The 56,888-nt window shown below is 72.2% G+C and carries 53 protein-coding genes (1 of these 53 cut by a window edge); 29 read left to right on the top strand and 24 right to left on the bottom strand.

Features of this window, described 5'->3' with window-relative positions:
* On the bottom strand, positions 1–689 hold the beginning of the coding sequence (locus M5362_RS07070; protein ID WP_260226467.1) for a phosphoribosyltransferase domain-containing protein. 2,008 nt of this gene lie to the left of the window's left edge; the window shows 689 of its 2,697 coding nt (coding positions 1–689); its start codon is at positions 687–689; its stop codon lies off the left edge, out of view.
* Between the two features lie 18 nt (positions 690–707).
* Entirely contained in the window at positions 708–1,937 is a 1,230-nt protein-coding gene (locus M5362_RS07065; protein ID WP_260226466.1) for an HpcH/HpaI aldolase/citrate lyase family protein, read from the bottom strand.
* Positions 1,938–2,139: 202 nt separating this feature from the next.
* On the opposite strand from M5362_RS07065, the gene M5362_RS07060 reads away from it, so the two are divergent.
* Entirely contained in the window at positions 2,140–3,006 is an 867-nt protein-coding gene (locus M5362_RS07060) for a TerD family protein (RefSeq protein ID WP_260226465.1), read from the top strand.
* A gap of 50 nt (positions 3,007–3,056) precedes the next feature.
* On the opposite strand, the gene M5362_RS07055 is transcribed toward M5362_RS07060, so the two are convergent.
* From M5362_RS07055 to M5362_RS07030, 6 genes are all read right to left on the bottom strand, one after another.
* Positions 3,057–3,794: a Tellurium resistance gene (locus tag M5362_RS07055; protein WP_260226464.1), complete on the bottom strand. Its 738-nt coding sequence runs from the start codon at positions 3,792–3,794 to the stop codon at positions 3,057–3,059.
* Between the two features lie 95 nt (positions 3,795–3,889).
* Complete coding sequence (locus M5362_RS07050) at positions 3,890–5,035, bottom strand: DUF475 domain-containing protein (protein WP_260226463.1); 1,146 nt, start codon at positions 5,033–5,035, stop codon at positions 3,890–3,892.
* Between the two features lie 29 nt (positions 5,036–5,064).
* Positions 5,065–5,640 carry a TerD family protein gene (locus M5362_RS07045; RefSeq protein WP_260226462.1) on the bottom strand — a complete coding sequence of 192 codons (576 nt, stop codon included), beginning with the start codon at positions 5,638–5,640 and terminating at the stop codon, positions 5,065–5,067.
* Positions 5,641–5,796: 156 nt separating this feature from the next.
* Entirely contained in the window at positions 5,797–6,372 is a 576-nt protein-coding gene (locus M5362_RS07040) for a TerD family protein (RefSeq protein WP_260226644.1), read from the bottom strand.
* Between the two features lie 113 nt (positions 6,373–6,485).
* On the bottom strand, positions 6,486–6,944 hold the full coding sequence (locus tag M5362_RS07035; protein ID WP_260226461.1) for a peroxiredoxin: 459 nt from the start codon (positions 6,942–6,944) through the stop codon (positions 6,486–6,488).
* A 122-nt stretch (positions 6,945–7,066) separates the two neighbouring features.
* Complete coding sequence (locus tag M5362_RS07030; protein ID WP_260226460.1) at positions 7,067–7,489, bottom strand: DUF3052 domain-containing protein; 423 nt, start codon at positions 7,487–7,489, stop codon at positions 7,067–7,069.
* Between the two features lie 410 nt (positions 7,490–7,899).
* Here M5362_RS07030 and aceE point away from each other — a divergent pair, with 410 nt between their 5' ends.
* Complete coding sequence (gene aceE, locus M5362_RS07025) at positions 7,900–10,632, top strand: pyruvate dehydrogenase (acetyl-transferring), homodimeric type (protein WP_260226459.1); 2,733 nt, start codon at positions 7,900–7,902, stop codon at positions 10,630–10,632.
* 65 nt (positions 10,633–10,697) lie between these two features.
* Positions 10,698–11,537 (top strand): potassium channel family protein, encoded by an 840-nt coding sequence (locus M5362_RS07020; protein WP_260226458.1) that lies wholly within the window; start codon positions 10,698–10,700, stop codon positions 11,535–11,537.
* Here the strand turns inward: M5362_RS07020 and M5362_RS07015 are convergent.
* Together M5362_RS07015 and M5362_RS07010 are read right to left on the bottom strand one after the other, a co-directional pair.
* Complete coding sequence (locus tag M5362_RS07015; RefSeq protein ID WP_260226457.1) at positions 11,518–11,958, bottom strand: peptidase inhibitor family I36 protein; 441 nt, start codon at positions 11,956–11,958, stop codon at positions 11,518–11,520. The two genes, M5362_RS07020 and M5362_RS07015, sit on opposite strands and share 20 nt — an antisense overlap.
* A gap of 158 nt (positions 11,959–12,116) precedes the next feature.
* Positions 12,117–13,610: an MFS transporter gene (locus M5362_RS07010; RefSeq protein ID WP_374214424.1), complete on the bottom strand. Its 1,494-nt coding sequence runs from the start codon at positions 13,608–13,610 to the stop codon at positions 12,117–12,119.
* Between the two features lie 255 nt (positions 13,611–13,865).
* On the opposite strand from M5362_RS07010, the gene M5362_RS07005 reads away from it, so the two are divergent.
* The 7 genes from M5362_RS07005 (at position 13,866) to M5362_RS06975 (ending at position 21,561) form a co-directional block, all read left to right on the top strand.
* The gene (locus M5362_RS07005; RefSeq protein WP_260226455.1) at positions 13,866–14,495 is read left to right on the top strand and encodes a TetR/AcrR family transcriptional regulator; all 630 of its coding nucleotides are present in this window, start codon (positions 13,866–13,868) and stop codon (positions 14,493–14,495) included.
* 247 nt (positions 14,496–14,742) lie between these two features.
* Positions 14,743–15,954, top strand: a complete 1,212-nt coding sequence (locus M5362_RS07000; protein WP_260226454.1) for an alpha/beta hydrolase family protein — start codon at positions 14,743–14,745, stop codon at positions 15,952–15,954.
* Positions 15,955–16,028: 74 nt separating this feature from the next.
* Positions 16,029–16,889, top strand: a complete 861-nt coding sequence (locus M5362_RS06995) for a DUF4429 domain-containing protein (protein ID WP_260226453.1) — start codon at positions 16,029–16,031, stop codon at positions 16,887–16,889.
* Positions 16,890–17,081: 192 nt separating this feature from the next.
* A complete protein-coding gene (locus M5362_RS06990; protein ID WP_260226452.1) occupies positions 17,082–18,365 on the top strand; it encodes a sensor histidine kinase in 1,284 nt (427 codons plus the stop codon).
* The gene (locus M5362_RS06985; protein WP_260226451.1) at positions 18,362–19,045 is read left to right on the top strand and encodes a response regulator transcription factor; all 684 of its coding nucleotides are present in this window, start codon (positions 18,362–18,364) and stop codon (positions 19,043–19,045) included. The genes M5362_RS06990 and M5362_RS06985 overlap by 4 nt, the downstream gene beginning before the upstream one ends.
* Positions 19,046–19,327: 282 nt before the next feature.
* Positions 19,328–20,368, top strand: a complete 1,041-nt coding sequence (locus M5362_RS06980) for an alpha/beta hydrolase family protein (RefSeq protein ID WP_260226450.1) — start codon at positions 19,328–19,330, stop codon at positions 20,366–20,368.
* Positions 20,365–21,561 carry an acyltransferase gene (locus M5362_RS06975; protein ID WP_260226449.1) on the top strand — a complete coding sequence of 399 codons (1,197 nt, stop codon included), beginning with the start codon at positions 20,365–20,367 and terminating at the stop codon, positions 21,559–21,561. Before M5362_RS06980 ends, M5362_RS06975 begins: the two co-directional genes overlap by 4 nt.
* A gap of 95 nt (positions 21,562–21,656) precedes the next feature.
* On the opposite strand, the gene M5362_RS06970 is transcribed toward M5362_RS06975, so the two are convergent.
* Both M5362_RS06970 and M5362_RS06965 read right to left on the bottom strand, forming a co-directional pair.
* Complete coding sequence (locus M5362_RS06970) at positions 21,657–22,673, bottom strand: aldo/keto reductase (protein WP_260226448.1); 1,017 nt, start codon at positions 22,671–22,673, stop codon at positions 21,657–21,659.
* The gene (locus M5362_RS06965) at positions 22,670–23,074 is read right to left on the bottom strand and encodes a MerR family transcriptional regulator (RefSeq protein ID WP_260226447.1); all 405 of its coding nucleotides are present in this window, start codon (positions 23,072–23,074) and stop codon (positions 22,670–22,672) included. The genes M5362_RS06970 and M5362_RS06965 overlap by 4 nt, the downstream gene beginning before the upstream one ends.
* A 52-nt stretch (positions 23,075–23,126) precedes the next feature.
* Between M5362_RS06965 and M5362_RS06960 the strand changes: the two genes are divergently transcribed.
* Positions 23,127–23,948 (top strand): serine hydrolase, encoded by an 822-nt coding sequence (locus M5362_RS06960; protein ID WP_260226446.1) that lies wholly within the window; start codon positions 23,127–23,129, stop codon positions 23,946–23,948.
* Between the two features lie 100 nt (positions 23,949–24,048).
* Here M5362_RS06960 and M5362_RS06955 read toward each other — a convergent pair whose 3' ends face one another.
* From M5362_RS06955 to M5362_RS06935, 5 genes are all read right to left on the bottom strand, one after another.
* Entirely contained in the window at positions 24,049–24,783 is a 735-nt protein-coding gene (locus M5362_RS06955; protein WP_260226445.1) for a hypothetical protein, read from the bottom strand.
* The gene (locus M5362_RS06950; protein ID WP_260226444.1) at positions 24,780–26,225 is read right to left on the bottom strand and encodes a cell wall metabolism sensor histidine kinase WalK; all 1,446 of its coding nucleotides are present in this window, start codon (positions 26,223–26,225) and stop codon (positions 24,780–24,782) included. The genes M5362_RS06955 and M5362_RS06950 overlap by 4 nt, the downstream gene beginning before the upstream one ends.
* The gene (locus tag M5362_RS06945) at positions 26,222–26,905 is read right to left on the bottom strand and encodes a response regulator transcription factor (RefSeq protein ID WP_260226443.1); all 684 of its coding nucleotides are present in this window, start codon (positions 26,903–26,905) and stop codon (positions 26,222–26,224) included. Before M5362_RS06945 ends, M5362_RS06950 begins: the two co-directional genes overlap by 4 nt.
* Before the next feature lie 87 nt (positions 26,906–26,992).
* Entirely contained in the window at positions 26,993–28,747 is a 1,755-nt protein-coding gene (murJ, locus tag M5362_RS06940) for a murein biosynthesis integral membrane protein MurJ (RefSeq protein ID WP_260226442.1), read from the bottom strand.
* A complete protein-coding gene (locus M5362_RS06935) occupies positions 28,744–29,916 on the bottom strand; it encodes an aminoacyltransferase (protein ID WP_260226441.1) in 1,173 nt (390 codons plus the stop codon). The genes murJ and M5362_RS06935 overlap by 4 nt, the downstream gene beginning before the upstream one ends.
* A gap of 191 nt (positions 29,917–30,107) precedes the next feature.
* Between M5362_RS06935 and M5362_RS06930 the strand changes: the two genes are divergently transcribed.
* Positions 30,108–31,295, top strand: coding sequence for an Ig-like domain-containing protein (locus tag M5362_RS06930; RefSeq protein ID WP_260226440.1), 1,188 nt, complete (start codon positions 30,108–30,110; stop codon positions 31,293–31,295).
* Positions 31,296–31,388: 93 nt separating this feature from the next.
* Here the strand turns inward: M5362_RS06930 and M5362_RS06925 are convergent, their stop codons facing one another.
* Positions 31,389–32,051: a pirin family protein gene (locus M5362_RS06925; RefSeq protein WP_260226439.1), complete on the bottom strand. Its 663-nt coding sequence runs from the start codon at positions 32,049–32,051 to the stop codon at positions 31,389–31,391.
* A 127-nt stretch (positions 32,052–32,178) separates the two neighbouring features.
* Between M5362_RS06925 and fasR the strand changes: the two genes are divergently transcribed.
* The 5 genes from fasR to fabF all read left to right on the top strand — a co-directional run bounded on the left by fasR (position 32,179) and on the right by fabF (position 37,120).
* Positions 32,179–33,360 carry a fatty acid biosynthesis transcriptional regulator FasR gene (fasR, locus tag M5362_RS06920; protein ID WP_260226438.1) on the top strand — a complete coding sequence of 394 codons (1,182 nt, stop codon included), beginning with the start codon at positions 32,179–32,181 and terminating at the stop codon, positions 33,358–33,360.
* Between the two features lie 89 nt (positions 33,361–33,449).
* Entirely contained in the window at positions 33,450–34,385 is a 936-nt protein-coding gene (locus M5362_RS06915; RefSeq protein WP_260226437.1) for an ACP S-malonyltransferase, read from the top strand.
* Between the two features lie 16 nt (positions 34,386–34,401).
* Positions 34,402–35,472, top strand: coding sequence for a ketoacyl-ACP synthase III (locus tag M5362_RS06910; RefSeq protein ID WP_260226436.1), 1,071 nt, complete (start codon positions 34,402–34,404; stop codon positions 35,470–35,472).
* 57 nt (positions 35,473–35,529) lie between these two features.
* Positions 35,530–35,778 (top strand): acyl carrier protein, encoded by a 249-nt coding sequence (locus M5362_RS06905; protein ID WP_260226435.1) that lies wholly within the window; start codon positions 35,530–35,532, stop codon positions 35,776–35,778.
* Positions 35,779–35,857: 79 nt separating this feature from the next.
* Entirely contained in the window at positions 35,858–37,120 is a 1,263-nt protein-coding gene (fabF, locus tag M5362_RS06900) for a beta-ketoacyl-ACP synthase II (RefSeq protein WP_260226434.1), read from the top strand.
* Between the two features lie 59 nt (positions 37,121–37,179).
* Here fabF and M5362_RS06895 read toward each other — a convergent pair whose 3' ends face one another.
* Positions 37,180–37,674 (bottom strand): DUF3145 domain-containing protein, encoded by a 495-nt coding sequence (locus tag M5362_RS06895; RefSeq protein ID WP_260226433.1) that lies wholly within the window; start codon positions 37,672–37,674, stop codon positions 37,180–37,182.
* A gap of 271 nt (positions 37,675–37,945) precedes the next feature.
* On the opposite strand from M5362_RS06895, the gene M5362_RS06890 reads away from it, so the two are divergent.
* Together M5362_RS06890 and M5362_RS06885 are read left to right on the top strand one after the other, a co-directional pair.
* A complete protein-coding gene (locus M5362_RS06890; RefSeq protein ID WP_260226432.1) occupies positions 37,946–38,839 on the top strand; it encodes an SGNH/GDSL hydrolase family protein in 894 nt (297 codons plus the stop codon).
* 11 nt (positions 38,840–38,850) lie between these two features.
* Positions 38,851–39,786, top strand: a complete 936-nt coding sequence (locus M5362_RS06885; RefSeq protein ID WP_260226431.1) for an aldose epimerase family protein — start codon at positions 38,851–38,853, stop codon at positions 39,784–39,786.
* A gap of 93 nt (positions 39,787–39,879) precedes the next feature.
* Here the strand turns inward: M5362_RS06885 and M5362_RS06880 are convergent, their stop codons facing one another.
* Complete coding sequence (locus M5362_RS06880) at positions 39,880–42,315, bottom strand: glycoside hydrolase family 3 protein (RefSeq protein WP_260226430.1); 2,436 nt, start codon at positions 42,313–42,315, stop codon at positions 39,880–39,882.
* Positions 42,316–42,473: 158 nt separating this feature from the next.
* On the opposite strand from M5362_RS06880, the gene M5362_RS06875 reads away from it, so the two are divergent.
* The 3 genes from M5362_RS06875 (at position 42,474) to M5362_RS06865 (ending at position 45,207) form a co-directional block, all read left to right on the top strand.
* Entirely contained in the window at positions 42,474–43,043 is a 570-nt protein-coding gene (locus tag M5362_RS06875; protein WP_260226429.1) for a TetR/AcrR family transcriptional regulator, read from the top strand.
* A 152-nt stretch (positions 43,044–43,195) separates the two neighbouring features.
* Complete coding sequence (locus tag M5362_RS06870; RefSeq protein ID WP_261365706.1) at positions 43,196–44,440, top strand: pyroglutamyl peptidase; 1,245 nt, start codon at positions 43,196–43,198, stop codon at positions 44,438–44,440.
* 53 nt (positions 44,441–44,493) lie between these two features.
* Positions 44,494–45,207, top strand: a complete 714-nt coding sequence (locus M5362_RS06865) for a carbon-nitrogen hydrolase family protein (protein ID WP_260226428.1) — start codon at positions 44,494–44,496, stop codon at positions 45,205–45,207.
* A 26-nt stretch (positions 45,208–45,233) separates the two neighbouring features.
* On the opposite strand, the gene M5362_RS06860 is transcribed toward M5362_RS06865, so the two are convergent.
* From M5362_RS06860 to M5362_RS06850, 3 genes are all read right to left on the bottom strand, one after another.
* A complete protein-coding gene (locus M5362_RS06860; RefSeq protein WP_260226427.1) occupies positions 45,234–46,043 on the bottom strand; it encodes an EI24 domain-containing protein in 810 nt (269 codons plus the stop codon).
* A 96-nt stretch (positions 46,044–46,139) separates the two neighbouring features.
* Positions 46,140–46,562, bottom strand: a complete 423-nt coding sequence (locus M5362_RS06855) for an organic hydroperoxide resistance protein (protein WP_260226426.1) — start codon at positions 46,560–46,562, stop codon at positions 46,140–46,142.
* A gap of 63 nt (positions 46,563–46,625) precedes the next feature.
* Positions 46,626–47,645, bottom strand: coding sequence for an NADP-dependent oxidoreductase (locus M5362_RS06850; RefSeq protein WP_260226425.1), 1,020 nt, complete (start codon positions 47,643–47,645; stop codon positions 46,626–46,628).
* Positions 47,646–47,743: 98 nt separating this feature from the next.
* Between M5362_RS06850 and M5362_RS06845 the strand changes: the two genes are divergently transcribed.
* On the top strand, positions 47,744–48,172 hold the full coding sequence (locus M5362_RS06845; RefSeq protein WP_260226424.1) for a MarR family winged helix-turn-helix transcriptional regulator: 429 nt from the start codon (positions 47,744–47,746) through the stop codon (positions 48,170–48,172).
* A gap of 30 nt (positions 48,173–48,202) precedes the next feature.
* Here M5362_RS06845 and M5362_RS06840 read toward each other — a convergent pair whose 3' ends face one another.
* The gene (locus M5362_RS06840) at positions 48,203–49,048 is read right to left on the bottom strand and encodes a hypothetical protein (protein ID WP_260226423.1); all 846 of its coding nucleotides are present in this window, start codon (positions 49,046–49,048) and stop codon (positions 48,203–48,205) included.
* A gap of 122 nt (positions 49,049–49,170) precedes the next feature.
* Here M5362_RS06840 and M5362_RS06835 point away from each other — a divergent pair, with 122 nt between their 5' ends.
* From M5362_RS06835 to M5362_RS06810, 6 genes are all read left to right on the top strand, one after another.
* Positions 49,171–49,740, top strand: a complete 570-nt coding sequence (locus M5362_RS06835) for a hypothetical protein (RefSeq protein WP_260226422.1) — start codon at positions 49,171–49,173, stop codon at positions 49,738–49,740.
* A 261-nt stretch (positions 49,741–50,001) separates the two neighbouring features.
* Entirely contained in the window at positions 50,002–51,045 is a 1,044-nt protein-coding gene (locus M5362_RS06830; RefSeq protein WP_260226421.1) for a rod shape-determining protein, read from the top strand.
* 36 nt (positions 51,046–51,081) lie between these two features.
* A complete protein-coding gene (locus tag M5362_RS06825; protein WP_260226420.1) occupies positions 51,082–52,680 on the top strand; it encodes a GAF domain-containing protein in 1,599 nt (532 codons plus the stop codon).
* Positions 52,681–52,766: 86 nt separating this feature from the next.
* Complete coding sequence (locus M5362_RS06820; RefSeq protein ID WP_260226419.1) at positions 52,767–53,975, top strand: MFS transporter; 1,209 nt, start codon at positions 52,767–52,769, stop codon at positions 53,973–53,975.
* Between the two features lie 75 nt (positions 53,976–54,050).
* Entirely contained in the window at positions 54,051–55,508 is a 1,458-nt protein-coding gene (locus tag M5362_RS06815) for an acyl-CoA synthetase (protein WP_260226418.1), read from the top strand.
* Positions 55,501–56,847: a carboxyl transferase domain-containing protein gene (locus M5362_RS06810; protein ID WP_260226417.1), complete on the top strand. Its 1,347-nt coding sequence runs from the start codon at positions 55,501–55,503 to the stop codon at positions 56,845–56,847. The genes M5362_RS06815 and M5362_RS06810 overlap by 8 nt, the downstream gene beginning before the upstream one ends.
* Positions 56,848–56,888: the final 41 nt, after the last annotated feature.

The raw sequence follows: 56,888 nt of genomic DNA, 5'->3' as shown, positions 1-56,888 counted from the left end.
GCGGCGACCAGCGCCTGGCCCTTCTCCAGGACCCCTTCCGGCAGCCGTACGGTGCCGGCGGCGCCGGTCACCAGGTCGACGCGGGCGCCGATCTCCCGGGCGAAGTCCGCCAGCCGGCCGAGGTCGTCGGCCGAGCGCATGTCGACCAGGGCGACGACCACGTACCGCTCCCTCGGGAAGCGTTCGTGCAGGTCACGGATGGTGTTGAGGACGGTGTTGCCGGTGGAGAACTCGTCGTCGACGAGGACCAGCGCGCCGTCGCCGGCAAGGAACTTCGGGTCCTCGGGCAGCAGGAGGTGCGACGTGGCATGGGAGTGGGACTCCTCGAAGCCGCCCGCGCTCGCCACCCCGTCGACGGGCCGGCGGGTGGAGTGCAGGTACGGCGCGAAGCCCAGCCCGTCGGCGACCGAGTGGCCGAGGCCGGTGGCCGTCTCGGCGTAGCCGACGACCACGCTGCGCGCGGCCTCGTCCGGCCCGAGCAGGTCACGTACCCGCAGGCCGAGCGAGAACCCCGCGCCGTACACGACGCCCGGCCGCTGCGGCACGTGCTTGCCGAGCACGTTGGAGACCAGCAGATGCGCGCGCTTCGGGTTGCGGCGCAGTGCGAGGCCCAACAGGCCCGGGAGCTCCTCGCCGCCGATCAGTTCGACGCCCAGTCGCTCCGCGACCCACGTTCCCGACCACACCACGTCGTCCTTCACCTTCCGTCAGCCGGCCAGTCCGGCGGTGAGCAGATCCACGAAGCCGACGTCCTCCTTGGCGACGCCGAAGACCTCGGCGCGCAGGAGGGTCCGTTCGGCCCACGCGCGATGCGGCTTCACCTCGTTCATCTTGTTCGTGTACGCGGAACGCATCACGCCGCCCCCGCCGCGTTCGGGCCGCAGGATGTCCTGCGCGTCGCTGAACTCCTCGTGGCTGACCACGGAGAGCGCGTGCACCGGCACCACGTGTGTGGGGTGGATGCAGGTCTTGCCGAGCAGGCCGTTGGCCCGGTCGAGCTCGATCTCGCGCAGCAGCCCGTCGAGGTCGTGCTCGATGAGCGCGGTGCGCAGGTCCTCGGCGCTGCCCTCCAGGAAGGGGCTGCGGCGCAGCTGGGGCTTGAACATGCGCTCGCCGAGCCGGAAGTACTCCCAGACCGGTCCGGTGATCGTGAAGCCGGTGCCGTCGGAGCGGCCGAGGACGTTGACGACGTCGGCGATGACATGGGCGACGAGCTGGACGTCGTACGCCGTCATGTCGGGCGAGCGGCGCAGCCCGTAGGCGGAGCAGAAGTCGGTGACGCCGAGACGCAGGGCGAGGACGCGATCGCGGTACTTGTCCACGGTCGTGGCGATGCCGGCGAGGGTCTCGGCGCGGGTCTCCAGGTGCAGGAGCTCCGGGGACTCGAGGACGGGCATGGCGAAGAGCCGTCGGCCGCACGCCTTCTCGGCGGCGGTGAGGGCCTCCAGGAAGGCGTGCCCGCGGGTCTCGGTGAACTTCGGCAGTACGAATCCGGAGAGCATGCGGACGTCGTCCCCGAGGCGGGAGACCAGATCGGTGATCTGGTGGGGCTCGCGGACCCGGATGAAGAGCAGGGGCACGTCCTGGGGCTCACCGGGCCCGGCGGGCTCATCCGCGGAGGGCCGCTCAGCGGCCGCGGCGGGCTCACCCGCTGGATCCCGGGCGAGGTCGGCGAACTGCCGCACGAGGTTGGACTCGGCGGCCTCGACGTCGGCGTCGGCGATGGAGTCCTCCAGGCACAGCACCATGGAGACGACCCCGCGTGCGGCCTGTTTGCGCACGTCGTCGGCGAGCCTCGGCCGGGTGGCCGGGCTGTAGAGGGTGGCCCCCAGGGCCACGGCGAGCATGCTCGCGGGCGAGTCGGAGGTGAACTCGGCCGGCTCCTGGTGGAACAGCCCGGCCCGCGTGGCGGACGGGATGTGCCCGAAATGACGCAATGTAACTCCCCCGACTGCCTCTGTGGGCCCTGACGACATGTGGCCGGTAATAGTACGTAGGTACGGGTGTCCTTAGTTCCCCTCAAGTATGAAATCCAGGTAACTCGTCCGCATCCGTCGCATGCCGCGCACTTCGTATATCGGCCCGACGCGCGGATCGGTACGGGCCCCGCGTTGTCCGGCGGTCATCCGGGAAGGCAGGATGACGGTCATGACGCACGCGATGCTGAAGGGCTCCAACGTCCCTCTCGACACCGCGGCCGTACGGGCCGTGCTCCGCTGGACCCCGGGCCCCGGGGTCCCCGATGTCGACGCCTCGGCGCTGCTGCTCGGCGCCGACGGGCGGGTGCGCTCGGACGAGGACTTCGTCTTCTACAACCAGCCGCGCCACCCGTCCGGCCTGGTGCGCCGCCTGCCCAAGAAGCGGGTGGCGGAGGGCCTGACCGACACGGTGGAGGCCGATCTCGGCGCGCTCGACCCGACGGTCGACCAGGTGGTGATCGCTGCCTCCTCCGACGGCGACACCTTCCGTTCCGTCTCCGACCTGCGGATCCTTCTGTACGACGCGGGTGCGCCGGACCGGGAGCCGCTGGCCCTCTTCGATGTGAAGGCGGAGACGGGCGAGGAGACGGCGATCATCTGCGGCGAGCTGTACCGGCGCGGGGACGGCTGGAAGTTCCGCGCGGTGGGGCAGGGCTATCCGACCGGCCTGGTCGGTCTGGCCACCGACTTCGGGATCTCGGTGGACGAGGGCGCGGAGGACGCCGGCTCCGGGGCACAGGACGCGGTTCCGGCTCCGTCCTATGGGCGGGATCCGGCCACCCCGGCCGTTCCGGACTTCGACGCGACGATGGTCCAGCCGCCTCAGGCAGGTCCGGGCCCCCTCCCCGCGTCCGTACCGCCGCAGCCGACCACTCCCCCGGCTCCCGTCCCGGCCTACGGCTATCCGCAGCCGGTCACGGGCGACCGGCCCGCCTACGGCTATCCTCAGCCGGCCGCGGCCGCGGCGCCCGCCCCGGACCCGAACTTCCGGCTGCCTCCCATGGGCCCGCAGTTCGTCCGCCCGTAAGCGGTCCGGTAAGCAGTCCGCCTGTAAGCGGCCCACGCGGGAGCGCACCCCTACGCCTTGGTCTTGTAGCCGCGCCCCCACTGCAGGCCCCATCCGTACAGCCGGTCCAGTTCCGCCTGGAATCCGTACACGAACTTCACCTCCCGGCGGACGACCAGCTCGTCCTTGATCCTCTCGACGGTGAACACCGCGCAGGAGCGGGCCTGCGGGGCCCGCTCGTCGAGTTCGATCTCGATCCGCGGCCCGTTGCTGGGGTAGAGCGTCACCTTGGCGTGCGTACGGTCGAAGGCGGGGGTCTGGTCGTAGATGTAGACGAAGAAGAGCAGCCGCTTGATCTCGTCCCGGTGGTCCAGGTTGACGAAGATCGTCTCGCCGGACGAGCCGCCGAACCGGTCGTCGCCGCTCAGGTTCACGTACGGCGGCGCGTTCAGGGAACCGAAGAAGCTGCCCAGCGGCTGCACCACGCCCTTGCTGCCGTCCGCCAGCTCGTACATGCACCCGAGGTCCAGGTCGACGTTGACGACGCCCTGGGTGTGCGCCTGGACGACCTCGGGCTTGAAGAGCTTCGAGGGGTTGCGCAGGAGTCTTCCGCTCTGGCGTGAGCGGCCCTCTATGTCGGAGGTGCGCATCCGCCAGGAGAGGTTGACGCGCAGATTGCCGGTGGCGGCGCCCTGTTTGCTCAGGGAGACCGTCGGGCGCCGTTTGGTCAGGTCGATGGAGTTGCTGGCGGCGCTGCCCGAATCGAACTGCGCGGCCCTCCCCGGAAAAAGGCCGTCCCAGAAGCCCATGCGCCCCACCCCCCACTCGAAAACCGGTCAAACGCCGCGGGGCGGCCGGGTGCACCGGCCGCCCCGCAGTGAAGCGTTCCTCATTGCCGGGGGTGTCACACCCCGGACGACACCTCGGTCTTGCCCGAGGAGTCAGCTTTTCCCTCGGCCGCCGCCAGCGCCCTGTTGCGCCGTACGGAGGACCAGAAGGACCAGCCGATGAGAGCGACACCGATGAGACCGGTGACGACCTCGGGGATCTGGTAGCGGATGGAGATCATGAGGATCACGGCGAGCGCGCCGATGGCGTAGTGCGCGCCGTGCTCCAGGTAGACGTAGTCGTCGAGGGTGCCCTGGCGGACCAGGTAGACCGTCAGCGAACGGACGTACATGGCGCCGACGCCGAGGCCGAGCGCCATCAGGACGATGTCGTTGGTGATGGCGAAGGCGCCGATGACACCGTCGAAGGAGAACGACGCGTCGAGGACCTCGAGGTAGAGGAACATGAAGAAGGCGGCCTTGCCGGCCAGCTGCACGGCACCGACCTTCTTGCCGCTGCGCCTGGCCTCCTCCTCGGCCTCGTGCTCGCGCTCCTCTTCCTCCTCCAGCTTGTTCTCGAAGTAGCCCGAGAGACCGCCGACGACGAGGTACGTGATGAGACCGAAGACGCCGGAGAGCAGCACGGTCGCCGCCTTGTCGACGTGGGTGCCGCCGTGCTGGTGGGCCTGGGTCGCGAAGGTCATGGCGCTGACCGCCAGGACGATCAGGGCGATGCAGACCGACAGCATGTCGACCTTGCCGAGCTTGGCCAGCGGGCGCTCCAGCCAGCCGAGCCACTTGATGTCACGGTCCTCGAAGATGAAGTCGAGGAAGATCATCAGCAGGAACATACCGCCGAAGGCCGCGATCGACGGGTGCGCGTCGGTCACGAGCTGCTCGTAGCGCTCGGCGTCGTTGAGGGCGAGATCGACGGCCTCGATGGGGCCGATCTTGGCGCTGATCGCGACGATCACGACGGGGAAGACCAGCCGCATGCCGAAGACGGCGATGAGCACACCGATGGTGAGGAAGATCTTCTGCCAGAAGGCATTCATCTTCTTCAGGATTCCGGCGTTGACCACCGCATTGTCGAAGGAGAGCGAGATCTCGAGGATGCACAGGATCGCGACGATCCCGAACGCTTCCCACCCCCCGTAGAGCACCGCTGCGACCAGACCGAGCGCCGTGACGGCGAACGACCAGCCGAAGGTTTTCAGTACCACTGTCTACCCCATCGTGTAATTACGCGGCTTTACGAAACGTTGACCCCGAAGTCTAGAGCGATGCCCCGAAGTCCGGACGCGTACCCCTGTCCCACCGCCCGGAACTTCCATTCGCCCCCGTACCGGTAGAGCTCTCCGAAGATCATCGCGGTCTCGGTGGAGGCGTCCTCGGAAAGGTCGTAGCGGGCCAACTCCTGGCCGTCCGCCTGGTTCACGACGCGAATGAAGGCATTGCTGACCTGACCGAAGGTCTGGCCGCGATTGTCGGCCTCGTGGATCGAGACCGGGAAGATGATCTTGTCGCAGTGGGCCGGGACCTTGACCAGGTCCACGATCAGCGACTCGTCGTCGCCGTCCCCCTCGCCGGTGAGGTTGTCGCCGGTGTGCTCGACGGACCCCTCGGGGCTCTTGAGGTTGTTGTAGAAGACGAAGTACTCGTCGCCGAGCACCCGTCCCGACTGACACAGCAGGGCGCTGGCGTCGAGGTCGAAGGCGGCTCCGGTGGTGGAGCGCGCGTCCCAGCCGAGGCCCACCAGCACCTGGGTGAGGTTGGGTGCGGCCTTGGAGAGGGAGACGTTGCCTCCCTTGGCGAGCGTGACGCCCATGTGTGTTCCTCCCCGGTGAAACTGCGATGGTCGTGCTGATGAGGCGCGTCCGGCGCCGCACTGAGCGTGCGGCGCCGGACGGATCGGACTGACTGGGGGCGCGGCTCGGGCCTCCTGGGGCGGAGACTCAGAACCGCGTCACCCGGGCTGCGTGACTCAGACGTTGACGCCGAAGTCCGCGGCGATGCCGCGCAGGCCCGAGGCGTAGCCCTGGCCGACCGCGCGGAACTTCCACTCGTCGCCGTTGCGGTACAGCTCGCCGAAGACCATGGCCGTCTCGGTCGAGGCGTCCTCGGAGAGGTCGTACCGGGCGATCTCGGCGCCGCCGGCCTGGTTCACGACGCGGATGAACGCGTTGCGCACCTGGCCGAAGGACTGCTGGCGGTTCTCGGCGTCGTAGATCGACACCGGGAAGACGATCTTGGCGACATCGGCCGGCACCGTAGCCAGGCTGACCTTGACCTGCTCGTCGTCACCCTCGCCCTCGCCGGTGAGGTTGTCACCGGTGTGCTCGACCGAGCCGTCGGCGCTCTTCAGGTTGTTGAAGAACACGAAGTCCTGGTCGTTGCGGACCTTGCCCTCCGGGCTGACCAGGATGGCGCTGGCGTCGAGGTCGAAGTCCGTACCGGTGGTGGTACGGACGTCCCAGCCCAGACCGACGGTGACGGCGGTCAGGCCAGGGGCCTCCTTGGTCAGCGAGACGTTGCCGCCCTTGCTGAGGCTGACTCCCACGAGTCCCTCCATGTGGTTTCCAGGGGCAGCGCCCCCGTCGTGCGTTGGCATCGGATCAACGTCTGGATCCTAGTGAGGGGTTCCCGGCCTGGACAGACGATTCGCCCCGATGGTCAGAGAGTGTCGAGCGCCTTGAGGTAGTCGTTGAGGTCGCGGGCGTCCGGCAGGGCGTTGACGACGGTCCAGCGGACGACGCCCTCCTTGTCGATGATGAACGTGCCGCGGACCGCGCAGCCCTTGTCCTCGTCGAAGACCCCGTAGGCGCGGGAGGCCTCGCCGTGCTTCCAGAAGTCGGAGAGGAGCGGGTACTCCAGGCCCTCCTGGTCGGCGAAGACGCGCAGGGTGTGGATCGAGTCGTTGGAGACGGCGAGGAGCTGGGTGTCGTCGTTGACGAACTTCGGCAGGTTGTCGCGCAGCTCGCACAGCTCGCCGGTGCAGACGCCGGTGAAGGCGAACGGGTAGAAGAGCAGGACCACGTTCTTCTCGCCGCGGTAGTCGGAGAGCCTCACGGTGCGGCCGTGGTTGTCCTTGAGCTCGAACTCCGGCGCCTTCGTGCCGACCTCGATCGCCATGGCGTACGCGTCCCTTCACTGGACCGAACAGGTGAAGGCCCAGCTTAGGACCCCGCCGGGAGCCCACCACGCACAGAGCCCCCGCCGGTGCTGTACCGGCGGGGGCTCCTGCTGCTTGGGGATCAGCGCTTGGGTGCGACCAGACGGCTGCCCGCCCAGTCCTTGGCCACGCTGATGCTCTTGGTCTGGGAGAAGCCGGCGGTCTGGGCCGCGTCGTTGATGTCGCTCGGCTCGACGTAGCCGTCACGGCCCGTCTTCGGCGTCAGCAGCCATACGACCCCGCCGTCCTCCAGCAGGCCGATGGCATCGACCAGGGCGTCCGTCAGGTCTCCGTCTTCGTCACGGAACCAGATGATGACGGCGTCTGCGACGTCGTCGTAGTCCTCGTCGACAAGGTCCGACCCGATGATGGACTCGATGCCTTCGCGGAGATCGAAATCGACGTCGTCGTCGTAACCGATCTCCTGGACCACCTGTCCGGGCTCGAACCCCAGCCTCGCTGCCGGGTTGGTCCGCTCCTCCGCGTGGTCCGCGGTCGCGCTCACGGCTTGCCTCCTGATCATGTATCGGAAAATGCGTCGGCCACGCGCGTACGCGCAGCGCTGGCCGTAGTCCACACGGGCTGGGCGGATCGCGCAAGTACCCGGCCGCCGAGACCGCCGAAACGGTGACGTTTGGGGCCGTCTCGCCGCATCTTCCGAGCCGGTTCCACTCCGCTCCGTGACATACCGCACACGCTTCGTCCTGCTTTGCAGGCTTCCGCGGCTTCAGTCTGCCGAACATCATGACGAAACGCATGCGCGGGTTGGGCGTAAGGTTGCGATTTGACCCAACCAGGCGCCCAGTGGGGGTTACCCCGCGGTAGAGATGACGTTTGACACCGACGGGGTACACGATGGACATCCCGGCCGGCGTCCCGGCCTCCGTGGGCTCCACCGAACAGCGAAGGAACAGCGTGGCTTCCGGATCCGATCGCAACCCGATCATCATTGGCGGCCTTCCCAGCCAGGTCCCGGATTTCGATCCCGAAGAGACCCAGGAATGGCTCGACTCCCTCGACGCGGCAGTCGACGAGCGCGGCCGTGAGCGGGCCCGCTACCTGATGCTCCGCCTGATCGAGCGCGCCCGCGAGAAGCGCGTCGCCGTGCCCGAGATGCGCAGCACGGACTACGTCAACACGATCGCGACCAGGGACGAGCCGTTCTTCCCCGGCAACGAGGAGATCGAGCGCAAGGTCCTCAACGCGACCCGCTGGAACGCGGCCGTGATGGTCTCGCGCGCGCAGCGCCCGGGCATCGGGGTCGGCGGTCACATCGCCACCTTCGCCTCCTCCGCCTCGCTGTACGACGTCGGCTTCAACCACTTCTTCCGCGGCAAGGACGAGGGCGACGGCGGCGACCAGATCTTCTTCCAGGGTCACGCCTCGCCCGGCATCTACGCCCGCGCCTATCTGCTGGACCGGCTCTCCGAGACGCAGCTCGACGCGTTCCGCCAGGAGAAGTCGAAGTTCCCGAACGGCCTGTCCTCGTACCCGCACCCGCGGCTGATGCCGGACTTCTGGGAGTTCCCGACCGTCTCGATGGGCCTCGGCCCGCTCGGTGCGATCTACCAGGCCCGGATGAACCGCTACATGGAGGCGCGCGGCATCGCCGACACCTCCAAGTCGCACGTCTGGGCGTTCCTCGGCGACGGCGAGATGGACGAGCCCGAGTCGCTCGGCCAACTGTCCATCGCCGCCCGCGAGGGCCTGGACAACCTGACCTTCGTCGTCAACTGCAACCTCCAGCGCCTCGACGGCCCGGTGCGCGGCAACGGCAAGATCATCCAGGAGCTGGAGTCGCAGTTCCGCGGCGCCGGCTGGAACGTGATCAAGCTCATCTGGGACCGTTCCTGGGACCCGCTGCTCGCCCAGGACCGCGACGGCATCCTGGTGAACAAGCTGAACACCACGCCCGACGGCCAGTTCCAGACGTACGCCACGGAGACCGGCTCCTACATCCGCGACCACTTCTTCGGCGACGACCAGCGGCTGCGCTCGATGGTCGAGTCCATGACCGACCACCAGATCCTGCACCTGGGCCGTGGCGGTCACGACCACAAGAAGATCTTCGCGGCCTTCGCGGCGGCCAAGGCCCACAAGGGCCAGCCGACCGTCGTCCTCGCCCAGACCGTCAAGGGCTGGACGCTGGGCCCGAACTTCGAGGGCCGCAACGCGACCCACCAGATGAAGAAGCTGACGGTCGACGACCTCAAGCGCTTCCGCGACCGCCTGCACATCCCGGTCACGGACACGCAGCTGGAGAACGGGCTGCCGCCGTACTACCACCCGGGCCGGGACTCCGAGGAGATCCAGTACATGCACGACCGCCGCAAGGCGCTCGGCGGGTACGTCCCGACCCGTGTCGTGCGGGCCAAGCCCCTGGTCCTGCCCGAGGAGAAGACCTACGCCGCGGTGAAGAAGGGCTCCGGCCAGCAGTCGATCGCCACCACGATGGCCTTCGTCCGGCTGCTGAAGGACCTGATGCGGGACAAGGAGATCGGCAAGCGGTTCGTGCTGATCGCCCCCGACGAGTACCGCACCTTCGGCATGGACTCGTTCTTCCCGAGCGCCAAGATCTACAACCCGCTGGGCCAGCAGTACGAGGCCGTGGACCGCGAGCTGCTGCTCGCGTACAAGGAGTCCCCGACCGGTCAGATGCTGCACGACGGCATCTCCGAGGCCGGCTGCACCGCCTCGCTGATCGCGGCCGGCTCGGCGTACGCCACGCACGGCGAGCCGCTGATCCCGGTCTACGTCTTCTACTCGATGTTCGGTTTCCAGCGGACCGGCGACCAGTTCTGGCAGATGGCCGACCAGCTCGCGCGCGGCTTCGTGCTCGGCGCCACCGCCGGCCGCACGACGCTGACCGGTGAGGGCCTCCAGCACGCGGACGGCCACTCGCACCTGCTCGCCTCGACCAACCCCGGCTGTGTCGCGTACGACCCGGCCTTCGGCTTCGAGATCGCGCACATCGTCCAGGACGGCCTGAAGAGGATGTACGGCCCCGACGCCGAGGACGTCTTCTACTACCTGACCGTCTACAACGAGCCGATCCAGCACCCGGCCGAGCCGGAGGGCGTGGACGCCGAGGGCATCCTCAAGGGCATCTACCGCTACAGGACGGGCGAGGCCGGAGCCATCCCCGCGCAGATCATGGCCTCCGGTGTCGCCGTGCCGTGGGCGGTGGAGGCTCAGCGGATCCTCGCCGAGGAGTGGAACGTCCGGGCCGACGTCTGGTCGGCGACGTCCTGGAACGAGCTGCGCCGGGAGGCCGTGGACGTCGACCGGTACAACCTGCTCCACCCGGAGGAGGAGCAGCGCGTCCCGTACGTGACGCGCAAGCTGTCCTCCGCCCAGGGCCCGTTCGTGGCCGTCTCCGACTGGATGCGCTCCGTCCCGGACCAGATCTCCCGCTGGGTGCCGGGCACCTACACCTCGCTCGGCGCGGACGGCTTCGGCTTCGCCGACACGCGAGGTGCGGCCCGCCGCTACTTCCACATCGACGCCCAGTCGATCGTCCTGGCGGTCCTCACCGAGCTCGCCCGCGAGGGCAAGGTCGACCGGTCGGCCCTGAAGCAGGCCGTGGACCGCTACCAGCTGCTCGACGTCGCCGCCGCCGACCCCGGCCCCGCCGGGGGCGACGCGTAACGGCGTATTCGTGTGGTGCGGGTGCGGGGGCGGACGCGCCCCCGCACCCGCCTACGATTCCCGGCATGAAGGAACGCTGGGAGAAGCGCACCCAGACGCCACTGCTGATCCTGGCAGTGGCGTTCGGCGTCGCCTACGCCGTGCCGATCGTGGCGCCGGATGCCGCCCGCTGGATCCACGAGCTGTGTCTGGCCGTGGAGTGGGTGGTGTGGGGTGCGTTCGCGCTCGACTACGCCGTGCGGTTCGTGCTGGCCCCGGCCAGGTGGCAGTTCGTCCGCAGTCACCCGCTCGACCTCCTCTCGGTCCTACTCCCTCTCGTGCAGCCCCTGCGGCTGCTGCGTCTCGTCTCCACGCTCCTCCTCGTGGGCCGGCGGGCCCGGATGGCACCGCAGGTGACGCTCACGACCTATGTGGCGGGCGCGGTGGTCGGGCTGCTGATGTTCGGCTCGCTGGCCGTGCTGCATGTGGAGCGGACCGCCCCGAACGGCAACATCAAGACGCTCGGCGACGCGGTGTGGTGGTCCTTCACCACAATGACGACCGTCGGGTACGGCGATCACGCCCCGACCACGGGACTCGGCCGCGTCCTCGCGGTGGGTCTGATGCTCTCGGGGATCGCCCTGCTCGGTGTGGTGACCGCCAACATCGCCGCCTGGTTCATCTCCCGCTTCGAGCGGGACGACGCCGCCGAGCGCCGCCAGACGGAGCTTCTGGAGGCCCTGACCCGGGAGGTCCAGAGCCTGCGCGCGGAGGTCTCACGCCTCTCCGCACCGACGCCCGTCCCCGTACCGCGGCCCGCTCCCGACCCCGCGCCCGTCCCCCCGCAGGGTCCCGCGCCCGTTCCGCCACACGGTCCCGCGCCCGTCCCCCCGCAGGACGACGTCCCTACCGCTCCCAGAGCTTGAAGGCTCTGACCTGGTACGGAGTCTGGGGCACCCAGGTCCCGCGCCCCGGATAGGTCTCGAACTCCCCCGTCTCCGCACACTCCGCGGACTGGTACGTGGTGACCGGCCGCCCGGTCCGGTTCGCGAGGGCCTGGGCGCTCGCGCCCGGGGGCAGGGCGACACAGCTCTCGATGTCCGTGCCGGCCAGCTCGTACGTCCACACCGAGCCCCTGAAGTCCGCCTTGGGCCACAGACACAGCTGTCCGGGCCCGCAGGGACCGAGCCTCGTCCCGGACACGGCACCGGCGGCCGTGGGCCCGGCTGCCGGTGCGCGCACCGGCCCGCCCGTCGGTGCTGCCACGGCCGGCAGCGCGGACAGGGCGGGAAGGGCGGTGAGCAGGGTGGCCGCCAGCGCGGCCAGGAGTACGTGCTTTGTATACATGTCGATGAACCCCCCGTTTCGTCACTCTCTGTAATCAGAACTCTGACGGAGTTCACCGCCCGTTGGGAAGAGCCCTCGGGCCGATTCACCCGGACAAGTGAAAGCCCCGCCGGGCGCGGCCTGGCGGGGCTTCCTCACGTACACACATACGGGACGCGTCAGATGTGGGCGGCGCCCGCACCGGCCTCCGCGTTCTCGCCCCGCTTGGTCAGCGTGGCGACCAGGGCGGCGACGACCGCGACGACACCGGCGACGGTGAACGCCAGGCTCATGCCGTCCAGGAAGGTGTCGTGGATGACGCCGCCGATCTTGTCGAACATGTCCGGCGTCATGTTGGGCGCCTGCGCCAGCTGCTGCGGGACCATGCCGAACTCGGCGGCCTCCTCGAGCCCCGGGGCGGGCTCGCCGGGGATCCCGGCGGCCGTCCAGTTCTCCGCGAACGCGCTGGAGACCTTGGAGGACATGACCGCGCCGAGCACCGCCGTACCGAGCGCACCACCGACCTGCATCGCGGCCTGCTGCAGACCACCGGCGACGCCGGAGAGCTCCAGCGGGGCGTTGCCGACGATGACCTCGGTGGCGCCGACCATCACCGGGGCGAGGCCCAGGCCGAGCAGACCGAACCAGAGCGACATCGTGAGCGTGCCGGTCTCCGAGGAGAGGGACATCATGCCGAACATCGCGACGGCGGTGCAGACCATGCCGCCCACCAGCGGGATGCGTGGGCCGAACCGGGTGATCAGCGCGCCGGCCAGCGGCGAGGAGACGATCATCATCGCGGTCAGCGGCAGCAGGTGCAGACCGCTGTCGATCGGGCTGAGGCCCTTGACGCCCTGGAGGTAGAAGGTCACGAAGAAGAGGCCGCCCATGAAGGCGAAGGCCATCAGGACCATCAGCACCACGCCCGCCGTGAGCGGGACGGAGCGGAACATGGCCAGCGGGATGAGCGGTTCCTTCACCTTCGTCTGCCAGAGGGCGAAGACGAAGAAGAGCAGGCCCGCGGCGGCCAGGCAGCCCCAGGTCTTGCCGCCGGTCCAGCCCCACTCGGCACCGGCGTTGATGAGGCCCCAGACCAGGGAGCCCATGGCGCCGGAGAGCAGCACGATGCCGAGGATGTCGAAGGAGCGCGGGGCGTTCTCGGCGCGGTGGTCCTTGAGGATCACCAGCCCGAGCACGAGCGCGAGGACACCGACCGGCACGTTGATGAAGAAGACGGACTGCCAGCTGACGTGCTCGACGAGGAAGCCGCCGAGGATCGGGCCGCCGGCCGTCGAGGCGCCGATGACCATGCCCCAGATGCCGATGGCCATGTTCAGCTTCTCGGCGGGGAAGGTGGCGCGCAGCAGGCCGAGCGCGGCCGGCATCAGCAGGGCGCCGAAGAGGCCCTGGAGGACGCGGAAGGCGATCACGAGCCCGATCGAGTCCGACAGACCTATCGCCCCGGAGGCGGCGGCGAAGCCCGCGATGCCGATGAGGAAGGTCTGGCGGTGGCCGAAGCGGTCACCGAGCTTGCCGGCGGTGATCAGGGCGACGGCGAGCGCGAGCAGGTAGCCGTTGGTGATCCACTGGAGCTGGTCGAGCGTGGCTCCGAGATCGGCCTGAATGGCGGGGTTGGCGATCGCGACGATCGTGCCGTCGAGCGCGACCATCATCACGCCGGCGGCCACGGCGAACAGGGTCAGCCAGGGGTGACCTCGCAGGCCTTTCGATGCAGCCGGTACGGGGCTCCGGTCGCCCCCATGACCCTGCGGGGCCTTTTCCACGGTGGTCTGACTAGTCATGCGAAAGAGGCTAATGTCAGCGACTGACAATTGACAAAGCAATTCACACGCCGGTAACTGTCACGTAGCTCACAGGTACGCTGAGCAGCACGAAGCATCGGAAAGTGGCGGAAAGAGGGCCATACGGTGACGGTTTCCGGTCTGCGGGAACGGAAGAAGCAGCGCACACGGAACGCGCTCCTCCGGGTGGCTCTGGAGCTCTTCACGACCCAGGGGTACGAGCAGACCACCGTGGACGAGATCGCCGACGCGGTCGAGGTCTCCCAGCGCACGTTCTTCCGCTACTTCACCTCCAAGGAGGAGGTGGCCTTCGCCGTGCAGCAGATGGTCGAGGAGCGCTTCGTCCAGGCGCTGGCGGGGCGGCCTCCCGAGGAGGGCCCGCTCGACGCGCTGCGCAACGCCGTGCTCGCCGGCTGGGACACGATCGGCGAGGCGATCATGGAGGTCGTCCCCGTCGAGATGTACCTGCGGACGTTCCAGATGATCGAGTCGACTCCGGCGCTGCTCGCCGCGCATCTGCGCCGTACGACCGAGATGGAGGACACCATCGCCCGGCTCATCGCCGCGCGCGAGGGCGTCGACGTGGACCGGGACCCCCGCCCGCGGATCGTGGTCGCGGCGTTCAGCGGCGTCATGCGGGTGACGGGCCAGCTGTGGGGCCGCGGCACGGACCTGAGCCTGGAGGGCATCCGCGCCCTGACCGAGGACCACCTCGACCACCTCGGGCCCGCACTGGCCCGGGACTGGCGGCGCTGACGGCGGGTAGGGCGGCGGGTGGCGGGTCACGCAGGGGCTGTGCCCGCACGCGGCGCCGAAGACCGGCACCGCGTACGCGCTGCGCACGCGACGCCAGAGACTCGTACACGCCCCGCGGCGCCGAAGACCCGTACCGCGCCCCCGGCGTACGCCCGCGCGTACGGAGCGTCACTCGAGCCCTTACTGCGCGTGATCCACGTCACTCCCCGACCCGGGCCGCCGCGCCCGTCTCCTAGGGTGTGGCGCAGTGACTTCCTTCGACTCCTCCCCCACGCTCTCCCTCTGGCGCCTGCTGCTCGCGCTGGCCGTGGTCTTCGTGCTCCTCGCGACCACCGGCTGGACCACGATCAGCCATCCGCGCGGGCCAGGGGAGTCCCGCCAGGCCGCACTCGCCTCCTGGACCCACGGCAGGATCGGCCACCGGGCGCTGCCCGACCCGTCCGCCCCCGCCCGTACGATCGCCGCCTTCTTCGCCTCGATCGGACCGTCCCAGAGCACCTTCCTCGCCGACGCGCACCCACTCGTCGTCGGCAATCTCGACGGCGCGCCGGTCACGCTCCGCTACCGCGCCAACCGGCTCTCCCTCGCCCGTGCGCTGGACGCCGAGGAGGACAGGCTGGAGACGGCCCGGCTGAGCGCCGACGGCCGGCGCGAGGCCGTGCGCCGGGCACACCGCTTCACCTCGCTCATGCGGTCCGACCGGCAGATCCTCGCGTTCGATCCGACCGGCGGCGGCCGGACGGCGGAGGTCCTCGGCGATCTGGAGCGCGCGGACCGCGTCTCGGTGATCGTGCCGGGCGTCGACACCAACCTGCTCACCTTCCAGAAGACGAGCCGCAAGTTCACGGCCCCCGCCGGCATGGCCGAGTCGCTGTACGCCGCCGAGCGCCGGGCCGCGCCCCGGAGCCGTACGGCCGTCATCGCCTGGGCCGACTACACCGCCCCCGTCGGCGTCGGCATCGACGCCGCGATGGGCCGGCTCGCCACGGCGGGCGCGGTGCGGCTCGTCGGCATGACGAGCGCCCTGCCCGGCGACTCGCGCGTCAGCCTGTTCTGCCACAGTTACGGCTCCGTGCTCTGCGGGGTCGCCGCGGCCGGCCTGCCCTCCCGGGTGACGGACGTCGTCGTGGCCGGGAGCCCCGGCATGCGGGTGGGCAGCGCGGCCGAACTGTCGACCCGGGCCCGGGTATGGGCGATGCGGGACGCGGACGACTGGATCGCCGACGTCCCGCACCTCGCGTTCGGCGGGGTGGGGCACGGAGCGGACCCGGTGGAACCGGCCTTCGGCGCGCGGCTGCTCTCGGCGGCGGGCGCGGACGGCCACACCGGCTATTTCGAGCCGGGCACCAGCAGCCTGGACAACTTCGCGGCCATAGGCGTCGGCTCGTACCGGAACCTGACCTGTGCGAGCGCCGACAGCGCCTGCCGCAGTGGAATCTCCGGTGCGGAAGGCGTCTGACGCGCGTAGAGCAAGGCGATTCGGCCGCCCGCACAGGGGCGACGCACAGGCGCACGCCGCTTACGATGAGGCACATGGGTGATGTGCTGGCCGGAATTCATGCCACCTGGGAGTTCGAGAGTGACGCCGTCGTCATCCGCTTCGAACGGGGGATCCGCACACCGAAACTCTTCCAGGCGCTGGGCGAACGACGTATCCCGCACGAGGCGTTGGCGTCGGTGACGCTCGCCCCGGGCAAGCGGGGCACCGTCGTGCTGCAGGCGGTGCCGAGACGGGGCGCCGATCCGCTGATGGAGGCGGCCGCGGGGCAGTTGAAGCCGGGGTACGACCCGTACCGGCTGGTGCTGCCCGCGGAGCGGGAGACGCTGGCCGAGTACTACCGGGACGAGCTGCGCGACCGACTGGCCCCGGGCGACGAGCCGTCCGACGGCTTCCTCGTGACGGCTCCCCGGGGGCCGCAGTCCTTCAAGGCGTACGACGGGAAGGCGACGTTCGACGGATCGTCGGAGGTCGCGTTCCGCTGGTTCTGGACGGGCGCGTCCTCGGAGAAGTGGAAGGCCGGCGACCAGACGTTCCCGGTACGGGAGCTGGGTGGGGTCGAGTGGCGCTCGCCGGACGTCTTCGACGGGTACCTGCGGCTGCTGCCCCGGTCCGGGCAGCCCCGGTCGGCCCAGGCCGACCGCGACCCGGCGGCCGTCGTCTTCGGCCTCGGCTACGGCCCGGTCCACGAGTCCCTGCCGTTCGCGGCGGCGGTCCTGGAGGCGGTCCGGGGCGCGGGGCGGGTGGCGGCGACGCCGGTCGACGCGCTGCCGGAGGCCCGCGACCCTGCTGGCGTCGCGGAGCGGATCCGGCACCTGGGGGAGCTGCACCGGGCGGGCCTGGTGACGGACGAGGAGTTCACGGCGAAGAAGTCGGAGCTCCTGTCGGAGCTGTGAGGGCGGAGGACGGAGGACCGTGCCGGTCCGGAGGGCCGCCGCGTGCCGGTCCGGAGGGCAGCCGCGTGCCGGTCCGGAGGGCAGCGTTCGGGGCCGGGTCTCTGATCCGCCGGTGATACCCAGGTATCACCCGTGGACCGGACCCTCGGTATGACGTACGTCCGGGAATCGGCTGCCTAACCTGGGCGGGCCATGAAGAAACCATCCCTCCCCCCCGGCCTCGCGGCGCGGCTCGCGCCCGCGCGCGGGGTGCTGCGGTCCTTCGGGGTCGCCCTCGCGACCCCGACCGAGCCGGGCGATCCCCTCTTCGCCGACGTACGCAGCAGGTGGCTGAGGCTGCTTCCGTACGCCCTCGCGCTCGCCTTCGTCGCGTCGCTGCTCCCCGTCACCGTCACCGTCCTCATGCACGACTACGGTGTGAACGGCGCCCTCGCCGGGGCCCTCGCCACCGCCCAGACCGCCCCGCTGCTGCTCGCCGTGACCCGCCCCCTCCAGGCCTGGTGGATCATCGGCGTCGCCGACGTCCTCGGCGCGATCGTGCTGCTCGGCGGCGACGGTCCCGCGGGACGGTCCTGGCCGTGGACGCCGATGGTCGTCGTCGGCTATCTCGCCCTGATGCTCGCCCTCGGGCTCCGCGAGTCCCGCAAGGCCCTGCTCGGGGTGTGGCTGGCGACGGGGGCCGCCGGGTTCCTGCTCGGGGCGATCGCGCCGCGGAACGACGACGGCGTCCACGTCCTGCTCTTCGTCCTGAGCGGGGTCGTCCTGCTCATCACCGCGACGCTCCGGGAGCGGGGGGACGCCGAGCGGCGCACGCGGGAGGAGCGGGCCCGTGCCACGCTCCTGGAGGAGCGCGCCCGGATCGCGCGCGAGCTGCACGACGTCGTCGCCCACCACATGTCCGTGATCACCGTGCAGGCGGACTCGGCGCCGTACCGGATTCCGGAGCTGCCGGAGGCGGCGCGCGAGGAGTTCACCTCGATCGCCGCGAGCGCGCGGGAGTCGCTCGCCGAGATGCGCCGGCTGCTCATGGTGCTGCGCAGCGAGGGCGCCGAGGGCGAACGGGCCCCGCAGCCGGGCCTGGACCGGGTGCAGCAGCTGATCGAGGCGACGGTGCGGACGGGGGTGCCGGCCGAGCTGTCCATGGCGGCCGAACTCGGTGACGTACCGCAGGCGGTGGACCTGTCGGCGTACCGGATCGTGCAGGAGGCGCTCGCCAACGTGGTCCGGCACGCGCCGGGCGCGCGGACCCGGGTGTCGGTGCGGTCCGAGGACGGCGGACTCACCGTCGTGGTCGTCAACGGGCCCGCGCCCCGGCCCACTTCGCCGCTGGAGGGCGGGACGGGCACGGGGCACGGGCTGGTCGGCATGCGGGAACGCGTACGGTTGACCGGCGGCACGCTGGACACCGGGCCGTTGCCGGACGGCGGCTTCCGGGTCGCGGCCCGGCTCCCGCTGCGTACGGAGGACGGCTCGTGACCATCCGCGTGATCATCGTCGACGACCAGGCCATGGTGCGGGCCGGATTCGCCGCGCTGCTGTCGGCGCAGGCCGACATCGACGTGGTGGGCGAGGCGCCGGACGGGCGGCAGGGCGTGGACGTGGCACGGTCGACGCACCCGGACGTGGTCCTGATGGACGTACGGATGCCGGAGATGGACGGGCTGGCGGCGGCGCGGGAGATCCTGGACCCGCCGGTGGGGGTCGTGCACCGGCCGAAGGTGCTGATGCTGACCACCTTCGACGTGGACGACTACGTGTACGAGGCGCTGCGGGTGGGCGCCTCGGGCTTCCTGCTCAAGGACGCGCCGCCGGCGGATCTGATCGCGGCGGTACGGGTGGTGGCGGCCGGCGAGGCGCTGCTCGCTCCGTCGGTGACGCGGCGGCTGATCGCCGACTTCGCGGCGACGAGGCCGGCGCCCCGGGCGGACCGGGCTGCCCTGCGGCTGAAGGGTCTGACGCCGCGTGAGACCGAGGTGCTGGAGCTGATCGCACGCGGCCTGTCGAACCAGGAGATCGCGGACCGTCTGGTCCTGGCGGAGCAGACGGTGAAGACGCACATCGGCCGGGTGCTGGCCAAACTGGACCTGCGCGACCGGGCGCAGGCGGTGATCTTCGCGTACGAGTCGGGTCTGGTGACCCCGGGCGGCGCCCGCTAGGCCCTGTCAGCCGCAGCGCAGCCCGGTCCCCGCGGCGTCAGGCCCTTCAGCCGCAGGGCCGCCCGGTCCCGCCCGGTCAACGTCTTTCGGTCGCGGCGGAATTCGGCACCCTCCCGCCCGCCCCGGGGGACAGCCCCACCCCTGTACGGGGGTTCGCGCGTCCTCCGACCCCTACCCCGGTATCACGCACGACTTGGCCCCCCGGTGTGACGTTCCGTCATGCCTCCTCTTCCTACCTTCCTCTCGCCGCCGAACGAGAGACACGAAGAGGGAGGGCGCCGCATGCGCCGATACACGAGGACCCTGGTCGCCGCCGCGCTCACCACGACCGTGGTGGCCGGGACCGCGGGCTGGGCCTCCGGGCACGCGCAGCAGGCCGTGACCGGGGCGCCCGTGGGGGCCGAGGCCTGGAGGGCCGACGGGCTGCCCGACCCCGAGCGGACCAGCCCCGCCGACATCGCCGCGTTCTTCCGCGGCTTGAGCCCCGCCCGGCAGCAGGAGCTGCTGCGGGCGCACCCCTCCGTCGTCGGCAACCTCGACGGCGTTCCGCCGAAGCTCCGTTACGAGGCGAACGCCCGCACCCTCGGCCCGGAGTACGCCGGTCGGCAGGTCCTCGCCGTCGACCCGCGGGGACGCGGCCAGATCGCCCTCGTCGACGGCGACCTCACCACGGCCGAGCACGTGGCCGTCGTCGTCCCCGGCTCCGACATCGACGCCGGCAACGTCCGGCCCCTGACCGACATGGCCGACGCCCTGCGACGCGCCGTCGACAGCCGTACCACCGGCGGCCGTACCGCCGACAGCCGCACCACCGACCGCCACACCGCCGGCGGCCGTACCGCCGTCATCGCCTGGGCCGGTTACACCACGCCCGTCGGCGTCGGGGTGGACGCCGCCACCGGCGAGCTCGCCGAGGCCGGCGCCGAGCGGCTGACCCGGCTGACCGACGGCCTGGCCGCCGTCGGCGCGCCCGCCCCGTCGCTGTTCTGCCACAGCTACGGCTCCGTCGTCTGCGGCCTCGCCGCCCACGACCTCAAGGTCAAGGACCTCGTCGTCTTCGGCTCCCCCGGCATGCGCGCCGCGAACGTCGGCGAGCTGCGCACCTCCGCCCGCGTCTGGGCCGCCAAGGACCCGTCGGACTGGATCGACCGGATCCCGAACGTCCGCTTCGCCGGGCTCGGGCACGGCGCCGACCCCACCGACCCGGAGTTCGGCGCCCGCCGCGTCCCCGCCGACGACGCCCATGGCCACGACGGCTACTTCGCGCCCGGCACGCAGTCCCTCCGTACCTTCGCCGCCATCGCCCAGGGGGATGTCCGATGACCGCGCTCGCCGAACGCATCGAGGCCCGCACCCCCGCCCATCGCGACCGGGCCGTCGACGGCCTGCGCGCCCTCGCGCTGCTCGCCGTGCCGACCGGGCACTGGCTGCTCGGCGGGTTCACGCTCTCCTCCGACGGAGCGATCCACAACGCCAGCCCGCTCTCCGCCTTCGGCGGGCTCGCTCCGGTCAGCTGGATCCTTCAGATGCTGGGGATCTTCTTCCTCGTCGGGGGGTACGCGTCCGTCCTGTCGTACCGTCGCCACGAGGGTTCCGCGGGGGCCTGGCTCAAGGGCCGCCTCGTCCGGCTCGGCCGGCCCGTCCTCGGGGTCACGGCGGTGTGGGCCGGGCTCCTTCCCCTCCTCCACCACGGGTTCGGGGTGCCGGGCGACACCCTGCGAACGGCCTCCACGCTGGTGATCCAGCCGCTCTGGTTCGTCGGGGTGTACGCCGTCGTGACCGCCCTGACCCCGCTCTGTGTGCGCGCCGCCCGCCGGGCCGGGGTGTGGGCGGCGGCCCCGCTGCTCGGCTCCGTCGCCGTCGTCGACTTCCTGCGCTACGGGCCGTACGCGGACGCCATGCCCTCCTGGCTCAGCGCGCTGAACATCCTTCCCGGCTGGCTCTTCGCCTATCAGCTCGGTGTCTCCTGGGGCGAGGGGCGGGTCACCCGGCGGCACGCCCGGGGGCTGCTGCTCGGCGGCGCCGCGCTCTTCGCCGCCCTGCTGCTCGCGTTCGGATACCCGGCTTCGATGGTCGGCGTGCCCGGCGAGGCCCGCACCAACTCCCACCCGCCGTCGCTGCTCGTCCTCGCCCTGGCCGCCGCGCAGAGCGGCGCGGCGATCCTGCTCCGCGACCGGCTCGGGAAGCTGCTGCGGCGGCCCGCGCTGTGGGCGCCGGTCGTGGTCGTGAACCTGTCCGCGATGACGATCCTGTGCTGGCACCAGACGGCGATGCTCGCCGCCGCGATCCCGGCGTCGTACCGGGGTGAGGTCCCGGGGCTCGTCGGCGCGCCGGACTCGGTCGGCTGGATCCTCGCCCGGCTCGCCTGGCTGCCGCTCTTCGCGGGGCTGCTGGTGCTGATCGGCCGCTTCGCCCGCGGCTTCGAGTCCCCCCGGACCCGGAGCGGGCCCGTCCGCCGGACCGCGGCCGGCCTCCTCGCGGTGGGGTTCGCGGTCTTCGCCCTGGGGCTGGCGTGAGGGACGGGGCCCCGACCGGGGTACGCCTCCGCGGTACCCGCCTGCCCCCGCAGTACCCGCCTGCCCCCCGCCCCCGCCGTGGGTCCCCCGTCCCCCTACTCCCGCGCCGCCGACGTCGAGCCCATGTCCGGGTAGCGGTCGCCCGCCACCTGGGCCGCGATCGGCTCCAGCTCCGCCAGTTCCGGGTCGGTCAGCTTCAGACGGGTCGCCGCCGCGTTCTCCGCCAGGCGCGTGCGCTTGCGGGTGCCCGGGATCGGGACGACCGTCAGGCCGTGGACCGAGGCGCGCTGGTGGACCCAGGCCAGGGCCACCTGCGCGGCCGTCGCACCGTGGTCCGCCGCGATCTTGTGGACCGGCGCCAGCAGGGCCGTGTTCCGCACCGCGTTCTCGCCCGAGAAGCGCGGCTGGTAGGCGCGGTAGTCGTCGCCCGACAGCTCCTTCGAGGCGTCCGCGAACGCACCGGTCAGAAAGCCCCGGCCCAGCGGCGAGTACGGCACGAACGTCACGCCGAGCTCCGCCGCCGCGCCCACCGCGCTCTGCTCCACGTCGCGCGAGAACAGCGACCACTCCGACTGCAGGGCGGTGATCGGGTGCACCGCGTGGGCCTCGCGCAGCTCCGCGCCGGTCACCTCGCTCAGGCCCAGGTACCGGACCTTGCCCTCCCGTACGAGCTCCGCCATCGCCCCGACCGACTCCGCGAAGGGGACCTGCGGGTCGCGCCGGTGCATGTAGTAGAGGTCGATGGTCTCGATGCCGAGGCGGCGCAGGCTGGCCTCCACGGCCTTGCGGATGTACGCCGGGTCGTTGCGGATGCCCCGGTAGTGGGGGTCGTCGGCGCGCCGCTCGACGGCGAACTTGGTGGCGAGTGTGACCTCGTCGCGGTGGCGGGCGAGGAACGGCGCCAGGAACTCCTCGTTGGCGCCGCTGCCGTAGATGTCCGCGGTGTCGAACAGCGTGACGCCGGCCTCCAGCGCGGCGTCGAGGGTGTCGCGGGCGGCGGCCTCGTCCGTGTCCCCGTAGAACTCGCTGATGCCCATGGCTCCGAAGCCCTGGACGCCGATCTCCGGCCCGTCCTGTCCGCCGAGCCGTACGGTGTCGATCCTGGTGGTCATGAGGTCGTGCCTCCGCTTGTGGGTCCGCAGGTGGTTCCGTAGTGCCCGATCTTGATGTCGAGCACGGCGAGCGCGTCCTGGAGCTCGGTGATCCGGGCGAGGACGTCCCGGCGGGTGCTCTCCAGGAGCTCGCGCCGTTCGTCCCGGGTGTGATCGCCTTCCCGCACCAGTTCCGCGTACCGCACCATCCCCGCGACCGGCATCCCGGTCAGCCGGAGCTTGCCGACGAACGCGAGCCAGTCCAGGTCGCGCTGGGAGAAGCGGCGCTGGCCGGTGTGGGAACGGTCGACGTGCGGCATCAGGCCGATGCGCTCGTACCAGCGCAGGGTGTGAGCCGACAGCCCGGTCAGGGCGGCCACCTCGCTGATGGTGTGGCGGGCGCTGCTCTCGATCACGCTCATGGCCTCCACGCTAGAACCCTTGAGTGCACTCGAAGCAAGTAGGCTCGGCTCCATGTCCTTGCAGAGCCTGGCGTTGACCGAGAACTGGCCCGTCCCCACCGCGGCCGCCGCCGTCGTCCTCTCGGACGGCACCCTGGCCGGGTCGCACGGCCCCACCGGGCAGCGGTTCCCGCTCGCCTCGGTCACCAAGCCGCTGGCCGCGTACGCCGTCCTCGTCGCGTACGAGGAGGGGGCGATCGACCTCGACGAGCCGGCCGGGCCCGAGGGCGCGACGGTCCGGCACCTGCTGGCCCACACCTCGGGGCTGGCCTTCGACGAGTCCCGGGTGATGGCCGCGCCGGGCACGCGCCGGATCTACTCCAACACCGGGTTCGAGGCGCTCGGCGACCACGTAGCCAAGGCGACGGACATCCCGTTCGCCGAGTACCTGCACCAGGCCGTCCTGGAGCCGCTGGGCATGGCCTCGACGTCGCTGGAGGGCTCCCCCGCCAAGGACGGCGTCTCGACCGTCGACGACCTGGTGCGGTTCGCGGCCGAGGTGCAGGCGCCGAGGCTCCTCGACGCGCGCACGGTGCTGGACGCGATGACGGTGTCGTACCCGGGCCTGACCGGCATCCTGCCCGGCTACGGCCATCAGCGGCCCAACGACTGGGGGCTCGGGTTCGAGATCCGCGACGCCAAGTCGCCGCACTGGACGGGGGCCTCGTCCTCGCCGCGGACGTTCGGCCACTTCGGGCAGTCGGGCACGTTCCTGTGGATCGACCCGGACGCGCGCGCCGCGTGTGTGGCGCTGACCGACCGGGCCTTCGGGCCGTGGGCGGTGGAGGCGTGGCCGCCCTTCACGGACGCGGTCCTCACGGAGCTGCGCGGCTAGGACACCGTCCGGCCGGGGCGGTGCCGTCCCGGCACGACACTCCCTGGCCGCGCGCCGGACGGTGCGTCCGCGGGCGGGCGCGTGTCGTACGCGGACTCCGTCAGGGGGTGTCCGTGTGGGTCGGGGACGGTTTGGGGCCCGCCGTGCCCGTGGACCCCGGGCCGCCCGCGCCGCCGCCCGTGCCCGGATCCGTGCGCAACGGTCCGTCCGCGGTGGTGGGCCGGCCGCCCTCCGCCGGGGTCTCGGTCGGCGCCGGGGTGCCGACCTCGAATTCGTCGCAGCGCTCGGCCGGGCGGGTACTGCCCGGCCCCGACAGGACGACCGCGATCCGTCCGTCGGTCTCCTCCGCGTACGCGGCCGTGCACACCAGCTGGCGGGCGGCCGTCCCCTCCAGGTCTCCCAGCGGGAAGTCGAGGCTGACCCGCAGCACGGGCTCCCCGTCCTCGTCGGTCTCCACGTTCACCAAAGGGCCCCGCTTGCCGGTCTCCCACCCGAGCTCCGGGAGCCGGGTCGACAGGCCCGCGGCGCGCTCACCGGCCGTCGGACCGCGGAGCAGCGCGGAGAGTGCCGGGAGCGCGGCGACCCCGAGTCCCCGCGGGTACGTGGGCTGGGCCTCGCCCCTCAGCCGCTGGTCCGTGTCCAGCGCGCGGGCGGCCGGGGTCAGCCTGCCGTCCACGTCGACGTAGAAGAGCAGCAGGCGGCTGCCCTCGCCGGGCGCGACGGCGATCGTCGCCGGCCCGCCGGCCTCCACGACGTCGCTCTGCCGTATGCCGCAGCCGGTGAGCGCGAGGGCGCCCGCCAGGAGGGCCGCGCCGAGGGCGGTCCCGCGCCTCATCGCGGGATCCGCACGGTGAAGACCGCGCCGCCGTCGGGGCCGTTCGCGGCCGTGACGGTGCCGCCGTGCAGCCGGACGTTCTCCAGGGTGATGGCGAGCCCGAGGCCGCTGCCCGCGGAGCGGGTACGGGCCTGGTCCGCCTTGAAGAAGCGGTCGAAGACGTGCGGCAGGACCTCGGCGGGGATGCCGGGCCCCCGGTCGGCGACCTCGGTGACCAGCCAGTCGCCGTCGGCACGCAGGCTCACCGTGACGGGTGCCTCGCCGTGCCGCAGGGCGTTGCCGACGAGGTTGGCCACCACGATGTCGTAGCGGCGCGGGTCGAGGCGGGCGCGCACTCCGGCGGGCAGTTCGGTCCGGACGAGCTCCGGATCGGTCCAGTGGCGGTGCTGAAGGGTCTTGCGCACACTGTCGGCCACGTCCACCTCGTCCACGTGGAGTTCGGCGGCGCGTGCGTCGAAGCGGGAGATCTCCATGAGGTCCTCCACGAGCACGGCGAGCTTGCCGGTCTCGGCGCTGATGAGCCGTACCGCCCGGGCGGTGTCGCTGTCGAGCGTGGCCGCGTCCTCGTCGAGGACCTCGGTGACGGCCAGCATCCCGGCCAGCGGGGTGCGCAGTTCGTGGGAGACGTCGGAGGCGAAGCGCCGGGCGCGGGCCTCGGCGTGCCGGAGCTCGACGACGGAGCGTTCGAGCGCGGCGGCGGACTCGTTGAACGTCCGTGCGAGATCGGCGAGTTCGTCGCTGCCCTTGGCCTGGATCCGGGTGTCGAGTTCGCCGCGCCCCATGGAGTCGGCCGCGCGTCGCAGCTCCCGTACCGGACGGAGCACGCTGCGGGCGGCGAGCAGGGCGGGGATCAGGGCGACGGCGAGCGCGGGCAGGGCCCCGTCGCGGGCGGCGAGGACCATCGCCTCGACGTTGGCCTCCTCGACGTCGAGTTCCATGACCGCGTACAGCACGAGGCCGGTGCGGTGGACGGCCTTGGCCGGGGTGTGCGCCCGGAAGACGGCGGGGACGGCGACGGTCAGATAGGGCCGGCCGTTCTTGACGACCCGCTGGAAGGAGCCGTGGGCGGAGTCCCGCGCTCGGGAGCGGAGTTCGGAGGTGATGACGCTGGAGGTGGGCCGGTCGGCGGACGAGACGCTGAGGGAGCCGTACTCGGCGTAGACCCGCCAGGGCCGCGGCTTGCCCTGGCGGGCGATCTGCTGGAGGTCGTAGCGGAGCGAGTCCTCCTCGACGGGCAGCGTCACGTTGAGGACCTGGACCCGCTCGCGGAAGGCGGACACGGCGGTGTCCTGGGCCTGTTCGAGGATGGCGTTGCGGGCGGCCCGGTAGGTCAGGGCGGCGGTGGTGCCGCAGCAGATGGCGGCGACGAGGAGGAAGGCGAGGACGAGCCGGGTGCGGAGCCCGAAGGGGTGGCGGCGGCGCGGGGTGCGGCGGCGGTTCACAGCGGCCCGAAGCGGTAGCCGAAGCCGCGCAGGGTCTGGATGTAGCGGGGGGTGCCGGCAGGGTCCTCGATCTTGGTGCGCAGTCGGCGGACGCAGGCGTCCACGAGGCGGGCGTCGCCGTGGTAGCTGTGCTCCCAGACGTGTTCGAGGAGCTGCTGGCGGCTGAAGACCTGTTCCGGGTGGGCGCTCAGGTGGAGCAGGAGCTTGAGCTCGGAGGGGGCGAGGGCGAGGCGTTCGCCGGACTTGGCGACGGTGAGACCGGCACGGTCGATGGCTATGTCGCCGTGGAACTCGACGGAGGGGCGGCCGGCCCCGGGCTCCTCGATGCGCCGCAGGACGGCGCGTATCCGGGCCTCGATGACCTCGGTGCGGGCGGGTTTGACGATGTAGTCGTCGGCGCCCGCCTCCAGGCCGATGACGACGTCGAAGTCGTCACCGCGCGCGGTGAGCATGATGATCGGCAGCTGGCTGGTCTCGCGGACCCGCCGGCAGACCTGGACGCCGTTCATGCCGGGCAGCATCAGGTCGAGCAGCAGCAGGTCGGGGCGGAACTCCCGGAGCAGGGCGAGCCCGGCCTCTCCGGTGGCGGCGGTCCGCACCTCGTGCCCACGGCGCCGCAGGCCCAGCTCGACCCCTTCGCGGACGGAGGGGTCGTCTTCTATGAGGAGCACGCGTGGCATGGCGGCAGTATCCCAAGGTGAGGAGGGAGGACGGTCGGAGGCGGTACGGCTCAGGCCCGGTACGGCCAGGCCCGGGACCGGTATGGATCAGGCTCTGCATGCGCGGCCGCGCAGGCGCCGGCCGAGGCCCGTCAGCAGGGCCTGCACCTCCGTGAGCCGGAGCGGCAGGGCCAGCAGCCCGAAGACGGCGAGGACGACGAGGCACCCCGCCGCGCCGGAGACGAGAGCGCCCGCCGGAGCGGTCGTGTCGGCGGCGAGGAGCCCGAACCCGGTGGCCGGTACGGCTGCCACGAGCAGCCGCGCGAGCGCCGAGGCGGCGCCGGGTGCTCCCGGACCTCCCCTGTCGGACCGCGCGCCCTCACCGGATGCACCGAACGCATTGGACGCCCTGGATGCACCGGACGCACCACGCGTTTCTCCCGACGGCTGGGCGGGCAGCGGGGCGCGTACGCGCGTCAGGCGGCGGCGGAGGGCGTACGCCGTCAGGGCCCAGCCCGACCACAGGGCGAGCGAGTAGCCGGCCGCCATGCCCGCCACCGCCCAGGTCGGCGGGAGAAGCAGGTACGCGGTCACGGAGAGGCCCGCGTTGAGGGCCGCGATCACCAGGTTGAGGAGGAAGGGGGTCCTGGTGTCCCGCAGCGCGTAGAAGGCGCGGGTGCAGACGTACTGGCCCGAGAAGGCGATCAGGCCGGGTGCGAACCCCATCAGGATCCAGGCCATCGCGCGGATGTCGTCGGCGCCGGTCCTGCCGTGCTGGAAGACCAGGCCCATCAGCGGCACCGCCAGGGCGAAGAGCGCGCAGGCCGCCGGGACGACCGCCGCCGTGGAGGTGCGGAGCCCGTACGAGACGTCCCGCCGGACCCCCGTCAGGTCGCCGTCCGCCGCCGCCCCGCTCATCCGCGGCAGCAGCGCCGTCATCAGCGAGACGGTGACGATGCCGTGCGGCACGGCCCACAGCAGATAGGCGTTGTTGTACGCGGCGAAGCCGAAGCCCCCGCCGGCGTCCAGCTCCTCCGCCCGTGTCCCGGCCGCCGTCGCCAGCTTCGTCGTCACCCAGTACGCGGCCTGGTTGGTGAGGACCAGCAGCACCAGCCACCCCGCGGACCGCAGCGGCGTCGTCAGGCCGCTGCCGCGCCAGTCGAAGCGCGGGCGCCAGCGGAAGCCGGCCGACCGGAGCGAGGGGACCAGCGCCAGCGCCTGCAGGGCGATGCCCGCCGTCGTGCCCCAGCCGAGCAGCGCCGTCTCCCCCTCGGTCAGTCCGCCGCCCACGGCCGTCACCAGGTAGAGCGCGAACACCCCGATGACGACGAGGTTGTTGAGGACCGGCGTCCACATCATCGCGCCGAACCGGCCCCGGGCGTTCAGGACCTGCCCGAGCAGCGTGAAGAGCCCCAGGAAGAAGATCTGCGGCAGGCAGTACCGGGCGAAGGCGACCGTCATCGACTCCTGGGCACCGCTGTAGTCGGTGTACGCGTCGACGATCGCGGGCGCCGCGATCACCGCGCCCGCCGTCAGCGCCAGCAGCGCGCAGACGCAGACCGTGAGGAGACGGTCGGTGTAGGCGACACCGCCGTCCTCGTGCTCCTTGGCCGCCTTGACCAGCTCGGGCACGAAGACCGCGTTGAGGGCGCCGCCGAGGAGCAGCATGTAGACGATGGTGGGGATGGTGTTGCCGACCGCGTAACCGTCGGCGATCCCCCCGACGCCCAGGGCCGCGGCGACCACCGCCGAGCGTACGAATCCGGTGGCGCGCGAGACCAGCGACCCGGCGGCCATGAGCGCGCCGCTGCGCAGTACGGAGGGGGTGCGCTGCTTCGGCGCCTCCACGAGGGTCGCGGTCATCGGCGGGCCAGGTAGGCCTGGAAGGCCCGGTACAGCGTGTGGTTGGTCGTGCCGGCCAACGGTGTCTCCCACTCCCCCAGCGTCTCGACGGCCTGCCCGCCCGTGCCGAGCTTCCAGCGCAGCAGACCGTGGGCGCGGTCGTCCGGATCAAGGGTGGAGGGTATCCCGCGCATGTCGTAGACGTCCGCGCCGAGCGCGTGGGCGTCGGCCAGCATCCGCCACTGCAGGGCGTTGGAGGGGCGCACCTCGCGGCGGTGGTCGGCGGAGGCGCCGGTCTGGTACCAGACCCGCTTCCCCACGGTGATCATGGTGTGGGCAGCCAGCGTCTCGCCCTCGTGGCGGGCGAGGTAGAGCTTCATCCGCCCCGGTTCCTCGGCGTTGAGGACCGCGTACTGGCGCTCGTAGTACGCGAGGGAGCGGCCGAGCCGGAAGCCGTCGCGCTCCTCGGTGATCCGCAGGAGCCGGAAGAACTCGGGCAGGTCGGCCGCCGAGCCGACGACGATCTCCACGCCGGACGTGCGGGCCTTGCGGACGTTGCGCCGCCACTCCTGGTTGAGGCCCTTCCACAGGTCGTCGGAGCTGCGGCCGGCGAGCGGGACCCGGTAGACGTGGCGGGGCTGGGCGTCGGCTCCGTCGGAGTCGCCGGTCGAGTCGCCGCCGCAGCGGCGCCAGCCGCGGGAGCGGAGCCGTTCGGCGACGGCGGTGCCGAGCGGGTCGACGTCGTCGGCGAGGACGTCGGCGAGCCGCCGGCCCGCTCCGGTGTGCGCCTTGAGGGTGGCGGCGTTCCAGCGGCGGAAGTCGGGCGAGGGCCCGATGCGTACGGCGAAGGCCCCGGCGGCGCGCAGGTGCTGGAGCAGCGGGGTGAGCCAGCCGTCGATGTCGGGATCGGACCAGTCGGCGACGGGCCCTTCGGGGAGGTAGGCGAAGTACTTGCGGGTGCCGGGGAACGGGCGCAGCAGGACGAGGCCAACGCCCGTGAGGTGTCCGCCCTCGGGCCCCCAGCCGAGGAGCTGGTGCCTCCAGCCGTCCTTCACTCCGGCCCAGGAGGGGAGCTGGAGGAAGCCGGCGCCCCCACCGCTCCTGGCGAGGTGGGCGCGGTACTCCTCGGAGGTGAGGAGCTCCACGCGTGTGGTGCGCCGGGGTGCGGCCGTCATGAGCAGAGCTGACACAACGAGAGCCTCCTTGTTCCGCCCCTCGGTCGTGGGGCGCACAGGATGCTCACAGCCGTCCTTGACCGTGCCGCGCGTCGTGTGTGACCGGACGATGACCGTTCCTCACCAGCCCTTGTCACAGAGCCTCCGAGGTGCTTCCGGCGTCCTACAGTCCGGGCATCCCGCACTTTTCTCCGGAGGCTTCCGTGATGTCCGTACGCACCCGAGCCCGCGCCCGAATACGTCCGGCGCTCGTTGCCCTCGCGCTCTGCGGCTCCCTCACCGCCTGCACGGCGGGGGCGGTGGGCGCGCCCCGTGACGAGGGCAGCGCGGAGTCCGCGCAGACGCCGGCGAAGGTGACCGTCGCGAGCCCCGCGGCGGGACGGACCGTGACGGTCACGGCGACCGGCGGCACGCTGACGGCGGTGAAGGTCGTCGACGCGGACGGAGACGCGCTGGCCGGCCGTACCGGGGCGGACGGGACGACCTGGGTCTCGGACCGGAAGGCGGTGACGGGCACCTCGTACCGCGTGGAGGCGACCGTCCGTACGGCGGGCGGCAAGGAGACGACGACCCGGTCGACGTTCACGACGGCCGAGGCGTCGAAGGTCAACAAGCTGACGCTGGCGCCCGGGAAGAACACGACGGTCGGGGTCGGACAGCCGCTGTCGATCGTCTTCGACCGGCCGGTGACCCACAGGGCCGAGGTGGAGAAGCAGCTCAAGGTCACGACCTCGAACGGCACGGTCGGGTCGTGGGGATGGCTGAAGGACTGGTCGGGCAGGGACCGGGTGGACTGGCGGCCGAAGGAGTACTGGAAGCCGGGCACGAAGGTCACGCTCGACGCGACGCTCGACGGGACGGACTCGGGCGGCGGCTGGTTCGTACGGGACTACCGGACCGGCTTCACCGTCGGGGCCGCGGCGCAGGTCGTGAAAGTGGACCTGGACCGCAAGAAGTTGGTGCTGGAGCGGGACGGGCGCGCGGTGCGCACGATCTCCGTGTCGGGCGGGACGCCCGGCGGCGACAAGCGGTCGTGGCGGGGTACGGCGGTGCTGATGGCGAAGGAGGGCACGATCAACATGAACTCGGAGACGGTCGGGCTCGGGGACGCCTACGACAAGATGGTCGACTACTCGATGCGCCTGACCTGGTCGGGGATGTACGCCCACGCGGCTCCGTGGAACGCGGCGTACTTCGGGCGCGCCAACCGCAGTTCGGGCTGTATCGGCATGAGCGACGCCGACGCGGCGTGGTTCTACGGACAGGTCCGCGCGGGCGACCCGTTCGAGATCCGCGGGGCGGACACGAAGGGCACGGTCGCCGAGGGCAACGGCTACGGCGCGTGGAACCTGAGCTGGGAGCAGTGGCAGGCGAAGAGCGCGGTCGGCCGCTGACGCGACCGGGACCCGGTGGGCGGCCGGCCGGGGGATCGGCGTGGTGCCGCTCGGCCGCTCAGGCGCCGCCCCGCTCCCCGGGGGCCGGGCCGGTCAGGCGCGGCGCATCTCCCAGAGGAGGATCTCCGCGTCCGACGTGGCCAGGACCGCGAGGTCGCGCCCGTCCGTGACGCGGGCCGCGTCGCCGGGGTACAGCTCCTCGCCGTCGAGGCGGACCGTGCCGCGCACCAGGTGCGCGTAGACGAGGTCCGCGTCCGGGACGGCCGTGCGTTCGCCCGCCTCCAGGCGGCGGACGTGGAGCATCGCGGCCGCCTCCGGGAGGGCGTACGGAGTGGAGTCGGCGATACCGCGGACGATCTCGTAGGCGGGGTCGCCGCCCGGCTCCAGCGGGGCGAGCCACATCTGGACGAAGACCAGCGGCACGTCGGCGTCGTTGCGCTCCTCGTGCCGTACGCCCCCCGCGGAGCTGAGCCGCTGGAGGTCGCCGGGCCGGACGACCGTGGTGTGTCCGGCGGCCGTGTCCTGGTGGGTCAGCTCGCCCTCGACGACCCAGGTGACGATCTCGGTGTGACGGTGCGGGTGCTCGGCGAACCCGGCGCCGGGCGCGAGCCGCTCCTCGTTGCAGGCGAGCACGGCACCGAAGCGGAGGTTGTCGGGGTCGTAGTGCGACCCGAAGGAGAAGGCGTGCCGGGTCTCGATACCGTCCCCGGCGTCTCCCCCGGGATAGCGGTCGCCGGCGCGCTGTACGGAAATCACGGGCCTACGGTATCCCCGGCCCCCGCCGGCCGTGGCCGCCTTCCCCCGGACCCCGTCCGCCCCGGCGGAACGCATGCCCCCAACCCCCTGGACACACATCGGTGGCCCGATGAGGCACCCTTAGTCCGTGTCTGAACCGACGAACGCCCCCCATCCGCACTCCGCGACCCTGAAGCGCCTCGAACAGTCCTCCGGCCGGCTCGCCGCCAACGCCATTGCCCGTATGGACGAGACGCTGCCGTGGTACCGGGCGATGCCGCCCGAGAACCGGTCGTGGATCGGTCTGGTCGCCCAGGCCGGTATCGCCGCGTTCACCGAGTGGTTCCGGCACCCGGAGACGCCTCAGGCCATCTCCACCGACGTCTTCGGCACCGCTCCACGCGAGCTGACCCGCGCCATCACACTGCGCCAGACCGTCGAGATGGTGCGCACCACCATCGAGGTCATGGAGACGGCGATCGAGGAGGTCGCCGCCCCCGGCGACGAGTCCATCCTCCGCGAGGCGCTCCTCGTCTACGCCCGGGAGATCGCCTTCGCGACCGCCCAGGTCTACGCGCAGGCCGCCGAGGCACGCGGCGCCTGGGACGCGCGCCTGGAGTCGCTCGTCGTCAACGCGGTCCTGTCCGGCGAGGCCGACGAGGGCGCCGTCTCCCGCGCCGCCGCCCTCGGCTGGAACTCCCCCGACCACGTCTGCGTCGTCCTCGGCACCGCCCCCGACGGCGACAGCGAGCTGACCGTCGAGGCCATCCGCCGCGCCGCCCGGCACGCCAAGCTCCAGGTCCTCACCGGTGTCCTCGGCAACCGGCTCGTCGTCATCGCCGGCGGCAACGACAACCCGCTCGCCGTGGCGAAGGCGCTGATCGGGCCGTACGCCGCGGGCCCGGTCGTCGCGGGCCCCGTCGTCCCCGACCTGCTCGCGGCGACCCGCTCCGCGCAGGCCGCCGCGGCCGGTCTCAAGGCGTGTACGGCGTGGCAGGACGCCCCGCGGCCGGTTCTGGCGGACGATCTGCTTCCGGAGCGTGCCATCGCCTCCGACCCTTCGGCCCGTGAGCAGCTGGTGGAGGAGATCTACAGACCGCTGGAGGAAGCGGGCTCGGCTCTGCTGGAAACACTGAGTGTCTATCTGGAGCAGGCGAGCAGCCTCGAAGGCGCGGCACGGATGCTCTTCGTCCACCCCAACACCGTGCGCTACCGGCTTCGACGTGTGACAGACGTCACCGGCTGGTCACCCTCCGATGTCCGTTCCGCGTTCACGCTGCGAATCGCGCTCATCCTGGGGCGCTTGGCCGACGGAGATTCGCAGTCCTAGACTTTTGTCGAACACCAACAATTCCCCCGACGGTTCTTCGTCCTAGTCCCCACGGGCGCTTGGAGCCGTCCCCAAGAGAGAGTGTGAGGGTGCTCGTACTCGTCGCTCCCGGCCAAGGCGCCCAGACGCCCGGCTTCCTGACTCCCTGGCTCGAACTCCCCGGTGCCGCCGACCGCCTGGCGGCCTGGTCCGAGGCCATCGGGCTCGACCTCGTCCACTACGGCACGAAAGCGGACGCGGACGAGATCCGTGACACCGCCGTCGCCCAGCCCCTGCTCGTCGCCGCGGGCCTGCTCTCCGCCGCCGCGCTCGGCACATCTGCCGCTGACGCGGCGGGCGCCCCCGGCGCCGTCGCGGGCCACAGCGTCGGCGAGATCACCGCGGCCGCGTTCGCCGGCGTCCTCGACGACACCGCCGCCCTGCGTCTCGTACGGACGCGTGGCCTGGCGATGGCCGAGGCCGCCGCGGTCACCGAGACCGGCATGTCCGCGCTGCTCGGCGGAGACCCCGAAGTGACGGTTCCGCACCTCGAGAAGCTCGGTCTGACCCCGGCCAACGTCAACGGCGCCGGCCAGATCGTGGCCGCCGGCACCCTGGAGCAGCTGGCCGCCCTGGAGGCGGACAAGCCCGAGGGCGTCCGCCGGGTCGTGGCACTGAAGGTCGCCGGCGCGTTCCACACGCACCACATGGCGCCCGCGGTGGCGAAGCTGGAGGCCGCCGCGAAGTCGCTGACGGTCGCCGCTCCGCAGGTGCGCTACGTCTCCAACAAGGACGGCCAGGTCGTCACCGAGGGCGCGGAGGTCATCGCGCGCCTCGTCGGCCAGGTCGCCAACCCGGTCCGCTGGGACCTGTGCATGGAGACCTTCAAGGCCCTGGGCGCGACGGCGCTGATCGAGGTGTGCCCCGGCGGCACCCTGACCGGTCTCGCCAAGCGCGCGCTTCCGGGCGTGGCGACGGTCGCCCTGAAGACCCCCGACGACCTCGACGCGGCCCGCACGCTCGTCGCCGAGCACACTGCAGCCTGAGAAGGAGCCGTAGAGCATGTCGAAGATCAAGCCCAGCAAGGGCGCCCCGTACGCACGGATCATGGGTGTCGGCGGCTACCGCCCCACCCGGGTCGTGCCGAACGAGGTGATCCTCGAGACGATCGACTCGTCCGACGAGTGGATCCGCTCGCGCTCCGGCATCGCCACCCGCCACTGGGCGTCCCCCGAGGAGACCGTGACCGCGATGTCGGTCGAGGCCTCCGGCAAGGCCATCGCCGACGCCGGGATCGACCCGGAGCAGATCGGCGCCGTGATCGTCTCCACGGTCTCGCACTTCAAGCAGACCCCGGCCGTCGCCACCGAGATCGCCGACAAGATCGGCGCCGGCAAGCCGGCCGCGTTCGACATCTCCGCCGGCTGCGCGGGCTTCGGCTACGGCCTGACCCTCGCCAAGGGCATGATCGTCGAGGGCTCGGCGGAGTACGTACTCGTCATCGGCGTCGAGCGGCTGAGCGACCTGACCGACCTGGAGGACCGCGCGACGGCCTTCCTGTTCGGCGACGGCGCCGGCGCGGTCGTGGTCGGCCCCTCCGACGTGCCGCACATCGGCCCCACCGTGTGGGGTTCGGAGGGCGACAAGTCCGAGACGATCAAGCAGACCGTCCCGTGGAACGAATTCCTCCCCCAAGCTCTCGACTCCGCTCGAGCAGGGGGGACCCCCACCGGCGACGTCCCCAAGCTCCCCCTCAACGAGCAGGGCGAGATCAAGTTCCCCGCCATCACGCAGGAGGGTCAGGCGGTCTTCCGCTGGGCCGTCTTCGAGATGGCGAAGGTCGCCCAGCAGGCGCTGGACGCCGCCGGAATCTCGGCGGACGACCTTGACGTCTTCATTCCGCACCAGGCGAACATGCGGATCATCGACTCGATGGTGAAGACTCTGAAGCTGCCGGAGCACGTCACGGTCGCGCGTGACGTCGAAACCACCGGCAACACCTCGGCCGCCTCGATTCCGCTCGCGATGGAGCGGCTCCTGGCGACCGGCAAGGCGAAGAGCGGCGACACGGCGCTCATCATCGGCTTCGGGGCGGGTCTCGTCTTCGCCGCGACGGTCGTTACTCTCCCCTAGGCACTCCGGATCTTCCGGAAAGCCCCTTACCGAAGCAATCACAGAAGGAGCGCCAACATGGCCTTCACCCAGGAAGAGATCGTCGAAGGTCTCGCCGAGATCGTGAACGAGATCGCCGGCATCCCGACCGAGGACGTCCAGCTCGAGAAGTCCTTCACGGACGACCTCGACGTCGACTCCCTGTCCATGGTCGAGGTCGTTGTCGCCGCCGAAGAGCGCTTCGACGTCAAGATCCCGGACGAGGACGTCAAGAACCTCAAGACGGTCGGCGACGCGACCGACTACATCCTGAAGCACCAGGGCTGATTCGGCCCCTGCTGACTCGGTCTGCCACCCGGCGGTGGCGCCGTATTTCGACCATCACACACGTGGAGAAAGAATTCCTGTGAGCTCGACCAATCGCACCGTGGTCGTCACCGGTATCGGCGCAACCACACCGCTGGGTGGCGACTCCGCATCGACCTGGGAAGGTCTGATCGCGGGACGCTCCGGCGTCAAGCCCCTCGAGGGCGAACGCTTCGCCGAACTGCCCGTCCAGATCGCGGCCCTCGCCGCGGTCGACCCGGGCGACGTTCTGCCCCGCCCGCTCGCCCGCAAGCTGGACCGCTCGGCGCAGTTCGCGCTGATCGCGGCCCGTGAGGCGTGGGCCGACGCGGGCTACACCGCCCCGGCCGGTGAGGACGGGAGCATCGCGCCCGAGCGGCTCGGCTCCGTCATCGCCTCCGGCATCGGCGGTGTCACGACTCTGCTCGACCAGTACGACGTGCTGAAGGACAAGGGCGTACGCCGCGTGTCCCCGCACACCGTGCCGATGCTGATGCCGAACAGCCCCTCCGCCAACGTCGGCCTGGAGGTGAACGCCCGGGCGGGCGTGCACACCCCGGTCTCGGCGTGCGCGTCGGGTGCCGAGGCGATCGGCTACGCCGTCGAGATGATCCGTACCGGCCGGGCCGACGTGGTCGTCGCCGGCGGCACGGAGGCGGCGATCCACCCGCTGCCGATCGCGGCGTTCGCCAACATGATGGCGATGTCCAAGAACAACGAGGAGCCGACGAAGGCCTCGCGTCCGTACGACACGGGCCGTGACGGCTTCGTGCTCGGCGAGGGCGCGGGCGTGGTGATCCTCGAGTCCGAGGAGCACGCGAAGGCCCGTGGCGCGCGGATCTACTGCGAGGTGCTGGGCCAGGGCCTCTCGGCCGACAGCCACCACATCGCGCAGCCCGAGCCGACCGGCCGGGGCATCGCCGCGGCGATGCAGAACCTGCTGGACTCGACGGACCTGAAGCCTGCCGAGGTCGTCCACCTCAACGCGCACGCGACGTCCACGCCGCAGGGCGACGTGGCCGAGATCAAGGCGCTGCGCAAGGTGCTGGGCGAGGACCTGGACCACGTCGCGATCTCCGCGACGAAGTCGATGACGGGTCACCTGCTGGGCGGCGCGGGCGGCATCGAGACCGTCGCGACGGTCCTGGCGCTGCACCACCGTCTGGCCCCGCCGACGATCAACGTCGACGACCTGGACCCGGCGGTCGACGCGGACATCGTCCGCGACGAGCCGCGCGAGCTCCCGCAGGGCACGATCGCCGCGATCAACAACTCGTTCGGCTTCGGCGGCCACAACGTGGTGCTGGCCTTCCGCACGATCTGACCGCGCTCACGCCCGAGGCCCACTCCATGACGGAGTGGGCCTTCGGCGTGTCCGGGGGGTCAGACGACCTGGTGGAGCCAGCGGACCGGGGCGCCCTCGCCTGCGTAGCGGAAGGGCTCCAGTTCGTCGTCCCAGGGCTTGCCGAGGAGCTTGGCGATCTCCGACTCCAGCTCCGTCTCGCCGCGTACGGAGCGGGCCAGGGCGGCCCGCAGGCGGTCCTCGGGGATCAGGATGTCGCCGTGCATGCCGGTGACGGCGTGGAAGATGCCCAGTCCCGGGGTGGCGCTGTAGCGCTCGCCCTCGGCGGTCGGGCAGGGTTCCGCCGTGACCTCGAAGCGGAGCATCTGCCAGCCGCGCAGCGCGGAGGCGAGCTTGGAGGCGGTGCCGGTCTCGCCCTGCCAGGAGAACTCGGCTCTCCAGGTGCCGGGGGACGCCGGCTGGCGGATCCAGTCGAGCTGGACCCTCGCACCGAGGACACCCGCGACCGCCCATTCGACGTGCGGGCACAGCGCGCGCGGTGCGGAGTGTACGTACAGGACTCCACGTGTCGTCACCGGGACCTCCAGTGTGGGACGAGGTTCGCCTTTCCCAGCGGCCTCAGTAAACAGCATCGGGAGTGAAACTCCGTAAACCCCCGAAAAAGGGACAGCATGTGACGTGATGTAATTTACCGGAGCCGATTGGCAAAGGTGCCTCTGGTTCGACGGGGGAAAAGCTACCGTGCCGCACCGCCCTTGGGGTGACGTACGGTCGGTCCGGGGGTGGGTGGACACCAAGCTTTCACCCGCCAGGACGCCGAACGGACACCGGAGGAGGGGCCGAGGCATGCGCGGCAGACGCCGTTTCCGTACCACCGTCGCCGCCGCGGGGGCCGCACTGCTGCTGTGCGCGGGCGCCCTGACGGGGTGTGAGACGGCCGGACCCGGGGTGACGGCCCCGCCGGAGCCGACACCGACGCCCACGCCCGTCTGGGACCGTACGCCCGCCTCCGTCGCCGCCGTCGGCGACTCCATCACCCGCGCCTTCGACGCCTGCGAGGTCCTGGCGGACTGCCCCGAGGCGTCCTGGGCGACCGGCACGGACACCGGCGTCAACAGCCTGGCCCTGCGGCTCCTCGGCGCGCAGGGCGTCACCGACCGCAGCTGGAACCTGGCGCGGACCGGGGCGCGGATGGCGGAGCTGCCCGGGCAGATGGCGCGGGCGGGGGCCCGGAAGCCGGAGCTGGTGGCGGTGATGATGGGCGCGAACGACGCCTGCCGCGACCGGACCGCACTGATGACACCGGTCGAGGAGTTCCGCGCGGACTTCGAGGCGGCGCTCGCCGAGCTGCGGAAGACCGCGCCGAAGGCGCAGGTGTACGTGTCGAGCGTGCCGGACCTGAAGCGGCTCTGGTCGCAGGGGAAGGACAGCCCGATGGGCCGCCAGGTCTGGAAGCTGGGGATCTGCGCCTCGATGCTGGCCGACGCGGAGGATCTGAGCGCGTCGGCCGAGCGGCGGCGGACGCTGGTGCGGGACCGGGTGGTGGCGTACAACACGGTGCTGGCGGAGGTCTGCGCGAAGGACCGGCGCTGCCGGTACGACGGCGGGGCCGTGTTCGGCTTCCGCTTCGACGGCACGCAGCTGAGCCCGTGGGACTGGTTCCACCCCAGCAGGGACGGGCAGGCGCGGCTCGCGGAGATCGCGCACCGGCAGGTGACGGCGCCGGAGCCGTCCGCGTAGGGTTCCGGATCATGAGGATCACGGGTGAGCCCTTCGGTTCGGTCGACGGTACGGACGTCACGCGTTGGACGCTCCAGCGGGACGCGGTGCGGGTGCGGGTGCTGACGTACGGCGGCATCGTGCAGTCGGTCGAGACGCCGGACCGCGACGGCGTGCCGGGCGGCGTGGTGCTCGGCTTCCCCGATCTGGAGGGCTATCTGAAGCGTCCGGAGCCGTACTTCGGCGCGCTGGTGGGGCGTTACGCCAATCGGATCGCGGGCGGCTCCTTCACGCTGGACGGCACGACGTACCGCCTCGCCCGCAACGGTGGTCCGAACTGTCTGCACGGCGGGGAGCGCGGCTTCGACAAGCGCGTGTGGGACGCGGAGGAGGTCGAGGGCGGGGTACGGCTGTCCCGGGTGAGCCCGGACGGCGAGGAGGGCTTCCCGGGCCGCCTGGAGGTCTCGGCGACGTACACGCTCGACGCCGACGGCGGGCTGCGGATCGCCTACCGGGCGGAGACCGACGCGCCGACGGTGGTGGCGCTGACGAACCACTCGTACTGGAACCTGGGCGGTGACGCGCACGAGCTGCGGATCGCGGCGGGCCGGTACACGCCGACCGACGCGACGGGCGTCCCGACCGGGAAGGTCGCCGAGGTCGCGGGCACGGAGCTCGACTTCCGTACCGGCGGGCCGCTCACGATTCCGCTGGACCACAACTTCGTGCTGGACGGCGGGGGTCCGGCGGCGGCCGCGGAGCTGTACGCGCCGCTGACCGGCCGTACGGTGACGGTGGAGACGACCGAGCCCGGGCTTCAGGTGTACACCAGTGAGGAGCTGGGCGGGATCGCCCTGGAGACCCAGCACTTCCCGGACTCGCCCAACCGGCCGGAGTTCCCGTCGACGGTGCTGCGGCCGGGGGACGTGTACGCCTCGACCACCGTCTTCCGCTTCGGGACGCGCTGAACGAGATACGGAACGAGGGAACGGCCTGCGGAACGACGGGGTGGAGCCCCGGGGCGGCTGTCAGGTTCCGCCCCGGGGCCGGTCATGGGGAGGTCAGACCTCCAGCGTGGCGGTGAGGCGCACGTCGGTGAGCGAGTGCGCGGCCCCGACCTCGTACGCACCGGGGACAGAGGCCCAGTCGTGCCGCTCCTCGTCCCAGATCTCGAAGGCGCGCCGCGGCAGCGGGATCTCGACCTCGACGGACTCGCCCGCACCCGCCTCGACGGATCCGAAGCCGGCCAGCCAGCGCGCCGGGCGCTCCACCCCGTCCGCGGTCGGCGCCAGGTAGATCTGGACGACCTCGCGGCCGGTGCGGCTGCCGGTGTTGGTGAGCCGGACCCTCGCCGCCGTCGGGGTGACTTCGAGGGTGTCGTAGGCCCACGTGGTGTAGCCGAGGCCGTGCCCGAAGGGGTACGCGGGAGTGGCGCCGGCCTTGTCCCAGGCGCGGTATCCGATGAACAGGCCCTCGGTGTAGGCGAGTTCGCCGTCGGTCGGGGTGACCTCGGTGACGGGGACGTCGGCGAGATCGACGGGCCAGGTGGTGGGGAGCCGGCCGCTGGGCTCGGCGGCGCCGGTGAGGACGTCGGCGAGCGCGGCGCCGCCCTCCTGGCCGGGGAACCAGCTGAGCAGGACCGCCGCGACCTCCTCGCGCCAGGGCATCGCGACCGGGGAGCCGGCGTTGACGACGACGACGGTGTTCGGGTTGGCGGCGGCCACGGCGCTGACGAGTTCGTCCTGGCGGCCGGGCAGGGCGAGGTCCTTGCGGTCGAAGCCCTCGGATTCGACGCGCTCGGTGGTGGCGACGACCACGACGGCGGTCTCGGCGCCGCGGGCGGCCTCGACGGCTTCGGCGATCAGTTCGTCGGGGTCACGCTGCGGCCCCAGGTGGACGAAGGAGAACATGACGGCCGGGAGGGGGGCCGCGAACTCCTTGTCCAGCGGGTGGAGCAGGGAGACCTCGACGGTCTCGCCCGCGGTGAGGGCGATCCTGGCCCGCTCGACGGGGGCGCCGAAGAACGCCTCGAAGGGGTCGGTCTCCGGGCCCATCGCCTGGACGCCCTCGAAGACGGTCTCGCCCGCGATGCGGAGGGTGTAGGCGCCGAGGCCGCGGGTGCCGAACGAGTGCTCGCCGGACTCGCGCGGGGTGAAGGTGCCGGTGACCTCGATGGAGTGCAGGGTCTCGTGGGTGACGCCGGCCGGGAGGTCGTCGCCGATCCACTGGACCTGGCCGTTGGGCAGGGTGCCCTCGCCGAGGACGGTGCCGTCGGCGTCGCGGCAGACCGCGCGGAGGGTGAAGCCCTGCTCTGCGGGGGTGAGTTCGTCGCTGGGGTCGGCGCCGACGCTGAAGGTGAGGGCGCCTTCGGGGAGCGCGGCGGTGAGGCCGTCGAGCGGGGAGACGGCGTGGGCGGGGAAGACCTGGGCGGAGCCGCCGCCGAGGACACGGGCGTCGCGGGCGGCGGCGCCGGAGAGGGCGACGCTCCCCTGACGGAACGGCAGCGCGCCGTTCTCGTTCCGTACGAGGACGAAGCCGCGGCGGGCGATCTCGCGGGCGAGCGCGTCGCCGTCGATGGCGGGCGGGGTCTGGGTGACGACCGGCGGGGCGCCTTCGAGGGCGCCGACGCGGGCGGCGAGCCGGAGCACGTTCCGTACGGCCGCGTCGACGGCCGGCTCCTCGACCTCGCCGGCGCGGACGGCGGCGGCGAGCGCCTCCCCGTACACGGTCTGCGGGCCGGGCATCACGACGTCGAGACCGCCCTCGATGTCGCCCTTGGTGGACCGGGCGGCCATCCAGTCGGAGACGTTGGCGCCGTCGAAGCCCCACTCGCCGCGCAGGACCTCGTTGACGAGCTCGTGGTGCTCGGTCATGGTCACGCCGTTGACCTGGTTGTAGGCGGTCATGATGCCCCAGGGACGGGCGTTCTTGACGATGGCCTCGAAGGGCGCGAGGTAGAGCTCGCGCAGCGGTCGTGGGGCGACCTTGTTGTCGACGGTGAAGCGGTCGGTCTCGGCGTCGTTGGCGACGAAGTGCTTGACCGTCGTGCCGACTCCGCCGTCCTGGACGCCCTGGACGTAGCCGGTGCCGATGGCGCCGGTGAGGTACGGGTCCTCGCTGTACGCCTCGAAGTGGCGGCCGCCGAGCGGTGAGCGGTGCAGGTTGACGGTGGGGGCGAGGACGACGTCGACGCCCTTGCGGCGGGCCTCCTGGGCGAGGAGGCGGCCGGCGCGGCGGGCGAGGGCCGGGTCCCAGGCGGCGGCGAGCGCGGTCGGGGACGGCAGGGCGACGGAGGGGTCGTCGGCGGTCCAGCGGACGCCGCGGACGCCGATCGGTCCGTCGGACATCACGATCGACCGCAGCCCGATCTCGGGCACGGCCGGCAGCGACCACATGTCCTGGCCGGCCAGCAGCCGCGCCTTGGTGTCCAGGTCGAGCTTGCCGAGAGCCGCCTCGACGACCTGCTCCCGAACGGTGTCCGCGCTGATCTCCGCCATCGGCGTGCCTCCTCGTTGAAGTCCTTGTGGCGCCCATGGTGGACCGGTTACCTGTAGATCGGTAGGTTACGTTATTGTTTCGTAATCTCAGGATGTCGTACGGTCCTGAGGGAAAAGGGACGTCCGGCGGGCGGCGACGGTGAGAGGGGGCCACGGCGATGGTGCGGGCCAGGAGCGAGGAGCGGCGGGCGGACATCGTGGGCGCGGCCCTCGAAGTGATCGCCGAGCGCGGCTACCGGGGCGCGTCGCTCGGCGCCGTCGCCGAGCGGGTCGGGCTGACGCAGCAGGGTCTGCTGCACTACTTCCCCACGAAGGAGGCCCTGCTCGTCGCGGTCCTCGCGGAGCGCGACAAGTGGGACACCAGCGGGGCCGGCTCGCGCGAGGGCTGGCGGCTCAACCTGATCGACTCGCTCGTCGAGTACAACGCGATGCGGCCGGGGATCGTGCAGACCTTCTCGGCCCTGCTCGGCGAGAGCGTGACCGAGGACCATCCGGCGCGCGCGTTCTTCACCGAGCGCTACAGCCAGGTCCGCGACGAGATGGCGAACGTCCTGCGCCTGGAGTTCGGCGAGCGGCTGCCGAGCGGGCTGACCCCGGAGCGGGCGGCGCCGATCCTGACGGCCGTGATGGACGGGCTGCAGTACCAGTGGCTGCTCGACCCGGCGGCGGTCGACATGCCGGAGGCGTTCCGGGACTTTCTGCGCCTGCTGTACGGAAGCGACAAGTGAGGGCACCGTAGCGGGAGTTGCGGGCGAGTCGGGATACTGCGCGAGCCGGTTCCCGACCCGGGTCTCCCCGGCCTGGGTCTCCCGACCCGTGTTCCCGAACCCAGGTCACCCCGACCTGGGTTTCCCGACCCCCGACGGAGGGCTCGCCCGTGCTGTCCCGGATACGTCACACCTCGCTCGGTCTCGCGCTGATCACCGCCACGCTCGTCGTGGCGACACCCCCCGCGTCGGCCGACGCGGTCTGCTCGTGCACCGTCGAGGAGGCGCGGCTCGACCGTGCCGCCCCTCAGGAGATCCTGCGCCGCGGCGGATTCGACGGCGTGGCACCGGAGTTCGCCCGCGCCCTCGCCGGGGCGGAGTCGTACCGGGAGGCCGAGCGCGCGGTCGTACGGCACGGGGCGCGGCTCTGGCGGGAGGCGGTGGACCGGGCGCAGGGGCGTCACGTACGGGGCGACCTGAGCCGGGACGACGACCGGCCGCTGTACTGGGCGCGCCTGGGCATGACCCGTGAACTACGCGCCTGGCAGCCGGAGTTCCGGCTCGACGAGACGGGCCGGAACCGGCTGCTCGACCGGCTCGAACGCTCCTCGCGCGGGCAGGACTCGATCCGCTTCGCGCGGGGCGGGCCGACGGGCAAGGGCGTCAAGCGGATCCTGATGACCGGCTTCGACCCGTTCACGCTCGACCGGGCCGTCCGGATCTCCAACCCCTCCGGGGCGACCGCGCTGGCGCTGGACGGCACCGTGATCCGGACGGCGGACGGAGGCCTCGCCCGGATCGAGACGGCCGTCTTCCCCGTCCGCTGGCAGGACTTCGCCGACGGCACGGTCGAGCGGACCCTGCGGGATCAGCTGCCGAAGGCGGACCTCTTCACCACGGTCAGCCAGGGCCGGATCGGCCGCTTCGACATCGAGCGGTTCAACGGGGCCTGGCGGGGCGGCTTCGCCGACAACGAGAACCTCTCGCGCACGGAGACCGTCCCGGTCGACGACCCGGCCACGCAGCCCCAGTGGACGGCGACCACCCTTCCGTACGCCTCGATCGTCGGGGCGGACACCGGTCGCTTCCCGGTGCGGGACAACACGGCGGTGACGGAGATCCCGGCGGGCGGGACCGCGCCCGTGACCCGCGCGGACGGGCCGACGCCGGGCTCCACGGCCCGCGCGGGCGGCGGCGGGGACTACCTCTCCAACGAGATCGCCTACCGCGCGACCCTGCTCCGCGACCGGCTCGGTCTGCGGGAGCTGCCCGGCGGCCATGTCCACACCCCGGTACTGCAGTTCGGCGCCGGCAACACGGACCCGGCGACGGGCGCGGTCACGGACGCCGAGTTCGTACGCAATCGGGTGGACATCATCGCCCAGGTGCGGGCGATCATCGCCGTGGCCGCCTCCTGACCGCTGCCCGCCCGGGGTTCCCGCACACGGGAGCGGGCGGGATGATGGGAGCCATGATCGTCGCAGCAGCGCAGTTCGCCCCGGTCGCCGGGGACATCGACGCCAACGTCCGTACGGTGGCCGACCTGATCCGACGGGCGGGCGCCGAGGGCGCACGGGTCGTCGTCCTGCCCGAGCTGGCCCTCACCGGCTACGAGCCGACCCTCATCCGGAACACCCAGGCCGTCCATCTCGCCGAGGACGACGAGCGACTCGAACCGGTACGGGAGGCCTGTCGCGCCGCCGGTGCGGCGGCCGTCGTCAACGGCCCGGTGCTCACGGCCGACGGCCGGCCGGGACTCACCTCGCTCGTCATCGGCCCCGACGGCGAGATCCTCACCCGCTACGACAAGATCCATCTGCACGGCTTCGAGAACGAGGTCTTCGCCCCGGGCGAGGCCGACGGCCGCTTCACCCTCGACGGCACCCGCTTCGCGCTCGCCACCTGCTACGACAACCGGTTCCCCGAGCTGGCCGACCGGGCGGCCGCCGACGGGTGCACGGTCTATCTGGCGAGCTCGGTGCTCTCGGTCGGCAACGACTCGTTCGACACGGTCTATCCGGCACGGGCCAGGGACTTCGGGCTGTACGTCGTGATGGCCAACGTCTTCGGGGAGAGCGAGGAGGGCACGTGCGAGGGGTTCAGCGGCGCCTGGGGCCCGGACGGCGAGCGGATCGCCGACGCGGGCCGGGACAAGGAGGGGTTCGCCCTGGCCACGGTGGGCTGAGCGGTCGAGCGTCCTTCCCGTCGGGGTTACGCCCCCGGGTGGTACGGGTGCGGGGCGCCGGCCGGCACGGGGGCGGGCTTGCCGTCCTCGGGGGGCGCCGCCTCGCCCGTCAGGTCGCGGACCATCAGGGTCGCGCCCGCGACCGCGCCCGGCATCAGGAACACGGCGACGAACGGGACCAGGAACGAGAGGGTCAGCGGGACGCCGAAGCCCAGGGTGAGCATCCGGCGGCCGCGGAGCATGCCGAGGCGCTCCTTCAGCTCGACGCCGCGGCGCTGGAGCGCGACGGCCGTCAGCTCCTCGGCGAGGAAGAAGCCGGAGACGCAGAAGCCGACGACCGGGACGACCGTCTGGCCGACGACGGGGATGAAGCCGCAGGCGAAGAGCAGGATGCCGTAGAGGGCGACCCGCAGCACGACGCGGAGGCTGTCGCGCGCGGAGATCCACAGCTCGCGCCAGAGCGGCAGGCCGGACTCGGGGACCTCGCCGCCTTCCGTGCGGTCGACCTGCTCGGACAGCGACTCGTAGAAGGGCTGGCCGACCAGCAGGGTCACGGCGGTGAAGGTGATGACCGCGAGGAAGAACCCGAAAGCGAAGACGAGGCCGGTGAGGAAGCCGCGGAGGATCCCCTGCCAGGGGGAGGTCCAGTCGTCGGCGAAGGGCGTCGCCCAGGCGGTCAGGTCGTCGGCGCCGTAGCCGAGACCGATGATCGCGCCCACGTACAGCAGGAGGGTCACGAGGCCGGGCAGCAGCCCGAACCCGAACCACCGGCCGTGCCGGCCCACCCACTTCTGCCCCTGTACCAGATAACCGAACCCGGCCCCGAAATCTCGCATGTCGATCACCCTATCGGGCGTCCCGGGCCGGCCGGGACGGAGAAGACCGCACCCCGGTCGGTCGGGGTGCGGTCCTCTTCAGCCTACGCGCAAAATTCAGACGGCCAGCTCGACCGTGATGTTCCCGCGGGTCGCCTTGGAGTACGGGCAGACCTGGTGGGCCTTCTCGATCAGGCTCTTCGCGGTCTCGGCGTCCACGTTCGGGATGGTCGCCGAGATCTTGACGATGATGCCGAAGCCGTCGTCGTTCTTGCCGATGCCGACCTCGGCGGTGACCGTCGAGCCCGATATGTCGGCGTTCTCGTTGCGGGCCACGACGCCCAGCGCACCCTGGAAGCAGGCGCTGTACCCGGCGGCGAAGAGCTGCTCGGGGTTGGTGCCCGCACCGGAGCCGCCCATGGCCTTCGGCGGGTTCACGACGACCTCGAGCTGACCGTCGTCGGTCGCCACACGGCCGTCGCGCCCGTTCTCGGCGGTGGCGACGGCGGTGTACAGGACGTCAGACTGCTGGATGGACATCTGGGTCTTCCTTCTGCTGGTTCGCCGCGACTCGCGCCCACGATCGCGACGGCTGAGGGAAGACTAACGGGTCAGCGAGACGATCATCTTTCCGGTGTTCTCCCCGCGGAGCAGACCGAGGAAGGCCTCCGCCCCGTTCTCGATGCCCTCGACGAAGGTCTCGCCGTACTTCAGCTCGCCGGAACGCAGCCAGCCGCCGACCTCCTGGACGAACTGCGGCTGGAGGTCGTAGTGGTCGCCGACGAGCACGCCCTGGAGGCGCAGCCGCTTGCCGATGATCATCGCCATGTTCCGCGGTCCGGGCACCGGCTCGGTGTCGTTGTACTGCGCGATCATGCCGCAGATGGTGGCGCGGCCGTGCACGTTCAGCGAGGAGATCGCGGCTTCGAGGTGGTCGCCGCCGACGTTGTCGAAGTAGACGTCGATGCCGTCCGGGGCGGCCTCGCGCAGCTGCTCCTTGACCGGGCCGTTCTTGTAGTTGAAGGCGGCGTCGAAGCCGTACTCCTCGACGAGCAGCTTGACCTTCTCGTCGGAGCCGGCGGAGCCGATGACCCGCGACGCGCCCCTGAGCTTCGCCATCTGGCCGACCTGGCTGCCGACGGCGCCGGCCGCGCCGGAGACGAAGACCGCGTCGCCCTCCTTGAAGGAGGCGACCTCGAAGAGCCCGGCGTAGGCGGTGAGGCCCGTCATGCCGAGGACGCCGAGGTACGTGGAGAGGGGGGCCAGCTCCGGGTCGACCTTGGTGGCGTGCTTGGCCGGCACGTCGGCGTACTCACGCCAGCCGAGGCCGTGCAGGACGTGGTCGCCGACGGCGAAGCCCTCCGCGTTGGACGCGACGACCTCGCCGACCGCGCCGCCGTCCATGGGGTGGTCCAGCTTGAACGGCGGAACGTACGACTTCACGTCGTTCATCCGGCCCCGCATGTACGGGTCGACGGAGAAGTGCAGGTTCTTGACCAGGATCCGGCCCTCGGCGGGCTCGGTCACGGGGGTCTCACGGAGCGCGAAGTCCGCGGGGGTGGGCCAGCCGTGCGGGCGGGCGACGAGGTGCCACTCACGGCTGGACGCGGGAAGTACGGACATCGGCCTTGCCTCCTGGGAACAGAAAATTACTTCATCAACTGAAACAACCATGCGCCTGGATATTTCATGTTGTCAAGTATCTGGGTACGATGGATCCCATGGCCACCTCACGCACGGACCCCCTGACCCTCGAAGTCGTCGAGCTGATCGGCGCGGTCGTGGCGCGGTACCACCAGGAGTACGAGCAGGCGGCGTCCGAGCACGCGCTCACCGGCGCCCAGGCCCGTGTCCTCGGGCTCCTCTCCCTCCAGCCGGTCCCGATGCGGAAGATCGCGCAGAAGCTGCAGTGCGAGCCGTCGAACGTGACCGGGATCGTCGACCGCCTGGAGACGCGCGGCCTGGTGGAGCGGCGCCCTGACCCGGCCGACCGCCGCGTGAAGCTGGCCGCGCCCACACCGGAGGGGCTGGACACCGCCCGTCGGCTCGGAGAGTCGCTGGACTTCGCACGGGAGCCGCTCGGGCAGCTCACGGAGGTGGAGCGGACGCTGCTGCGGGATCTGCTGAAGCGGATGCTGGGCGAGGCGTAACGGCCTCAGCTCGGGGGCACCGCGGGAGGCCTACCAGCAGAAGATGAGCCAGCAGCTCTCTTCCGGGCTCGGAGCGGGGCTCGGGGTCGTCGGCGCCGGTGGCGCACCCGGAGCGGTCGCCGTCGCGCTGCCGCTGCCCGTGGCAGTCGGCGAAGGACCTTCGGAGGAAGCCGACGGCGATCCGCTCGGCGTGGCGCTCGGCGAGCCTCCCTGACCGTCGCCCTGACCCTGGCCGCCCACGCCTCCCGAGCCGTTGCCTCCCGAGCCGTTCCCTCCCCCGCTCCCGGAGCCGCCGGACCCCGCGCCGGGAATGCCGGTGTGACCCGCCGCCGGCGTGTCCGTGTCCCGGGGCGCGGCGGACTTCGTGACCTTGACCGGAGTCGTACCGCCCGTCGGCTGGGCGGGCTCCGAAGGAACCGGCGGCAGCGAGGTCTCGACGACCTCCTCCTCCTGTACGGCGGTGGCGGCGCCACCCTCGTCCGGGGGTTCGAGCGCCACCTTGGCCATGCCCAGCGCGCCCGCCGCGAGAACGAGCCCGAGGGTGCCCACCAGGACGTTGCGCCCCTTGCGGCTGCGGGCCCGCCGGCTGCGGCGGGCACCGGCACGCCCGGGCGCCGCGCCGCGACGGGCGGCACGGCCGCCCGGAGCGGCCGCCGCGCGCGGCGGCTCCAGCGGGTCCAGTTCGTAGACGTGCTCCGCCCGCTCCTCGTGCTCCGCGCGCGCACCGGGCTCGACGTACTCGACGCGCTCGGCAGCGACCGCGCGCGGGGCGGCCGGCTGGGGGGTCTCGTACCGCAGCTCCTCGACGGGGGTCCCGCATCCGGCGCAGGCGAGTGCGCCGTTGAGGTGCCGTCGGCACTGGTGGCAGTAGTCCATGGCTGCCGCAGAGTATGTGTCGACAGGACACGACAGGTAGGCGGGAACGTGAGGATCCTGTGAGGAAACCCCTGGTCGACGGCGTGTCGTCGCGATTCTCCCGCTTCGGGCAGGATGGGCTCATGACACCGTCCGAGCCTTTCGGGTCACGCGAGTTCCAGCTCGTCCTGCTCCGCCGTATGGCCGACCACCAGCCGGACCTGGTCGAGGACGCGCTCCGGGAACTGGGGGCGACGCGGGCCGAGTCACGTGAGGCGAACCGCCGCTGGCAGGCGTGGGCGCACGGGCGCCGGGGCCCCGGCGAACTGGCCCGTTACCGCTCCGCCCTGGGCGAGCCCGTGGCCCGTCGCCCGGTCCCCGACCTCGGCGCCGAACTCCTGGAGTGGGACCTTCCGCTCTGGCCCGCGCTGCGCTGGCAGGTGGTCGTGGGAGCGCCCGGCGGCCGCGCGGGCGCGGCGGCGGTCTGGGGCAGCGGGCTGGTCCGCGCGCCCGGCTCTCCCGTACCGGAGCTGCGCACCGAGGCCGACCTGCGGCCCTGGGCCTGCACGCTCGCCGAGGTCGGCAACGCGTTCCCGCCGGCCCGGGCCCGGGACGGCAGCGCGCCCACCCGGCTGCGCCTTGACTTCACCCTCCCCGACGGCACCCCGCGCGCCGCCGAGTTCACCTGGGGCCTCCTGCAACGCCTGCTCTGAGGGCTCCCAGGCGCTCCGAGGTGCGCCCCCAGGCTCGGGCCGCCCCCGGCGGGCTGCTCCGAGGCGCTCCGTAGGCGCGCCCCGCAGGCTCGGGCCGCCCCGGCGCGCAGGTCCTCGCCGACCCGCCGTCGGGCGGCGCCCGCACCCCCGGGCGGCGCAGCCCAGCGCGCGCCGCGCCGGAGGCGGTCGCACGATGCGAACAGGAGACCGCACCACTCCACACCTCGCTCCGTGCCAGCACCGCACACCGGAGGATCTGCCGTGACCGTCAGCCTTGAGCAGCTGCGCCGTTGCCATGTCGCCGTCGACCTGGGGGCCGCCCGGACCCGGGTCTTCGTCAAGGGCGCCGGGCTCGTCGTCGACGAACCCAGTGTCGCCGCCGTGAACACCCGTACCGGCGCGCTGATCGCCGTCGGCGCTCTGGCCGAGAAGATGACCGGCCGCACCCCCGACTACATCCGGGTCGTCCGGCCCGTCTCCGGCGGCACCGTCGTCGACATCGAGATGGCCCAGCGGATGCTCCGTCACCTCCTCGGCGAGAAGCTCCGCCGCCAGCTGCGCCGCAAGCCCCGGCTGCGCGCCGCCGCCAGCACCCCGCACGACAGCGACCCGCTCGCCCAGCGCGCCGCCGTGGAGACCCTCGTCGGCCTCGGCGCCCGCCGGGTCGAGCTGGTGGACACGCTCATCGCGGCCGCCGTCGGCTGCGGGCTCCCCGTCGAGCAGCCCACCGCGACCATGATCATGGTCTGCGGGGCGGCCACCACCCAGGTCGCCGTACTCTCCCTGGGTTCCATCGTGACCGCCGAGCGGATCCCGGTGGGCGGTGACGCGATCGACCACGCCGTCATCCAGCACCTGCGCCACCAGCACGAGCTGATGCTGCCGAGCCAGTCCGTGCGTCCGCTCCAACTCGCCCTCAGCGGCAACGGTCTGACCCTCCAGGGGCCGAGCTACACCGAGATCCACGGCCGCGACGTGGCCACCGGCCTCGCCCGCTCGGTGACCGTCGACACCGCCGCCGTACGGCAGGCGATCCACACCCCGCTGACCGCCGTCCTCGACGGCATCGGCAAGATCCTGCGCGACTGCCCGCCCGACCTCGTGGCCGACCTGGCCGAGCGCGGGATCATGATGGTGGGCGGCAGCGCGCTGCTGCCGGGGCTCGACCAGATGCTGCGCGAGGCGACCGGCATGCCGGTGCACATCGCCGAACGGCCCGACGTCTGCGCGATCCTCGGGCTCGGCGCGATGCTGGAGGGCAAGATCCAGCCGATGGTCCTCGACCCGCTGTCCGACAGCGAATGATCGCCGCAATCAGGATGATTGCCTGACAATATCCCCATGTCCCTCACCGACCAGGACGACGACCCGGCGCCCCGTCTGCCGATGCTGCTCCAGGCCGTCCTGAGTGTCGGCACGGAACTCGAACTGCGGGCCACGCTCCAGCACATCGTGGACTGCGCGATCGAACTGACCGGGGCGCGGTACGGGGCGCTCGGGGTCGTCGACCCCGAGCGCGGGCGGCTCACCGAGCTGTTCACGGCCGGGATGACGGAGGCCGAGCGGGCCAGGATCGGCCGCCTGCCCGACGGGCACAGCGGGCTCCTCGGCGTCCTCATCCAGGACCCTCAGCCGCTGCGGCTCGACGATCTGACGGCCGATCCGCGCTCCTGCGGGGTACCGGAGGGCCATCCCGAGATGCACTCGTTCCTCGGCGTCCCGATCCGCGTCCACACCGAGGTCTTCGGCAACCTCTACCTCACCGAGAGGCGCGGCGGCCCCTTCACCGAGGAGGACCTGGCCATGCTGCGCGTCCTCGCCTCGCAGGCGGGGATCGCCATCGGCAACGCCCGGCTGTACGAGACCGTCCGGCAGCGCGAGCGCTGGATCGAAGGCGCGGCGGCGGTGACGACGGCCCTGCTCACCGGGGAGCCGGCGGCGGACGCGCTGATGACGGTCGCCGAGCGGGCGCGGCTGCTCGCCGACGCCTCGGCCGGGGTGGTGCTGCAGCCCACCGCGGAGGGCGGGATGGAGATCGTGGCGGCGTCGACGGTGGACGACCCGGGTGACCTGGTGGGCACGACGATCGCGCCGGGGTCGCCTGTCCTGGAGCAACTGCTCGGCGGGGAGCCGGTGTTCGTCGAGGACTCGGCGACCGATCCGCGGATGACGACACACGTACGGTCGCGGTTCGGGCCGTCGATGATGCTGCCGTTGCAGAGCGGCGGCCGGCTCATCGGCACCCTCGCTCTCCCCCGGCGGCGCGGCGGGCGCCCGTACACGGCGGTGGAGCGGCTGCTGGCCTCGCAGTTCGCCTCCCAGGCGGCGCTCGCGCTGGTCCTGGCGGACGCGCAGCACAACCGGGAGCAGCTGGCGGTGTACGAGGACCGCGACCGTATCGCCCGCGACCTGCACGATCTCGTGGTCCAGCGGCTCTTCGCGACCGAGATGATGCTGGAGTCCACCCGGCGGCGCGCGGCGGCCGGCGCGAGCCGGGAAAGCCCGGACGCGGCGGCGGACCCCGACGAGACCGCGGAGCTCACACGCGCGGCGGCGGACCCCGACGAGACCGCGCTGCTCACGCGCGCGGTGGACGAGCTGGACTCCACCATCCAGGAGGTGCGGACGGCCATCTTCGCCCTCCAGCAGCCGCCCGCCGACGCGCCGACGACCTTCCGGGGGCGGGTGCTGCGCGAGACGGGCGGCGCGGCGGTGCTGCTGGGTTTCCAGCCCTCCGTGCACTTCTCCGGCGCGGTCGACACGCTGATCGGGCCCGGGGAGGCCGACCGGCTCCTCGCCGCCCTGCGCGGCGCGCTGGCGGCCGCCCACCGACGGGCCGGCATCACGGCGATCACGGTCGAGGTGGCGGCGACGCCGGAGGGGCCGCACCTCGCGGTGACGGACGACGGCCGGCCGCCGACGCGGGTCGACTGGCCGTAGCGGACCGCGCCACGAGGCCCCGGACCGGACCCCCGTACGGCCCAGTCCGGCGCGCCCCGCCCGGCCCCGCGAACTTGACTGATCGGGTGGACACCGTCGACAAGCCCTCCGGCGCCGCCTACCGGAACCTGGTCGTGGCGACGATCGGGTTCGCGCTCACCTTCTGGGCGTGGGACCTGATCGCGCCGCTGGCGGGCGACTACGGGGAGCGGCTGGACCTCAGCTCCTTCCAGCAGTCGCTGCTCGTCGCCATCCCGGTCCTCGTGGGTTCGCTGGGCCGGATCCCGGCCGGCGCGCTCACCGACCGCTACGGCGCCAAGGTGATGTTCCCGCTGGTGTCGGCGCTGACGATCGTGCCCGTGCTGCTGCTGATCCCGGCGAAGAACTCGTACGGCGCGATGCTCGCCGTCGGCTTCCTCCTCGGCCTCGGCGGCACGACCTTCGCCATCGGCATCCCGCTGGCCAACTCCTGGTTCCCGCCCGCCAAGAGGGGACTGGCCCTCGGTGTCTTCGGCATGGGCATGGGCGGTGTGGCGCTCTCCGGGTACTTCACCCCGCGCATCGCGAAGCACGGCGACAACCTGCCGTTCCTCGTCGTCGCGATCGCCCTCGCCGCGTACGCCGTCCTCGCCGTGTTCCTGATCACCGACCGCCCCGACCGGCCGGTGCCCACGGCGTCCCTCTCGACCCGGCTCGGCGAGGCGGGGCGGCTACGGGTGACCTGGGAGCTGTCCGCGCTGTACGCGATCGGCTTCGGCGGCATCGTCGCCTTCGGGGTGTACCTGCCGACGTACCTGAAGACCTGGTACGAGCTCGACGCGACCGACGCCGGCACCAAGGCGGCCGGCTTCGCCCTGGTCACGGTCGTCTTCCGGCCGATCGGCGGCTGGCTCTCGGACCGGATCCACCCCGCCCTGGTCACCGCCGCCGCACTCGGCCTCGTCGCCCTGCTCGCCATCGTCCAGGCCTTCGACCCGCCGCTGAACCCGGGCGGCACGATCGCCCTGCTCTGCATGGCCGCCGGGCTCGGCACGGCGAGCGGATCGGTCTTCGCGCTGGTCTCCCAGGTCACCCCGCAGCCGAAGGTCGGCAGTGTCACCGGCATCGTCGGCGCGATGGGCGGGCTCGGCGGCTTCGTGCCGCCGCTCGTGATGGGCGCGATCTACAGCGCCAAGGGCTCCTATTCGATCGGTTTCATGCTCCTGTCCGACCTGGCGCTCGCGGGCTGCGTCTACGCGTACGGCCGGATGCGGACGATCCGGCCCACCGACGAGGGCGCCGCCCCCGGGAGGTGAGCAAGGTCGCAGCGCGCCGCCCCTGAGACGCGGGAAGAATGCCTCTCTGCATCCCGCTACGCGAGGAGGACGACCGTGAGCGCGCTCTTCCCGGCCCTGGTGGCCGGCTCGGACCGGCCCGCCCTGCGCTTCGGCGCGCAGACGCTGACGTACGGGGAACTGGGCCGGGCGGCCGGCGCCCTGGGGGCGCGGATCGCAGGCACGGGGCGGGTCGCCGTCTGGGCGACTCCGACCGCGGAGACGGCGGTCGCGGTGGTGGCCGCGCTGCTGGCCGGCGTACCGGCGATCCCGCTCAACCCGCGCACCGGGGAACGGGAGCTGGCGCACATCCTCGGCGACAGCGCCCCGGGCGCCGTGCTCGCGGGCGCCGACGACGTCCTGCCCACGGGGCTCGCGGAACTGCCCCGGATCGACGTCGACATCCTGGGGCGGGGGCCCGGCCGGGCGGGTGCGGAGCCGGACGACCCCGAGTCCCCCGCCCTGATCGTCTACACCTCCGGCACGACCGGCCCTCCGAAGGGTGTCGTCCTCTCCCGCCGCGCGATCGCCGCCTCCCTCGACGCGCTGGAGGAGTCCTGGGCCTGGACCGAGGACGACGTGCTGGTGCACGCGCTGCCGCTGTTCCACGTCCACGGGCTGATCCTGGGGGTCCTCGGACCGCTGCGGCGCGGCGGGGCGGTGCGGCACCTCGGCGCGTTCTCCGTCGCGGGGGTGGCGCGGGAGCTGGGTGCGGGCGGCGGCACGATGCTGTTCGGCGTACCGACGATGTACCACCGGATCGCCGACGCGCTCGAAGGCGATCCCGCGCTCGTCCGGGCGCTTACGGCGGCGCGGCTGCTGGTATCGGGCTCGGCGGCGCTCCCGGTCCACGACCACGAGCGGATCGGCGCGGCGACGGGCCGCACGGTCGTCGAGCGGTACGGGATGACCGAGACCCTGATGAACACGTCCGTCCCCGTGGGCTCCCGCCCGCGCCCCGGATCCGTCGGGCTCCCGCTGCGGGGCGTGGAGCTGCGGCTGGTGGAGGAGGACGGCACGGAGCTCGGGGCGTACGACGGGGAGAGCGTCGGCGAGATCCAGGTCAGGGGACCGAACCTGTTCACCGCGTATCTGAACCGGCCGGACGCGACCGCCGCGGCCTTCGACGGGGAGTGGTTCCGCACCGGGGACATGGCGGTCCGTGAACCCGACGGGTACGTACGGATCGTGGGCCGCAAGGCCACGGACCTGATCAAGAGCGGCGGTTACAAGATAGGCGCCGGTGAGATAGAGAACGCGCTCCTGGACCACCCGGCGGTGCGGGAGGCGGCGGTGACCGGTGCGCCGGACCCCGATCTCGGCGAGCGGATCGTGGCCTGGGTGGTGGCTGCGGACACGGAGAAGCCGCCGACGGCGGAGGAACTGGCGGACCACGTCGCCGGCCTGCTCGCCCCGCACAAGCGCCCCCGCACGGTCCACTTCCTCCGGGCGCTGCCCCGCAACGACATGGGCAAGCTCCTGAAGAAGGCCCTTCCGGAGGCTCTCCATGGCTGAGCGCCTCCCGGCCCGCGAGGTCGTCGCGCTGGTCACCGACGACTTCACCCCGCTGCGGGCCCCGGCCCCGCTCACGCCACCGCGACCCGACGGGCCGATCGGCTGGGACGGTTACGACGCCGCACGCGCGCGTGCGGCGGCGAGGACCGGCGAGGAGGAGTCCGTGCTGCACGGCCGGGCGACGATCGGCGGTCGCCGCGTGGTCGTGGTCGCCTTCGAGTTCGGCTTCCTCGGCGGCTCCCTCGGACAGGCGGCCGGGGACCGGCTCGTCGCCGCGTACCAGGCCGCGCTCGAAGCCCGGGTTCCGCTGGTGTCGCTCGTGGCGACGGGCGGCAGCCGGATGCAGGAGGGCATGATCGCCCTCGCCCAGCTCCAGCGCGTGGCCGAGGCGACCGTACGGCTGCGGAGGGCCGGTGTCCCCCATGTCACGGTGTTGCGCGACCCGTCCACCGGCGGCGGCTGGGCGACCGTCGGCGCGGGCGCGGACGTGGTCCTCGCGCTCCCCTCCGCCCAGGTGGCCTTCGCCGGCTCGCGGGTGCGGCCGGGGGACGCCGACCCGGTGGCGTACACGGCGGAGAGCCAGTGGGAGCACGGGCATGTGGACGCGCTCGTCGCCCCGGCGGACCTGCGGACGACGCTGTCCCTGTGGGTGCGGCTGCTGACGTCCGGGCGGGAGTCTCCCCTCCCCGCTCCCCCGCCCCACGCGCTCACCGAGGCCGCCCCGCCGGGCACGGGCTGGGAGGCCGTCGTACGGGCCCGGTCCGCCGCCCGCCCCCGCGCCGGGGCCTATCTGGACGCCTACTTCACCGCGCGCGCCGCCGTCCGCGGGGACCGGGCGGGCGGGGTGGACACCGGCGTCGAGTGCGGGTTCGGACTCCACGAGGGCCGGACCGTCGCGTACGCGGCGCAGGACGGCTCGGCGACACGGCCCGCGGGATACCGGACCGTCGCCCGGCTGGTCCGGCTCGCGGACCGGCTCGGGATCCCCGTGCTCACCCTGATCGACACCCCGGGCGCCGCCAACGACGCCGAGGCCGAACGGGCGGGGGCGGGCCCGGCGATCGCGGACGCCTTCACCGCGGTCGCCGAGGCGGGGGTCCCGGTCACCTCGCTGCTGGTCGGCGAGGGCGGCTCGGGCGGCGCCCTGGCGCTGGCCGCGCGGGACAACACCTGGGCCACGCCCGACAGCTACTTCTCCGTGATCGCCCCGGAGCTCGCCTCGGCCATCCTCAAGAGGCCGTCCGACCAGGCCCCGGTCACCGCCGGCCAGCTCCGGCTGCGGCCCCAGGACCTGGTGGACCTCGGGATCGTGCGCGGCATCGTCACGCGCGACGGGTGAGAAGGGGGAGTCCCGGCACGGCTGCACGCCGTGCCGGGACT

Source organism: Streptomyces sp. Je 1-79 (genome assembly GCF_025195125.1).
In the GTDB taxonomy this organism is placed as follows: domain Bacteria; phylum Actinomycetota; class Actinomycetes; order Streptomycetales; family Streptomycetaceae; genus Streptomyces.
This window is presented reverse-complemented; position numbering and strand designations above follow the sequence as displayed.

Excerpts from the sequence above, each read along its gene's own strand:
- M5362_RS06905 (WP_260226435.1), top strand. The coding sequence starts at position 35,530 with ATGGCCTTCACCCAGGAAGAGATCGTCGAAGGTCTCGCCGAGATCGTG.
- M5362_RS07035 (WP_260226461.1), bottom strand. The coding sequence starts at position 6,944 with ATGGCGATCGAGGTCGGCACGAAGGCGCCGGAGTTCGAGCTCAAGGAC.
- M5362_RS06825 (WP_260226420.1), top strand. The coding sequence starts at position 51,082 with ATGTCCCTCACCGACCAGGACGACGACCCGGCGCCCCGTCTGCCGATG.
- M5362_RS06910 (WP_260226436.1), top strand. The coding sequence starts at position 34,402 with ATGTCGAAGATCAAGCCCAGCAAGGGCGCCCCGTACGCACGGATCATG.
- M5362_RS06875 (WP_260226429.1), top strand. The coding sequence starts at position 42,474 with ATGGTGCGGGCCAGGAGCGAGGAGCGGCGGGCGGACATCGTGGGCGCG.
- M5362_RS06880 (WP_260226430.1), bottom strand. The coding sequence starts at position 42,315 with ATGGCGGAGATCAGCGCGGACACCGTTCGGGAGCAGGTCGTCGAGGCG.
- M5362_RS06980 (WP_260226450.1), top strand. The coding sequence starts at position 19,328 with ATGCGCCGATACACGAGGACCCTGGTCGCCGCCGCGCTCACCACGACC.
- M5362_RS06855 (WP_260226426.1), bottom strand. The coding sequence starts at position 46,562 with ATGTCCATCCAGCAGTCTGACGTCCTGTACACCGCCGTCGCCACCGCC.
- M5362_RS06810 (WP_260226417.1), top strand. The coding sequence starts at position 55,501 with ATGGCTGAGCGCCTCCCGGCCCGCGAGGTCGTCGCGCTGGTCACCGAC.
- M5362_RS06945 (WP_260226443.1), bottom strand. The coding sequence starts at position 26,905 with ATGCCACGCGTGCTCCTCATAGAAGACGACCCCTCCGTCCGCGAAGGG.
- M5362_RS06845 (WP_260226424.1), top strand. The coding sequence starts at position 47,744 with ATGGCCACCTCACGCACGGACCCCCTGACCCTCGAAGTCGTCGAGCTG.
- M5362_RS07015 (WP_260226457.1), bottom strand. The coding sequence starts at position 11,958 with ATGTATACAAAGCACGTACTCCTGGCCGCGCTGGCGGCCACCCTGCTC.
- M5362_RS06835 (WP_260226422.1), top strand. The coding sequence starts at position 49,171 with ATGACACCGTCCGAGCCTTTCGGGTCACGCGAGTTCCAGCTCGTCCTG.
- murJ (WP_260226442.1), bottom strand. The coding sequence starts at position 28,747 with ATGACCGCGACCCTCGTGGAGGCGCCGAAGCAGCGCACCCCCTCCGTA.
- M5362_RS06850 (WP_260226425.1), bottom strand. The coding sequence starts at position 47,645 with ATGTCCGTACTTCCCGCGTCCAGCCGTGAGTGGCACCTCGTCGCCCGC.
- M5362_RS07010 (WP_374214424.1), bottom strand. The coding sequence starts at position 13,610 with ATGATGGTCGCGCTCGACGGCACGATCGTCGCGATCGCCAACCCCGCC.
- M5362_RS06975 (WP_260226449.1), top strand. The coding sequence starts at position 20,365 with ATGACCGCGCTCGCCGAACGCATCGAGGCCCGCACCCCCGCCCATCGC.
- M5362_RS06955 (WP_260226445.1), bottom strand. The coding sequence starts at position 24,783 with ATGAGGCGCGGGACCGCCCTCGGCGCGGCCCTCCTGGCGGGCGCCCTC.
- M5362_RS06840 (WP_260226423.1), bottom strand. The coding sequence starts at position 49,048 with ATGGACTACTGCCACCAGTGCCGACGGCACCTCAACGGCGCACTCGCC.
- M5362_RS06930 (WP_260226440.1), top strand. The coding sequence starts at position 30,108 with ATGTCCGTACGCACCCGAGCCCGCGCCCGAATACGTCCGGCGCTCGTT.
- M5362_RS07020 (WP_260226458.1), top strand. The coding sequence starts at position 10,698 with ATGAAGGAACGCTGGGAGAAGCGCACCCAGACGCCACTGCTGATCCTG.
- M5362_RS07055 (WP_260226464.1), bottom strand. The coding sequence starts at position 3,794 with ATGGGCTTCTGGGACGGCCTTTTTCCGGGGAGGGCCGCGCAGTTCGAT.
- M5362_RS06890 (WP_260226432.1), top strand. The coding sequence starts at position 37,946 with ATGCGCGGCAGACGCCGTTTCCGTACCACCGTCGCCGCCGCGGGGGCC.
- M5362_RS06995 (WP_260226453.1), top strand. The coding sequence starts at position 16,029 with ATGGGTGATGTGCTGGCCGGAATTCATGCCACCTGGGAGTTCGAGAGT.
- M5362_RS06885 (WP_260226431.1), top strand. The coding sequence starts at position 38,851 with ATGAGGATCACGGGTGAGCCCTTCGGTTCGGTCGACGGTACGGACGTC.
- M5362_RS06965 (WP_260226447.1), bottom strand. The coding sequence starts at position 23,074 with ATGAGCGTGATCGAGAGCAGCGCCCGCCACACCATCAGCGAGGTGGCC.
- M5362_RS06990 (WP_260226452.1), top strand. The coding sequence starts at position 17,082 with ATGAAGAAACCATCCCTCCCCCCCGGCCTCGCGGCGCGGCTCGCGCCC.
- M5362_RS06970 (WP_260226448.1), bottom strand. The coding sequence starts at position 22,673 with ATGACCACCAGGATCGACACCGTACGGCTCGGCGGACAGGACGGGCCG.
- M5362_RS06860 (WP_260226427.1), bottom strand. The coding sequence starts at position 46,043 with ATGCGAGATTTCGGGGCCGGGTTCGGTTATCTGGTACAGGGGCAGAAG.
- M5362_RS06960 (WP_260226446.1), top strand. The coding sequence starts at position 23,127 with ATGTCCTTGCAGAGCCTGGCGTTGACCGAGAACTGGCCCGTCCCCACC.
- M5362_RS06865 (WP_260226428.1), top strand. The coding sequence starts at position 44,494 with ATGATCGTCGCAGCAGCGCAGTTCGCCCCGGTCGCCGGGGACATCGAC.
- M5362_RS07060 (WP_260226465.1), top strand. The coding sequence starts at position 2,140 with ATGACGGTCATGACGCACGCGATGCTGAAGGGCTCCAACGTCCCTCTC.
- M5362_RS07045 (WP_260226462.1), bottom strand. The coding sequence starts at position 5,640 with ATGGGCGTCACGCTCGCCAAGGGAGGCAACGTCTCCCTCTCCAAGGCC.